The following is a 46,862-nucleotide window of genomic DNA, read 5'->3' as shown; positions in this document are numbered from 1 at the left end:
ACTTTTTCAACAGAATCGGCCGTTTACCGCCAGTCAAAGCCACAAGTTTACTGGCCATATCCGATGCAATTTACATCCATAAAAATTGCAAACAGCAGGTCACGTCAAATCCAAGCCGCCGATTAACCAGAGTGGAATTTCGCAGTTCACCCGGTTAATGCACAGGCGCCGCTTCAGACAGGTAGAATCAGCCACTTAATCCAACGGGCGGATGGGCGTAGTGGAATTTCAGCACGGTTTTATTTTGTCGCGACATTGGCGTGATACGCCAGGCGGCAGCGTGGTGGAGTTCTGGCTGGCAACCGATCAGGGCCCGCGTCAGTTGCGCTTGCCGCTGCAAACCTCGGTTGCCTTCATTCCGGCCGAGCAGCGCCAGCACGTTGAAGCCCTGCTCGCCAACGAGACGGGCTGCGAGTTACGCACGCTGGGCTTGCGTGATTTTCAGCAACGCCCGGTGATTGGCTTGTATTGCCAGCAGTACCGTCAACTCATGCAGCTCGACAAGCTGCTGCGTAAAGCCGGCGTGGATGTTTACGAGGCCGACATCCGCCCGCCCGAGCGTTACCTGATGGAGCGATTCATCACCGCCGGTGTGAGCTTTACAGGCACCGAAGATGCACACGGCATCGTGACCGACGCGCAACTCAAGCCAGCTGCAGACTATCGCCCGACCTTGCGTCTGGTGTCGCTGGACATCGAAACGACCGAGCATGGCGAGCTTTATTCGATAGCCCTTGAAGGCTGCGGCCAGCGCGATGTGTACATGCTAGGCCCGGCGAATGGTGATGCCACCCCGCTCGACTTCAACCTGCAGTATTGCGCCTCAAGGGTCGAGCTGTTGCAACGACTCAACGAGTGGTTTGCCGCCCACGATCCCGACGCGATTATCGGCTGGAACGTGGTGCAATTTGACCTGCGCATACTTCACCAGCACGCACGCAGGCTCGCCGTTCCCCTGCTGCTTGGGCGCGGCAACAGCGAAATGCTCTGGCGCGAACATGGCAGCCGCAGCCATTACTTCGCAGAAGCGGCGGGCCGGCTAATTATCGACGGCATTGAAGGTTTGCGTTCAGCCACCTGGAGCTTCCCTTCTTTCAGTTTGGAAAACGTCGCGCAAACCCTGCTGGGCGAAGGCAAGTCGATCAGCACACCGTACCAGCGCATGGATGAAATCAACCGGATGTTCGCCGAAGACAAGCCGGCGCTTGCGCACTACAACCTCAAGGACTGCGAACTGGTAACCCGCATCTTCGACAAGACCGAACTGCTGCGCTTTCTGCTCGAGCGCGCCAGTGTCACCGGCCTGCCTGCGGATCGCAGTGGCGGCTCGGTGGCCGCCTTTACACACCTGTATATGCCGCTGATGCACCGCAAGGGATATGTCGCGCCCAATCAGGGTGAACGACCACCCGAAGCCAGCCCCGGCGGTTTTGTGATGGACTCGCAGCCGGGCTTATACGACTCAGTGTTGGTGCTCGACTTCAAGAGCCTGTATCCCTCGATCATCCGCACCTTCCTGATCGACCCGATCGGACTTATCGAAGGCCTGCAGCAGCCGGATGATGCACACTCTGTCGCCGGTTTCAGAGGCGCACGCTTCTCGCGCGACACCCATTGCCTGCCGTCGATAGTGGCGCGGGTTGCCGAAGGCCGCGAGACAGCCAAACGTGAGCACAACGCACCGTTGTCGCAAGCGCTGAAAATCATCATGAATGCGTTCTACGGTGTGCTGGGTTCCAGTGGCTGTCGCTTCTTCGACCCGCGCCTCGCCTCCTCCATCACCCTGCGCGGCCACGAGATCATGCGCCTGACCCGCGAGCTCATCGAGGCGCAGGGTTACGCAGTAATTTACGGCGACACCGACTCGACCTTTGTGTGGCTCAAGCGCCCGCACAGCGAGGCCGACGCAACCCGTATCGGTCACGAGCTGGTAGCCACCGTCAATCAATGGTGGAAGACCCATTTGCAGCAGCACCACGGCCTTGAGAGTGCGCTGGAATTACAGTTCGAGAGCCACTATTGCCGCTTCCTTATGCCGACAATCCGCGGCGCGGAGGAAGGCAGCAAGAAGCGTTACGCCGGCAAGGTGCGGCGCAGCGACGGCACCTCGGAAATGGTCTACAAAGGCCTGGAAACCGTGCGCAGTGACTGGTCGCCACTGGCTCAACAGTTCCAGCGCGAACTGTATCAACTGATCTTCGACCAGAAACCTTATCAGGCGTACGTGCGCGACTACGTGCAACGCACGCTGGCGGGAGAGCTGGATGACCTGCTGGTGTACCGCAAACGCCTGCGCCGACCGCTCAACGATTACCAGCGCAATGTACCGCCGCATGTGCGCGCCGCCCGCACCGCCGACGAATACAACGCCGAACTGGGCCGGCCGATGCAATACCAGAGTGGCGGCTGGATCAGCTACGTCATCAGCAAAAACGGCCCCGAACCACTCGAGATTCGCCGCGCCGCTATAGACTACGACCACTACCTGACTCGCCAACTGCAACCAGTGGCGGACGCCATTCTGCCGTTTGTTGATGACGACTTCAGTACCTTGATTGGTGGGCAGCTGGGTTTGTTTTAACACTGACGCGCTCACCTAAACCAACCCGGCCAGGCCGCTAACGCAAATCAGCCAGCAACCAGCTGCTGAAAAAATTACACGCCTGAGCGGTCACTCATTAGTTTTAGCTCTAGCTCAAACGGAAATTGCAGCGCCGCCTTGATTAAGCCGCATGGCTTATACGTTATTCAAACAATGGGTTCAGTTGTGCTAGCTTTATGATTAAAATGTTATAACATAACAAAATCATAATCACCGAATGACAGACTTCAGATGAACACATTGACCTTGCCAGATATAGCCGCGCAAATCTCAGCCCATCAACAGGCTCTGGACTCGGTCGGCATGCAGGACATCGCGTTGCCGATTAATCTGGCCGGGCAACGTATCAATACCCGCGCGGATGTAGGAGTCAGCCTAGATGATGGCGATGCCCGTGGTATTCATATGTCGCGTCTGTACTTGGCGCTGCAGGCACTGGAACACGACGCGCTGAGCCCGGCGACGCTACAGCAGCTCCTGGATCAATTTCTCGACAGCCACCAGGGGTTATCAGAGCAGGCATCGATTCAGTTGCGCGGCGAGGCTCTTCTGAGTCGGCCAGCGCTAATCAGCCCTCTCACCGGTTGGAAATCCTATCCCTTCGAAATACGTGCACATCAAAACTCCTTAGAGGGCTACGTGGAGCTCCAGACAGAAGTGGCCTACTCCTCTACTTGCCCCTGCTCCGCCGCCTTGACGCGCCAATTGATTCAACAGCGCTTTATTGAGGACTTCGCCAACCAAGCTCTGGATCACACCAAACTGCTGGCTTGGCTCGGCTCGCCTCAAGGCATCGTCGCCACCCCGCACAGCCAGCGCAGCTACGCCATCCTGCAAGTACGCCTGCATAAGGAGTGCGTTGAGCTGCCGCTGGTAGAGTTAATCGACGTTGCCGAACGAGCTCTCGGCACCGCCGTGCAAACCGCGGTAAAACGAGCTGATGAACAGGCCTTCGCCCTGGCCAATGGGCAAAATCTAATGTTCTGCGAAGATGCCGCACGCCGGCTGCATAGCGCGTTACGTGAACAATCTGCATTCAGCGCATTTCATCTGCGCGTAGTACATGCCGAAAGCTTGCACGCACACGACGCCGTCGCTGTCAGCCGTTGGAACTGGAACCAGTCATGATCAGTTGCCACAACCTGCAATGGGGCCCTGACGACCGAGCGCTGACGCCACCTTTAAACCTGAACCTGGAGCGCGCCAGCTTAACGGCCGTGATCGGCGCTAACGGCTGCGGCAAAAGCAGTTTGCTCAAGGTGATTGCCGGTATCCAGCGACCTCAGCGCGGAGCTATCGAACTCGCAGTTCCGCGTTTAGGCGGGGTTGGGTATCTAGCGCAACAGCAGTCGCTGGACAGACAATTTCCGATCAGGCTTGGTGATCTGGTTAGCGCTGGATTATGGCGCAGCCCGCTCACTCGCCAACGGCGTCAGGCGCGCTTGGAGCAAGCTTTGGCAGACTGGGGCTTACTCGACCTGCAACAACGCAGCCTCAAAGCCTTGTCCGGTGGTGAATTACAGCGCGCCCTGCTCGCGCGCCTGAGCCTCACCGAAGCTCAAGTGTTACTACTTGACGAGCCGGAAGCCGCACTGGATGAACACGGCCTGGCTCTGTTTTGGCAGCACGTTCAGCGTTGGCAGATGCAAGGCAAGACACAAATCATCGTCAGCCACTCCATCGGCAACATCAGTCAGCATCTTGATGACGCCTTAATGGTGGCACGAAGCGGCTGTATTTTTGCGCCTGTTGGCGAACTGCTGAATCAACGCTCGTCTCTGGAGAACGTGGCGTGAGTCTGGAGTTTCTCTGGAGTCCTTTTGTCGAATTCGCCTTCATGCGCCGCGCGTTGGCGGGTGGCGTGGCACTGGCTTTGAGCGCCGGACCACTGGGCGTATTTTTGGTGTTGCGCCGATTGAGTTTGATGAGCGATGCCATCGCCCACGGCATTTTGCCTGGCGCAGCCGTAGGCTTCTGGTTGTTTGGCCTGAGCCTACCGGCATTGACGTTGGGCGGTTTAGTAGCAGGGCTTGGCATGGCAGGGATCGCGGCGTGGGTAACCCGACGCACCGGCCTGCGCGAGGACGCCAGCTTGGCTGCCATCTACCCCATTTCGCTGGCCAGCGGCGTGTTACTTCTCGGATTAGCAGGCAACAAACTTGACCTGCTGCACCTCCTGTTCGGCTCGGTGCTGGCCGTAGACCCGACAACCCTGAACGGCATGCTGCTGGTATCGACTGGCAGCCTAATGCTACTGGCGCTGATCTATCGCTGGCTATTGATGGACAGTCTCGATCCGTTATTTCTCGCGGGCGTAAGCCGCTTCGGCCCGTTGGCTTATGCAGTGTTTCTAACCTTGGTGGTGCTCAATCTGGTGGTCGGATTTCAGGCCATCGGCGCACTGATGGTAGTCGGCCTGATGATGCTCCCGGCCGCTGCCGCACGCTTTTGGAGCAACCATTTGCCGTGCATGTTACTGCTCGCCGCACTTACCGGCGCGGTCTGCGTGTGGCTCGGGCTGCTGCTTTCGTACTACGCCAACCTACCCAGCGGCCCGTGCATAGTGCTACTCGCCGGCCTCGCCTATATCTGCTCCGTAATACTCGGGCCGCTGAACGGCCTGTTGCGCAACAAATCCCTTTTAACGCCTGCCCATTGAGGAACAACCATGCGCACCCTGATTGCCTTGTTATCCCTGAGCCTAAGCCTTTTCGCCAACGCAGATGAAAAGCTCAAGGTGGTTACCAGCTTCAGTATTCTGGCTGACATCACCCAGAAAATAGCTGGAGAAAAGCTCGAACTTCACAACCTTGTAAGCCCAGATGCTGATGCTCACGTCTATCAGCCCAGCGCCGAAGATGCTAAAGCGGTGTTCGCGGCCGACCTGATTATCGCTAACGGGCTTGGCTTTGAGCCCTGGCTTCAGCGCTTGATCGCCAGCACCGAAGCCCCTGGCACCCGAGTTGATGCCAGCGCTGGGGTGGTGCCGTTGATGCTTAATGAAGAGGGTCAGCGGGTGGCCGACCCACATGCCTGGCAGAGCCTGGCAAATGCCGAAATTTACGTGCGCAACATAAGCAACGCACTGAGCCAGGCAGACCCGGCCAATGCAGCCTATTACGCTGAGCGCAGTAAGGCCTACATCGATCAGATCCATACACTGCTGGGCGAAACCCGCGTCCGCATGACCCAGTTACCAGAAGCCCAACGCACCATCATCACCAGTCACGACGCATTCAGTTATCTGGGACAAGCTTATGGTCTGAGTTTCATAGCACCGCAAGGGCTGTCCACAGAGGACGAACCCTCTGCAGCCGACGTTGCAGCATTGATCCGCCAGATTCGAAGCGATGAAGTGCGTGCGGTGTTCGTCGAAAACATTCGTGAGCCGCGCCTGATCCAGCAGATCGCCACTGAAGGCGGCGCCATGGTCGGCGGCACTCTGTATTCCGATGCTCTGGCCAGCTCAGGTCCCGCCAGCAGTTACTTAGGCATGTTCAAACACAATATCGACACCCTACTGGCTGCGCTTAATCCATGAGCCTGTGGCTTGAGCTTGAAAAGGCCGGACTGGATGAGAGTCGCCCACTCAGTGAGGTGCTGGACGCCATCCCTTGGAATACCGACGGTCTGATCGCCGCCATCGCCCAGCAACATGACAGCGCAGAAGTGCTGATGCTGGCATGGCTCAACCGCACCGCGCTGGAAGAGACCCTCGCCAGCGGTCAAGTTTGTTATTGGTCACGCTCTCGCCAACAACTGTGGCGCAAGGGCGAAACCAGCGGTCACCGCCAGCGACTGGTCGAAGCACGCCTGGACTGCGACGGCGACGCCGTGCTGCTACTTGTTGAGCAACATGGGCCGGCCTGCCACACAGGTCGCCCTAGCTGTTTCTACAACGCCGTTAGCGAGGCGCGGGTGCGGGTAATCAGCGTGGCGCAATGAAGTGTTTATGGATTTACGCCTGCACTAAAACAAGATCACGCTAAAGCAAACGAATAACGTGCAATCTGCACGATCGAAACCGTCGAAGTTTGCGAATCGCATGATGGCAGTACGCCTCATAAATCTATAAGCCATTGAAAAACATAGGAATATAAAAACTAAAAAAGCTGGCACAGGCCTTGCGATAGATAAGACGTATCTGGAGCCAACACAGGCTGCATATCGAATCACTCGCAAGGAGACGCTACGATGAAAAAGCCAATGAATAAGACCCTTATCAGCGCCGCAGCTGCCACAGCATTGAGCCTTAGCATGGCGAGTTCGGTCTGGGCAGGTTCCGAGCCTGGCGCAGAGCCAATGATTCCGGCTGAAGGCACTACCATGAACGAGATGAATCAGGGCGCAGCCGCGCAATCTGATGAGTGGATCACTGAAAAGGTCCAGCAGAATCTCGGCACTGAAGTGACCCTGAAAACGGCCAACATCAATGTCGACACCATGAAAGGTGTAGTGACCTTGACCGGTACCGTTGCCACTGATGAAGCCCGTGACAAGGCTGTCGAGCTTGCAGAAGCCGTAGATGGCGTTAACGAAGTCAAAGCAGAAGCACTGACTTCGCCGAAGTAAGCCAGCAGTAACTGATTTTTTAGATCAGTAAGCAAAGCCCCGACGTTGATAGCGTCGGGGCTTTGTTGTTGGCGCAAGTATTTGCTCAGTAGCATGCAGCCGTGGCCGCGGATACTCAGTCATTCGTGCTGCAGAACTGCCCGGCTAGCTCAATGCGCTTAAACGATGCGCGAGCTTCGGTTGGGGTGATTGCGACTAACCGATCCAGCCGCAATTCAAAAGCGCCCTCGTTATTTTGCAGCTTAAGAAACTCTTCCTTGCTTGGGGCGGTACGTGTGTCGACCGCCCTCGCCTGCAAGGTGCTGCCGTCATCGAGCTCAAGCAACAGTTCATAGCCATGCAAACAGGCGATTTCCAGATAATCATAGAGATCACAATTCAGCGGTTTGTAGGTGCTCATGGCAAACTCCGCTTTGATGGTTTGCAGGCCCGCAATTTGCTCAAACTGGCGCGAGCGCCGGTTACCACTTACCGGTGTTGGCCATCGATTTCCAAGGTTCTGCAGGCGCCAGTGGCTCACCTGCCTGAAGCAGTTCGATGGAGATATTATCCGGCGAACGGACAAAGGCCATATGGCCGTCACGCGGCGGCCGGTTGATGGTCACGCCGTGATCCATCAAGCGCTGGCAAGTGGCATAAATGTCATCTACGCGGTACGCCAGATGGCCAAAATTACGGCCTTCTCCATACGGCTCAGGGTCCCAGTTGTAGGTCAATTCAACCTGCGCTTCGTGATCACCGGGCGCGGCCAAAAATACCAGTGTGAAGCGGCCTTGCTCGCTTTCGTGGGTTTTCAGCAACTCAAGCCCAAGCGCATCGCGATAAAAGCGTAGTGACTGCTCAATATCGGTCACGCGGACCATTGTATGTAGGTATTTCACAAGTTTCTCCAGTCAGGGGCTGTCTGATATTAGCCAGACAGGCTTAAACCTTGGCGCTGATTGAGCGATAAGGCTGGGCATTCACCGAGTTTGATAAACGCACCTCAACCGGCGCTGCAATCCACTCGCCGACTTGCGCGCGATAGCCTTTGTAGTGCTCGCTTTCGCGGTGCGCTTCAACCGCAGCCATATCGTCGTAAATTTCGAAAATATCAAACACGTTGGCATCGTCAGCGCGCACGAACAGGTCGTAGCGCTGGTTTCCCGCCTCGGCGCGCGAATGGCTGACCATCAATTGCAGCGCCTTTTCCATGGTTTCGCGGTGTTCTGGTTTAACAGTAACGGTGGCAAAAATAGCAACGGTCATGAAAATCCTCCTGAATTCAGTACGCCAAAAGCGCCAGGCACGGGCCTGACGCTTTCGCTACAAACAAGGCTTAAAGCAGTTTCATCAGCGCTTCGGCAGTTGCATCCGATGAGCCGGGGTTCTGCCCGGTAATCAACAAGCCATCAACTTCGACATGGCTCTGCCAGTCATCACTGCGGCTGTACAAACCGCCGTTGCCTTTAAGCATATCTTCTACCAGAAATGGCACCACATCGGTCAACTGCACGGCCTCCTCCTCACTGTTGCTGAAGCCGGTGACCTTCTTGCCCTTAACCAGCGGCTGCCCATCGGCAGCTTTGGTGTGGCGCAGCACGGCCGGCGCATGGCACACCGCCGCAACGGGTTTGCCCAGCCCCTGGAAACGCTCGATCAGGGCAATCGACTTCGCGTCTTCGGCCAGATCCCACAGCGGGCCATGGCCGCCCGGGTAAAAGACCGCATCGAAGTCTTCGGCTTTAACATGCTCAAGCTTGACGGTGTTGGCCAAGTCTTTTTGCGCCGCCGGGTCCTTGTCAAAACGCCGCGTGGCATCAGTCTGTGCATCATCCGCCGCGCTGTTCGGGTCAATTGGCGGCTGACCGCCCTTGGGCGACGCCAGCGTCAACTCAACGCCGGCGTCTTTGAATACATAGTAAGGGGATGCAAATTCTTCGAGCCAGAAGCCGGTTTTATGGCCAGTATCGCCAAGTTGATCGTGGGACGTAAGCACCATCAGAATCTTCATGTTGATTGCCTCCAGCGGCTAAAGCCAGGTTCGGTTTAAGTTGTGAGGATGATAGCCACACACCTATCATTCGAAAATTCAAAAGAAGTAATTACTGGTATCCAAATTTTGAATATCGTAAATAAAGACCTCAATCTGCTGCTGGTGTTCCATGTGCTCTATCAGGAGCGCAGCGTGTCGCGAGCCGCCGTGCGCATGGCTATCAGCCAACCGGCGCTGAGCCATAAGCTTAATAAGTTGCGCCATGAATTGGCCGATCCCTTGTTCGTGCGCGCACCGCGTGGCCTCACGCCAACGCCACTTGCACACGAGTTGGCGCCAGAGGTGCAGCGACTGGTGGCCGCGCTGGAGTCTTTTTACGACCATAGTGAAGGCCGCGACTTCCTCACCCGCGCTGAGCACATCCACCTCTACACCACCGACTACATGGAACAAACCCTGCTGCCGGGCCTATTGCCGCGCCTGCGCAGTCAGGCGCCGAATCTGGTGCTGATCACTCACAATACCCGTGGATTATTACCCCGCGAAGAACTCGAGAAAGGCACCTGTGATCTGGCCATTGCCGGCTTTTTTGCCGATCTGCCGGACACGTTTCGCCAACAGCGATTGCTCAGTGAAGACTTCGTCGTGCTGGCCTCAAAGGACAATCAGCAGTTGGCAGGCAACCTTGATATGCAAGCGTATCTGGCCTGCGAACACCTGCTGACCACGCTCACCGGCGACCTCAACGGCATTGTCGATCGCGCCCTTGAGGCCAACGGCTTGAGCCGCAAAGTGGCTGCGGGTTTATCCAGTTTTCTGGCACCGACCCGGCTGATTCGCGGCACGGATTTACTGCTCACCTGCTTGCGTTCAATCGGTGAGGAAGCCATCGCCCGCGACCCGGATTTACGCCTGTATCCGCTGCCGCTGCCATTGCAGCTGCCCACTGTCGAAGTGATGCAAATCTGGCATGAGCGCACCGATGCAGATCACCTGCGCCGCTGGTTGCGTCAGCAGATCCAAACGATGGCGAGCGAGTTGCACGCTGGCCGCTAGTCTGCCCACGCACGGCTCAAGGCCTGTAACGCGCGCTCAATATCTGGCTCAGCGACTGCCGCAAACCCCAGCACCAGCCCGGCCCGCTGCGTCTCGGGCGGGGTGCTTTCAAGCAGCCAGTAACTGCTCAGGCCATTGACCTCTACGCCAACGCTGGCCGCGCGTTCAATCAGCTCACGCTCGCGCTCGACGCTGCTCACACGCACGCACAGATGCAGCCCCGCATCGACGGCGGGCATTGCAGAGCAGCCGCGAATATTCTTCGGCCAGTGTGCCAGTAGCGTGTCGCGCCGGCTGCGCGCTGCCGTACGCATGCGCCGGATATGCCGCTGAAAATGGCCACTGCTGATGAACTCGGCCATCACCGCCTGCGTGCCGATTTCAGAGTGGCGAATGTCCAGCGCTCGGCGGCGGGAAAATGCCTGCGCCAATGCGAGCGGCAACAGCAGATAGCCGAGCCGCAACGCCGGAAAGGTGATCTTGCAGAAGGTGCCGACGTACAACACCCGCCCCTGCCGGTCGAGTGCGGCCAATGGCGCAAGTGGCGTGCCGTTGTAGCGGTACTCGCCATCGTAATCGTCTTCGATAATCCAGCCATCGTTACGCTCGGCCCACTCCAACAACTCAAGACGGCGTTGCAGAGACAATGTCACACCAGTTGGGTATTGATGCGATGGCGTGAGATAGACCAACCGGCAATTCTCGACGCCCGCTAATTGCGCGGTATTCAAGCCGTCCGCATCAACTTCGATGCCTTGCAGTTGAGCGCCTGCAACGGCCAGCGCATGCCCGGCAGCGCGATAACCCGGATTCTCGACCGCGACCTTGTCGCCCGGCTGCACCAGCAGTTGGGCACACAAGCTGATGGCTTGCTGGGCGCCACAGGTGATGACGATTCGCGCCGGATCACACGGCAAGCCACGGCTGTTGCGCAAGTAGGCGGCAATCAGCTCCCGCAACTTGCGATCACCCGCAGGGTCGCCATACCCGAGCCGGGCAAAATCCGCCTTGCGCCAGAACTTGGCCGAAAGCCGCGCCCAAGTCTCGAAGGGAAACAAGTCAAACGCTGGAACGCCTACCCGAAATGCGCGCGGGGCCCCGGCTGGCGGCAATGGTAAATAGTGACTCTCTAGTTGCTGCACGGCAGCGCTTGGCGTCGGGCTATCGGCAGTGTTGGGGGTTACCGGCGAAATCGCCGCCAGGTCGGCAACGTAGGTTCCATCGCCCACCCGCCCCTGTATGTAGCCTTCGGCGTAGAGCTGATCGAGTGCACGGGTCACGGTGTTGCGTGAAACTCCCAGCACGCCGGCTAAATCCCGACTGGCCGGCAAGCGTGCGCCGCTTGGCAGGCGTGCATCGAGAATCCGTTCACGCAGCGCCTCATACAACTGACGCGCCAATGCGCGGCCCGGCTTTAAATAGATGCCCGACAAATCGACCGGCAGGAGTGGCGCAACCGTCATAAATTGGCCCTACGAAATTGGCAGATAATGGATCTTACAACAGACCATTAACTTGCATAGCATGAATCCACCAATACGGAGCCAGTGCCATGTATATACCCAGCGCCTTTCGTGTGGACGATATCCACGCGCTGCACAACGCCATCGACAACAGCCGGCTCGCCACCGTGATCAGCCAGGGAGCTGAAGAACTTCAGGCCAGCCAACTGCCACTGCTATTGGTCCCTGATGAAGGCCCTCACGGCACGCTTTATGGCCATTTCGCCCGTGCCAATGGCCACTGGCGCGAACTCGCTGAAAACCCTTCAGCATTGGTGCTGTTCACTCCGGCCGATGCTTACGTCAGCCCCAGCTGGTATCCGGCAAAAGCGGCGCATGGCAAGGTCGTCCCAACCTGGAACTACATCAGCGTTGAGGTGCGCGGCAAAGTTGAAGTGTTTGAAGACAAGGAGCGCCTGCTGCAATTGGTCAGCCGCCTGAGCCAGCGCCATGAAGCCGGCCGCACGCAACCGTGGGCCGTAAACGATGCGCCGGCCGATTACATCGACAGCATGCTGCGCGCCATTGTCGGCTTCGCCCTGCCCATCGAGCGCATCGAAGGCAAATTCAAGCTGAGCCAGAACCGCGATATGCCCGACCGCATTGGGGTCAGCACTGGCTTGAATCAAAGCGCTGATCCGCGTGATGTCGAATTGGCCGGGCATCTCGTGCAAACCCTTTCAACGAAACCATAAGCGAGCCGTTCATGACCGTCGTAATTCGCCTCGTCAGCCCAGCCGATCACGCCAACTGGCTGGTACTTTGGCAGGGCTATCAGCAGTTCTATAAAACCGAGATCAGCGCTGAAACCAGCGCAATCACCTGGCAGCGTTTTCTCGACGCCAACGAGCCGATGCACGCGGCGCTGGCCTGGCAGGACGGCAAGGCGGTGGGTATGGTGCACTGGATTTATCATCGCTCGTGCTGGACCACGGGCGATTATTGCTACCTGCAGGATCTTTTTGTGGACGCGGCGCAGCGCGGCAGTGGCGTGGGTCGCCAACTGATCGAGCGTGTGTATGCCGAGGCCAAAGCGGTGGGCGCATCGCGGGTTCACTGGCTCACACACGAGACCAATACCGACGCCATGCAGCTTTATGAGCGCATTGCTGATCGCTCCGGTTTCGTTCAATACCGCAAACTTTTCTAAACAGGAACAGCGCAATGTACAACCCGGAAAAAATCGACTGGCAACCTGCCCAAGCGCCGTCTCGCCAACCGCTGCAGGGCCACTACGTGCGCCTTGAACCCCTGGATACCACGCGCCATGGCGATGATCTTTGGCAAGCCCTGCAAGGCCCGGAGGCCGACCCCGTGCTGTGGGATTATTTGCCCTACGGCCCGTTCCCGGAGCGTGAGGGATTCAATACGTGGTTGGCAGGCCATGAAGCCAGCCGTGATCCGCTGTTTTTTTGCGTGATTGATCTGGCATCAAACAAAGCCGTCGGGCTGCTCAGCCTGATGAGCATCGTGCCGAGAGACGGGCGTATCGAAATTGGCCATGTTGCGTTTGGCGCACCGATGCAACGCACAATTGGCGCAACGGAGACCTTCTGGTTGCTGGCGAGCCTGGCCATGGATACGCTGGGCTATCGGCGTCTGGAGTGGAAGTGCAACGCCAATAACGCCCGCTCGATGCGCACAGCCGAGCGCCTGGGCTTTCGCTATGAAGGCACGTTTCGCCAGCACATGGTGGTCAAGGGCGCGAATCGGGACACGGCGTGGTTTTCGATCATCGACAGCGAATGGCCAGACTGCCGTAGCGCGTTCAGCCAATGGCTGAGCCCGGCCAATTTCGCCGCCGATGGCGCTCAGTTAAAGCGCCTGGATGAACTGCGCAACGCGCCCGCAAACTAGGCGCGAAGTCACTTCCGGGCGGCCTCGTTTCAGGCGTTGGCCGCTGTTTCAGCGACGCATTTACAGGCCCGGACCAGCGCCTGACTGAGATCGACCGCCGAGAACTTGGTCAGCACATCATTGGCCCCGACGCTGTGCGCGCGGGCCGTGTTCATGGTGCTGTCGAGCGAGGTATGCAGCAACACGTAAGTATGAGCAATACTCGGCCGCTGGCGAATTTCACTGACCAGACTGTAGCCATCCATCTCCGGCATCTCGATGTCCGAAACCAGCACCTCAATCGGCGTGCCCGCGGCCTCTTCATCAAGCAACATCTGCAGCGCGGCAGCGGCGCTGCGGACCGCCTGACACTCAAGGCCCAGCTTGCGCAGGGTGATCAGGGTTTGCTGCAGCGCCACGTGCGAGTCATCCACCACCAGCACGCGACATCCCTCGATCAGGTTACGCTCGCTGCGGGTCAGTTGCTGTTCATCAAGCTCTTCCGGCAAGACCGGCGCGATTTCATGCAGGACTTTCTCGATATCAAGCACCTGCACAATGGTGCCGTCGATCTGTGTCACACCCGTAATGAAAGCACGTGCGCCAGTGCCTTTGGGAGGCGGCCGCACATCGCTGGTCGCGCACTGGACAATCCGCTCGACACTCTTAACGTGTAATGCCTGACGCGAGCGGCTGAGCGCGGTAACAATCAAACACCCTTCCTGGCTGTCATTACCGCCCTGCTCGCCGACCGCCCGGGCCAGATCAATCACGTTCAGCGGTGCGCCACGCAAGGTCGCGACGCCGCGCACATGCGGGTGGCGGTTAGGCAATTTGGTCAGGGTTGGACACGGAATAATCTCATTAACCTTGAGCAGGTTGATTCCCAGCAAACGACCACTGTGCAGCCGAAACAACAACAGCGACAATCCATCGGTCAATGCTGCACTCATTCCCTACTCTCCTTAACTCGAATTCTGCGTTTTCAGGCCGAGCCTTGCCAGCCTTTGCAGCGACAACGCTTCAGCCCAGAAAGGCAACGATCTGTTCGGCCTCGAAAGGCCAGTTCAACTCCGCGCCGGTATCAACCCGGCGCAGCACCGGAATACTCAACGCGTATTGCTCAACCCACTCTTCGTGCTCGGCAACATCGATCAACTCAACCAACAAGCCATGCTCCACAAATGGGATCAGCATGGCCTCGGCCACTTCACACAAATGGCACCCAAGGGTGCCGAACAACTGACATTCAGGGAGCATCAGCCTCCCCTCCACTGACAAATCAACAGGCTTGCAGTTTAGCACTGCAGACCCCGCCGGCACTGCACCAACCGGGCTGATAATAGTGAATACAACCCGCCTTAATAATCAGCAGCGGTGATGCGAATCAAACAAGTCTGATTTAAATACTCACATCACCTTGCGGCGCATTAACGGTTGATTAATGCCAGATTTCGCTGACGCTACAGCGCCGTGCAACAGGACTAATTAACTCACCGTTGCCGTCTGATCAGACTCATCTGAATAGCGCTACTTACATATGTGTAGCGGCCCAGACCAATAAAACTTTAATCGCTGATAATTGCAGTAACTTGTGCGCTAACTGTCACAGCCCCACGCTAGAGCCGGCGGTGCCTGCAGGCAACGACCTACCAGTCATCAGATGACTACTTGAATAGCGCATGCTCACTACTAAAGTCTAAATGCCAGTGATTTCAACCCGTGTTTTATTTCAGTGCGTGATAGATGGGCCATAAATAACAAGACCTGCACACACCATCGTGGAGAAAATAATAATGCGTACAACTTCTCTCGCCCGCGCTGTGGCTCTCGCCACATTAGGGGCCAGCATGACGTTACCCACTCTTGCCCATGCCGAATTTATCAAGGACAGCAAGGCCAGCGTAGAGCTGCGTAACTTCTATCTGAACCGTGACCTGCGTGATACCACGCCGGCACAGCAGAGCAAACGTGAAGAATGGGCACAGGGCTTCCTGTTCAAAGCTGAATCGGGCTATACCGAAGGCACCGTCGGCTTCGGCCTTGATGCGTACGCAGGGCTGGGCCTGAAACTCGACTCCTCACCAGATCGTGCAGGCACCAACCTGCTGCCGGGCAGTTTTGGCAACAAGGCACCGGATGATTACTCGGATGGTTTTGTCACCGGCAAGGTTAAAATCTCCAAGACGGTCGGCAAAATCGGCGGCCTGACGCCCAAGCTGCCAATCCTCTCTGCCAACGACTCACGCTTGCTGCCGCAGACCTTCCTCGGTGGTCACATCAACTCGATGGAAATCGAAAACCTGACCTTTGATGGCGGTATCATCAAAGAGCTGAATCAGCGCGATTCGACCGACTTCGAAGACCTCAGCATGACTGGCGGTGGCAAGCGCAATATCTCCTTCGGCAGTGGTGGCAATCAGGGTGATGACCTGAACTTCGCCGGGTTGTCGTACAAATGGAACAACCTGACCACCACCTATAACTACGGCCAACTGGAAGAGCTGTACACGCAGCACATCTTCAACGTTGTGCACGTACTGCCGATTGCCGACAAACAGAGCCTGAAAACCGATCTGCGCTATGCGCGTTCCAATGACGACGGCTCAACCAACGTCGACAACGATGCCTACGGCGCAATGTTCACCTACGCGCTGGGCTCTGCCAGCATGGGCCTGGGTTACCAGAAAATGACCGGCGATACCGGTTACGCCTATGTCAGCGGCAGTGACCCGTTCCTGGTCAACTATGTACAGATCGGCGACTTTGCCAACAAGGACGAAAACTCATGGCAGGCGCGGTTTGACTACAACTTTGCCGGCGTGGGGATTCCCGGCCTGACCTTTATGACGCGCTACCTGACCGGCGACAATATCGACCTGATCACCACCCCCGGCGAAGGCAAGGAGTGGGAGCGCAACACGGATATCGCCTACGTGATTCAGGAAGGCCCGGCGAAAAACCTCGGGTTTAAATGGCGTAACGCGACCGTGCGTAATAACTTTGCCAATGATCTGGACGAAAACCGTCTGATCATCAGCTACACCCTGCCGCTGTATTGATTGCAGGACGTTAGTTAAAGGCATGGCCAAAATCCACGGGGAAATTAGTGTGGGTTTTGGCCACTACCTGCCAGACACCGCAATCGGTCTGATCCGGCAAGAGACTCCCACCAGACCAAAGACGCGCTAGATATTCATCACGTTAAGAACACGCGATGCCGCGCTGTCATCAATCTTCAAGCTGGCGAAATCAAACAGGTTGCGGTCCGCCAACTGTGAAGGCACCACATTGCCCAGCGCACGGAACATGATTTCGGTGCGGCCAGGTGATTTGCGTTCCCACTCCTGAAGCATTTCCTTGACCACCTGACGCTGCAGGTTTTCCTGCGAGCCACACAGGTTGCACGGGATGATCGGGAATTCCTTGAGCGTCGAGTACGCTTCAATATCCGCCTCGTTACAGTACGCCAGCGGGCGAATCACCACGTTCCGGCCGTCATCGGCGAGCAACTTCGGCGGCATGGCCTTGAGTGTGCCGCCGTAGAACATGTTCAGGAAGAACGTCTCGAGGATGTCATCACGGTGGTGCCCAAGCGCCATTTTGGTTGCACCAATTTCATCGGCAAAGGTGTACAGCGTGCCGCGACGCAAGCGTGAGCACAGCGAACACGTGGTCTTGCCCTCCGGGATTTTCTCCTTGACCACCGAATAGGTGTCTTTTTCGACGATGTGATACGGCACACCGATCGACTCAAGGTAGGCAGGAAGCACATGTTCAGGGAAACCCGGCTGCTTTTGGTCCATGTTGACGGCAACAATCTCGAACTTGATCGGCGCCACTTTCTGCAAATGCAAAAGCACATCCAGCATGGTGTAGCTGTCCTTGCCGCCCGAGAGGCACACCATGACCTTGTCGCCGTCTTCGATCATGTTGAAGTCGGAGATCGCTTCGCCAGCCTGACGACGCAGACGCTTTTGCAGTTTGTTCTGATTGACCGAGAGGGTGCCCATGTACGCAGGAGTCCGGAGTTAGGTGCTAAAGGCGGGCATTTTACGCAGAAACCGCGACAGACCCCAGCCCATTAATCAGGATCCAGCACTTATTGCCCTCCCCGGCACGGCGAGTGGCTCTGGTCGGCAGCATTTTGGGTGAAAGTATTTCGCCTGAAAATGTGCCGCAGCTGGCATTTTTCACGCGGTTTCACTGGCCAATAAGCTGTAAATGCTAGGCTCAAGGCATGACTGAAGATTTAGATCCACGCCTTGAGCTATCGGAGCAGGTGCACGCACTACTGCTCGAAACGCCCGCTGGGCTCAGTGAATATGCCCTGATCCAGTTGCTCAAAGAGCGCCACTCAAGCCACATCCCAAACCTGCCGCTCACCGATAAGCTGGTGCTTTTTCGCACCCACTTTCTGGTTTTCAATGCGCTCTACATCCTGCGCGACCAACTCTGGGCCGAGCAAAGCGGCGCGCTGCTGATCAGCCCGCTGCACATCGAACTGCAAGCGTACAGCAGCGGTGCACGTGCGCTCAGCGAGCATGACCCTTTGCGTGAGTACTATCTGGATCTGAACAACTTGCGCGACACCGACGAGGCCGAGGTCGAAAAGCTGCTAACCAGTTTCTGGACCCGCATCCGCGGCGGCGATGAGAAAATTGCCGCACTGGAATTGTTCGAGCTGCATGAAGCTAAACACGCCCTCGACCTGAGCACCATCAAACATCGCTATCGCCAGCTGGTCAGTCAGCATCACCCGGATCGTGGCGGCAATACAGAGCGGTTGCAGACCATTAACAAGGCGATGGAAATACTACAGCGCTATTACAGCTAGCGTTCAAATACCAATTTGCTCTAATCAGCTAGCCTCTTGTTTGTTAATCCGGTGCCATACTGCGTCATACGGTCGCAGTTGATTTGGCCCGTACTCGGTTTTGCTGCCTACGCAACCCGAGCGCTCCGCCGGGGGGCGACCGCATAAAAAGAGGAGGTGCCTGGTATGATCCACCACGTTTGGGGGCTCTTCACCCATCCCGACCAAGAATGGCAAGAAATTCGTGGCGAGGAAGAAAGCATTAGCCACATGTATCTCACCCACGTCCTGATTCTCGCGGCGATCCCCGCGATTTCAGCCTTTATCGGTACCACCCAGGTTGGCTGGTCGATAGGCGGACGAACACCGGTGATGCTCACCGAAGGCAGTGCAATGTCGATGGCCATCATGAGCTACCTGGCAATGCTTGCAGGGGTTGCAGTGATGGGGGCATTCATTCACTGGATGGCGCGTACATACGACTCCAGCCCGAGCTTCGCACAATGCGTAGTTTTTGCGGCTTACACTGCAACCCCACTGTTCATAGGAGGTTTGGCGGCACTTTATCCGCACTTGTGGCTGGGCATGCTGGTGGGTACCTGCGCCATTTGTTACACGGTTTACCTGTTGTATGTGGGCATACCGACCTTTATGGGCATCCCGTCAGATGAAGGCTTCATGTTCTCAAGCTCGGTGCTTGCAGTCGGTCTGGTCGTGCTGGTGGCGATGATGGCCAGCGCCGTGATTCTCTGGGGGCTGGGCGTAGGCCCGGTGTACACCAACTAGTTATAAATCTTTTCAACGAAACCACCTGCGGGTGGTTTCGTCGTTTTAGGCTGCCAGCAACCGCAAGCTTGGGCATAATTGACAGGCACTCACTCACTGCTGGATACCATGCCCGAACAGATTCTCGCCCGCGTCGAAGCCTGCTACCAGCAAGCAGAAGCCTTCTTCAAAAAGCCATTTTTGCGCCCCGAGGTCAGCTTCAAACTGCGCGGGCAAAAGGCCGGCGTTGCCCACCTCACAGAGAACAAATTGCGTTTCAACCCCGAGTTGTACCGTAATAACCGTGAAGACTTCCTCAAGCAGACCGTCGCCCACGAAGTGGCGCACCTGATTGCCCATCAACTCTTTGGCTTGAGCATTCAGGCCCACGGTGAGGAATGGCAATTGATCATGCGCGGGGTCTACGAGTTACCGCCCAATCGCTGCCACACCTACGAGGTAAAACGGCGTAAGGTCAACCGCTTCATCTATCGCTGCGCGTGCCCGGCGCCTAAAGACGAGTTCCCATTCTCGGCGCAGCGTCATGGTTTGGTCAGCAAAGGTCGGCGTTATTTCTGCCGGCGTTGCAAGGCAACACTGAACTACAGTGGCGAACAACGCATCGAATAATCGTCATCCTGCTCACTTAGGCTGACGGTAAGCAACCTGCAACCCACTGGTGTGCAGGCACGCCTCTCTTCAGACAAGGATCTGCCGATGATTGAATCCATCCTGCTAACGGCTGCGCGCCTGACCACGTTTGCCCAGAGCACGCTGCTCACCAGCGCCAGCGGCTTTTACTTTGAGCGTGATGAACGCCTGTTTCTGGTGACCAGTCGCCACGTCGTCAGCGAGACCGGACACAATCCGGATCGGCTCGAAATAGAGATTCATACCGATGCCGAGAACATGGCCGAGTCCACCGGCTTCTCGATCCCGTTGTATCAGAACGGCAAAAGTATCTGGCGTCAGGCTCAGGATGGCACCGGCGATGTTGATGTCGCAGTCATAGAGCTTGATCGAAGCGCCCTGCCCGCCAGCATGGTTTATCGCGCATTCAAACCCGAACATCTGGAGTACTCAGAAGAGCAGGCCGAGGTCGGCAATTCTTTATTGGTGGTGGGCTTTCCGCTGGGCTTTCACGACACCTTGCACCACTTGCCAGTCGTACGTCAGGCAACTATTGCCTCATCTTTCGGCCTGCGCTTTCAGGGCCAGGGTTACTTCCTCAGTGACGCCCGCACGCACCGCGGTATCAGCGGTGCCCCGGTGGTGATGCGCACGCAAGAATCTGCTGCACTCGGCGGTCTGCCCTATATTCTGCTCGGCATTCACTCGGCGCGGCTGGATGTCGGCACCCGCGACCTGCACGCCGATGAGGCGCTGGGGCTTAATTGCAGCTGGTATGCCGATATCCTCATGACGTTAACCGAGAATTGATTCGCTCAGGCGACTGCCCCAGAGGCTTTCAGCTCACTGATTTGCGCCTCGCTGTAACCCAGCGCCTGCAACACCGCCACCGTATGTGCACCAACGGCTGCGCCAATATGGCGCGGCTGTGGCAAGCCGGCTGAGAACTTTATCGGGCAGGCGATCTGGGTCTGGCTGTGTTCCGCGTCCAATGGCACCTGCACGGTCACTCCGCGCGCCTTGAGCTGCGGATGCTCGAGCGCTTCGCTGATTTTGAGCATGGGTTCGACGCAGGCATCGAGTGCCGCAAAGACCTCGCACCAATCGGCAAAGTCACGCTTCTCGAATTCAATCTCAATCGCCCGCTTAAGGCTGGCCTGATCTTCGGGTTTCGGCGACAAGCCCATGCGCGCCAATTCAGGCTTGCCGATGGCCTCACAGAACTGTTGCATGAACTGCGGTTCCAGACTGCCGACAGAGAACCAGCGACCATCGCGACTGCGGTAATAATCGTAGAAACTGCCGCCATTGAGCACCTGATTCTGCATGTCCGGCTCGACCCCGGCCGCGAGGAATCCGGCCCCCGACATACCGTGCAGGCTGAATGAGCAGTCGGTCATGCTGATATCAACATGCTGCCCTTCACCACTGACCTGACGCTGGATAACCGCCGCCAGCAGTCCCATCACGCCGTGCAGCGAACCGCCGGCGATATCAGCCAGCTGCACGCCCAACGGCAGAGGCCCGCTTTGCTGGCGTCCGGTGTAACTGGCCACACCAGACAACGCCAGGTAATTGATATCGTGACCGGCGCGCGCCTTGAAGGGGCCGGTTTGACCGTAGCCGGTGATCGACACGTAAATCAGCTTGGGGTTGATGGCTTTGAGCGCCTCATAGCCGAGCCCCAGTTTCGTCATCACACCGGGGCGAAACTGCTCCAGCACAATGTCGTACTCACTTACTAACTGCTTGACCAGCTCAACCGCCTGCGGCTTTTTCAGATCCAGAGCAATGCTGCGCTTATTGCGATTGAGGTAGGCGTGGCTGGCCGAAACGCCATCTACGTGCGGCGGCAGAACGCGAACTAAATCAGCCCGTGTCGGCGACTCGACACGCAGCACCTCGGCGCCCATGTCGGCCAGCAGCAGCGAGGCAAATGGCCCTGGCAGCAGGGTCGAGAAATCCAGAATTTTCAGTGAAGCCAACGGCCCGGTCATGGCGTTTCCTTGGTTCTGCCCATACGTTTACGTAAAGGCTGGATAATGACATCGCGTGCAATCCGATATGGGCAAGGCTCCGTCAGTGTGCAATCGCGCAGCCGCAAATCAACCGGCGATGTAACGACTGACGAGTTCCCCGTGCGGCAAGCCTGCGTTGAAGCATGCAAACCTTTCAATAGCATCGGTGCGCGCTGCACAGCAGATTAGGCGGCGCAGCGCACTCACTCAATGACTCATCTGCTCAGGCTCGATTGACGCATTCGTTCAGGCGATAATGGCCGCCGCGCAATCCAGGCGTTGGCACAGGCGCTGGCTTAATCACCCCGCAATGGTTGAAAATACCCGCCATAGCCCGAACCCACCGAGTTGCAAGACCGCAGCTCGCTGCAAAATTTTACCGACAACGGAGGATCCATATGCGCTCTGAACGAGCCCCGACCTACAGCCCACTTCCCGCAAAGCTGGTTGGCGCATTGATGCTGATAGTGGGAATTGTCCTGCCGAGCGCAGGGATTTATCTGGGCTTGCTCGAACAATCGTGGTTCTTTCTGGCACACGCCTTATTTTTTGTAATCACCAGCGTGCTGCTGTTCAAAACCCATCCGGGCGCTATCGCGGTCTATGCCCTCGGCATGATTGTTTGCACCGCTTGGGCTGTTGCCGAAGTGCACCTCGATCAAATGCGCCTGCTGCCGCGCCTGACCATGTGGTTCGTGTTTGGCCTGATCTTGCTGCTGCCCTGGGTCCGTCGCCCGCTGCACCCAAAAGTAGCTCCGGTAGCGGTTTTACTGTTGACGCTGGCCGTGGTGACCACCGCAACGGTCGCGGTGCTGAGCCAGCTGTACATGATGAATATCCTACCCTGAGCTGAACCGTCCGAGGCTTATCGTGACTGCGGCTGCCTGCCCGTCACGATAGGCCAGCAATGGCTGCATCCCCCGCAAAATCCCGCAGCACACGCACGCATCCGCCGCAGTTGCCGGCAAATATGCCAACACCCTTGTTGCAAGCACCTGCGCATGGCTAAGATCGCAGGGTTTTAACCCGAGATAGGCGAATGCGCGAGCGCTCCATTTCCAGTCATTTCGTGCGAGCCGCCTTGCGCGGCGCCGAGATGCACGGTCACGATTGCCACCGCTTGCTGCGTCAGTTGAATATTCAGCCGGCACTGCTTGAGGAGCCGCGTGCGCGATTGGCGCCCGAGCAATTCACCCAATTGATTCGCCTGCTGTGGGAAACCCTCGACGACGAATACCTGGGCTTTGGCGTGCAACGCAGCCGACGCGGCACATTTGCGATGATGTGCCATGCAATCATCAACTGCCGTTCACTGGAAAAAGCCCTCAGCCGGGGGGCATTGTTTTATAGCTTGTTTGCCGACGCACCCGCGATCACCCTGAATATTGTGGGTGACAGCGCCGAGTTGAGCGTGGATGGCAGCCAACTGAATGACCCGGATCACTTTCTGCTCGAAAGCCTGCTGGTGATCTGGCATCGGCTGGGCAGTTGGCTGATCGGCCAGCGCATCACCCTCGAGCATGTCAGCTTTGCCTACAGCGAACCCGCACATGCCAGCGAGTACGAGCTGTTATTTCCCTGCCCGCGGCAGTTTTCAGCCGCGCACACCACGCTGCGTTTTCATCGGCGTTACCTGAACATGCCGTTGTTGCAGGATGAACGCACCCTCAAGCATTTCCTGCTGCGCTCACCAGCAGATTTGCTGGCCCGCCCGCACGGCGGGCACACATTAGGCAGCCAGATTCGGCGCTTGCTGGGCCGCGATTGCACGCAATGGCCCGACCTTGAATGCGTCGCCAAGCACCTGCACATGAGCCCGCAAACCCTGCGCCGGCATCTGCGCGAAGAAGGTTGCAGCTTTCAGGAGCTAAAGGATCAGCTGCGCCGCGACCTGGCGATTTATCACCTCGGGCGCGACGAACTGTCGATTCAGGCCATCGCCGAGCAGTTGGGTTTTTCCGAACCCTCGGCGTTTCACCGGGCCTTTAAAAAATGGACGGGCCTTACGCCCGGTAACTACCGCGCGCAAGAATCCTGAGGCGCTTACAAACGTCGCGCGCGCCAAGCCGCCACGATGAACAAACACGCCAGCACACCGAGCAATGGCAACCAGCCAAAATGCTGCCAAACATAACCGGCCGCGTAACCCACCACACTCGAGCCCAGATAATAGGCGCACAGATACAGCGCCGAAGCCTGCGCCTTGGCGCCGTTGGCACGCTGACCGACCTGACCGCTGGCCACTGCATGGGCCGCAAAGAACCCCAGCGTAAACAGGCCCAAGCCGATAACCACAGCAAACAGATGGGTCGAGGCGCAGAGCAAGACGCCCACCAGCATGATGCCGATGCCACTTTGCAGCACTTGGCGAGCACCGAAACGTGGCACCAGACGCCCTGCCCAACCGGCGCTCAAAATGCCCATCAGGTACACCGTGAAGAGCATGCCGATAACCGTTGAGGACAGATTGAATGGCGCGGCGGCCAGGCGAAATGCAACGTAATTGAACAGCGCGACAAAGCCGCCCATCAACAAAAACGCCAACGAGAACAGGCAGCGTAAATCACGGTTTTGCAGGTGCATGGCAAAGTTGTTGAGCAAGCCGCGAACCGACAATGGCTGCGCGTGGAAATGCCGTGAAGGAGGCAGCAGCCAGGCAAAGCTGATCAGCGCCAGCACACCCAACACACCAATTCCGCCCAGCGCCCAATGCCAGCCACCGAGGTCACTTAACAGACCAGCCAAGAGCCGCCCCAGCAGACCGCCCAATGCCGTGCCGCCAATGTACAGTCCCATCGCTGCGGGCAGCGCTTGCGGGTCGAACTCCTCGCCAACATAGGCCATCGCCAGCGCGGGCAATCCGCTCAAGGCCAGACCAAGCAACGCGCGAAACAGCAACAACAAGTCCCAACTGGTAACGAATGCGCAGGCAATTCCCAACACACTGGCAATCCCTAAAGCGCCCAGCATCACTGGCTTGCGGCCCCAGCTTTCGGCCAGCGCTCCCGACACCAGCAGGCACAGGGCCAAACTCATCGTGGTGAGCGATAACGCCAGACTGCTGGTGGCAGCCGACACCGCAAACTCTTCAGCCAGTAACGGTAACAACGGCTGCACGCAATAGAGCAGCGCGAAGGTCGCAAATCCTGCACAGAACAGCGCCAGAGTTGCCTGGGTATAGGCGCGAGTTCCTTGTTTCAGGTGGTGTGATTCGGGCATTGACTGATCCATTGATAAAGATCACTTAGGGCAGGATTCAAGCCGCTAATTATGACCGAAAGTGGCGCGCCAGTGGGCGTCTCAATGGTTTACGGGCAACCCAAGAGGTGCAAATTCCCTGCCCTGTAGCGGGTTTCATGTAGACCGTTTGTCGGTGATCAGACAGGCCAATCGATTTTTCCAAAGGGGCAACTAAGCTGTTAACAACAGCAAACGGAGTCTGACTACATGGACCAGACGAATCAAAATAATGCTGACAAAGGCAAAGAAACGCGCCTGTTTCTATTCCTGATTATCTGCCTGTTTCCCCTTCTCGCCGTTGCCATTGTCGGTGGCTATGGTTTTTTTGTGTGGTTCTTGCAAATGCTCGTGGGGCCTCCCGGTCCGCCCGGTTGATAGCAACCGAAAGCGCCCTACACATTGCGGAGCATATCCATGCAAGAAACCCTGCACATAGCCAGTTTACTGGTGCACGCACGCCCCGAATTATTCGCGCAGGTGAAAGCCAACCTGCGCCTGTTGTCTGACCTCGAACTGCATCAGGAAAGCCCGCTGGGCAAGCTGGTGGTGGTTATCGAGGCGGAGAACGAAAGCCAGATTCTTAAGCGTATTGATCAAATCAGTAATTTGCCGGGTGTGCTCAACGCCGCTCTGGTCTATCACGAAATACTCTCCCCGGAAGGAGAAACCCAATGAGCATGACCCGTCGCGAGTTTGCCAAAGCCCAGGCCGCTGCTATTGCCGCAGCAGCTGCCGGGATGCCGATTGTGACCTCGGCAAGCAATCTGGTTACTGAAGCAGACATGACCACCCTTGAATGGAACAAGGCACCCTGCCGCTTCTGCGGCACCGGGTGCAGCGTGATGGTCGCCACCAAAGACAATCATGTCGTGGCCACCCACGGTGACGTCAAGGCCGAGGTCAATCGCGGCCTCAATTGCGTCAAGGGCTACTTCCTGTCGAAGATCATGTACGGCGTTGACCGCCTGACCAAACCGATGCTGCGTATGAGCAACGGCCAGTACGACAAGCAAGGCGAGTTCGCCGAGATCAGCTGGGACCAGGCCTTTGACATCATGGCCCAGAAGTACAAGGAAACCATCAAGGCCAACGGGCCTGAATCAGTCGGCATGTTCGGTTCCGGGCAATGGACGGTGTGGGAAGGCTACGCCGCCAACAAACTGATGAAAGCCGGATTTCGCAGCAACAACATCGACCCCAACGCGCGCCACTGCATGGCCTCGGCAGTTATGGGCTTCATGCGCACCTTCGGCATGGACGAACCAATGGGGTGTTATGACGACATCGAAGCCACCGACGCCTTCGTGTTGTGGGGCTCAAACATGGCCGAGATGCACCCGATTCTGTGGAGCCGGGTCACTGACCGGCGCCTGAGCCACCCCGAGGTCAAGGTGGCCGTGCTCTCGACATTCGAGCATCGCAGCTTTGAGCTGGCCGATATTCCGATGGTGTTCACCCCGCAAACGGATTTGCTGATTCTCAACTACATCGCCAATCACATCATCGAGTCCGGCGCAGTCAATCAGGACTTTGTCAGCAAACACACCAAGTTTGCCAAGGGCACCGACGACATCGGCTACGGCCTGCGCGCCGATAATCCGCTGGAAATGCAGGCCAAAAACGCCGACAAGGCCAACACCTGGACCGACATCTCACTTGAGCAGTTCGCCGAATTCGTCAAACCCTACACACTGGACCGTGCGGCCAAGGAAAGCGGCGTTCCGGCTGAGCGCCTGCAAGCACTTGCTGAGCTCTACGCAGACCCGAAACGCAAAGTCGTGTCGTTCTGGACCATGGGTTTCAACCAGCACACCCGCGGTGTGTGGGCGAATAACATGGTCTACAACATCCACCTGCTCACCGGCAAAATCAGTGAGCCGGGCAACAGCCCATTCTCCCTGACCGGCCAACCGTCAGCGTGCGGTACGGCCCGCGAAGTCGGCACGTTCTCCCACCGCCTGCCAGCAGACCTGGTGGTGAATAATCCCAAGCACCGCGAAACCGCAGAAAAAATCTGGAAAGTCCCGGCAGGCACCATTCAGGAAAAGCCAGGCTTTCACGCCGTGCAACAGAGCCGCATGCTCAAGGACAACGTGCTCAAAGTGTATTGGGCAATGGCCAGCAACAACATGCAGGCTGGCCCCAATATCATGCAGGAAACCTTGCCGGGCTGGCGTAATCCCGACGCCTTCGTGGTGGTTTCCGACCCGTACCCGACTGTCTCAGCGCAGGCAGCCGACTTGATTTTGCCGACCGCCATGTGGGTGGAAAAGGAAGGCGCTTACGGCAACGCCGAACGCCGCACGCAGTTCTGGCATCAATTGGTTAGCCCGCCCGGCGACGCCAAGTCCGATCTTTGGCAGTTGATAGAGTTTTCCAAGCGCTTCACCACCGATGAAGTCTGGCCTGCCGAATTGCTGACAAAAGCGCCGGAGCTCAAAGGTAAAACGCTGTTCGATGTGCTCTACAAAAACGGCAATGTCGACAAATTCCCCAGTGAAGACCTGGCCGAAGGTTACCTCAACGATGAGGTCAAGGCGTTTGGCTTCTATGTGCAAAAAGGCCTGTTCGAGGAATACGCCGCCTTCGGTCGCGGCCACGGCCACGACCTAGCCCCATTCGATGATTACCACGTCGCACACGGCCTGCGCTGGCCGGTGGTGGATGGCAAAGAGACCCGCTGGCGTTATCGCGAGGGGCTGGACCCCTATGTCGAGAAAGGCAGCGAGGTGCAGTTTTATGGCAATGCCGACAACAAGGCGATCATTTTCGCCCTGCCCTACGAGCCCGCGGCCGAGTCTCCGGACGAGGAATATCCATTCTGGTTATGCACCGGCCGGGTGCTTGAGCATTGGCACACCGGCAGCATGACCCAGCGCGTGCCGGAACTGCACAAGGCCGTACCGGATGCCGTGGTGTATATGCACCCCGAAGATGCCAAGGCGATGAATGCCCGACGCGGCAGCGAGGTCAAGGTCATCAGCCGGCGTGGTGAAACACGTGCCCGGATTGAAACACGCGGGCGCAACAAACCGCCTCAGGGTCTGGTTTTCGTGCCGTTCTTCGACGCCAGAAAACTGATCAACAAAGTCACCCTGGATGCCACCGACCCGATCTCCAAGCAAACCGACTACAAGAAGTGTGCGGTGAAGATCGAACTGGTCAAAATGGCCTGAGGAATTCAGTCATGAGTTATCGCCTACTGCCGTTGATGCTGCTCGCTGTGTTCGGCCTGGCTGTTGCCAGCGACCTCAACTATCCACTTGATGCGCCGGCGCCGGATAGCCGGCGAGCCGGTGGCACCATCAGCGAAAGCCTGCCTGCGCCCGAACTGAGTGTGACCGAAAACAAGGACCTCAAACGCGAACGCAATTACCCCGAGCAGCCGCCGACCATTCCGCACAGCATTCGCGGCTATCACCTCGATAAAAACAGCAACAAATGCCTGAGCTGCCACAGCCGCGCCAACAGCGAGCGCAGTCAGGCGCCGATGATCAGCATCACGCACTACATGGACCGCGACGGTCAGCCACTGGCGGCGGTATCGCCACGGCGCTACTTCTGCAATCAGTGCCATGTCACGCAAAAGAATGCCCCGACCCTGGTCGAGAATAATTTCGAAACCATCGACCAGTTACTGGAAAAGCAAGCCGCTGAATCGGCGAAGAAACCCTAAGGAGAGGCGTCATGAAAGCATTGCTCGCCTTACTCAAGGACTATTGGGGCGTACTGCGTCGGCCCAGCGTGCATTACAGCCTGGGATTTCTGACCCTGGTCGGTTTTATTTCCGGGATTATTTTCTGGGGCGGATTCAACACGGCGCTGGAGGTGACCAACACCGAGGAATTCTGCACCTCCTGCCATGAAATGCGCGACAACGTATTTGTTGAACTCAAGGACACCATTCACTACAGCAACCGCTCAGGCGTGCGCGCCACCTGCCCGGACTGCCATGTACCGCATAAATGGACCGACAAGATCGCACGCAAGATGCAGGCTTCCAAAGAGGTCTGGGGCAAGATTTTCGGCACCATCAACACCCGCGAGAAGTTTCTGGCTCACCGCCGCGAATTGGCCGAGCACGAATGGAAACGGCTCAAGGCGAATGACTCGCTGGAATGCCGCAATTGCCACAACTTCGATTACATGGACTTTACCAAACAGGGCAAACGCGCCACGCAAATGCACTCAACCGCACTGGCCAGTGGCGAGGCAACCTGTATTGATTGCCACAAGGGCATCGCCCACAAACTGCCCGACATGAGTGGCGTGCCTGGCTGGTAAATTCAGCGACACTGGTTCTTTACAGGATTGAATTTGCCGTGTGAAAGTCCTTATGCCGCTGTGCAATATCTGCAGGCTGCGGCATAAGGACGTTTACGTTGGACATCTGGGTCTTCCTCGCCGTTATTCTCGCAGCCGCCTTGCACGCTGGCTGGAACGCACTGCTTAAAATTGGCCTCGACCGCTACCTGACCGCCTCGCTGATTCAGATAAGCGCGGGCATCGCGGCGTTGCTGGCAGCGCCATTCGTAGCATTCCCGTCGAGCGCCGCGTGGCCGTGGATCGGCCTGTCGGCGTTGCTGCACATCGGCTATAACCGGTTTTTATCCTCGGCCTACCAACACGGCGATCTGGGCCAGGTCTACCCGATAGCCCGCGGCAGCTCGCCGCTGATTGTCGCTGCTCTATCGGTATTTTTGCTCCACGATCACCTCAGCAGCGGTCAATTACTGGGCTTGCTGATTCTGGTCGCCAGCATCTGGCTGATGGCCTTTTATGGCGGCAACCGCCACGCTCCGATGAATCGGCCACTGCTGATCAACGCACTGCTCACGGCGGCCTGCATCGCCGGCTACACCTTAAGCGATGCAGCAGGCGCGCGACTTAATCAGGATGCATTGTCCTATTCGATCTGGCTGTTCATCACCAACGGCGTGGTCACCGCACTGGTGCTGGCCCTGTTGCGCGGCCCAAAGGTGTTTCTCACATTGCGCGGCCATTGGCGTGACGGCTTTATCGGCGGCGTGATGTCGATGCTGGCTTACAGCATTGTGATCTGGGCCATGACGCAGGCGCCCGTAGCGCTGGTGTCGGCCATGCGCGAAACCAGCGTGGTATTTGCCCTGCTAATCGGCTGGCTATTACTCAAGGAAACGCTGCCGATTCGACGCCTCTTCGCCTGTGGCGCGATCATGGCCGGGGTCATGCTGATGAAGGTGTTCTGAGTCATTTGCCCGTTGAACCATTTGTTCTGTCGCCTCAGGCCAACCTGGCCAACCAGGCCCTGTAAACCCTACTTAAGCGACTGGCTTAGCCCGCCTGCGCCATGCAAAATACGCCAATGATCAATAGCCCCGAAATGCCCGCCTGTTGTAGCGCCCTGAGTCAGCACTGGCCCTTCCCGCAGCCGTTATCCGGCGTGGTGTTGACCAGTTGCCACTTCGACCCTGCGCAGTTGCTGGCAGAAGACTTTGCGCGATGCGATATCGAACCGGTGCGCGGCGTCGCCAAGCGCCAGACCGAGTATCTGGCCGGACGCTTGTGCGCCCGCCAATCGCTCCTCAGCCTGACGGGTACAGCCAGCGTGCCCGCGGTGGGCACCGATCGGGCGCCGCAGTGGCCAAGCGAGGTGTGCGGCTCGATTACCCACGGCCAAGGCTGGGCCGGGGCAATTACCGCGCGCCGCTCGGACTTTCGCGGGCTCGGCATAGACGCCGAGAAACTGCTTCCCGCGCAACGCGCCGAACGCCTCAGCGCGGAAATACTCACGCCCAATGAACTCAAGCAACTGATTGGCTTGTCAGATGTGCAACGCGCCTGGCGCATAAGCCTGACGTTTTCGATCAAGGAAAGTCTGTTCAAGGCCCTGTATCCGCAGGTGCTTACCCGATTTTACTTCCACGACGCCGAACTCATCAGTGCCGATGCCAGCGAAAGCGGCGCGGCGCGGATGCGCCTGTTGATCGATTTATCCGAACAATGGCCTGCGGGCAGTGAGTTGGCCGGCCAGTTCAGCCTGGTTGCTGAACATGTGCTGAGTTTGATCAGCATCCCAGCGTGAAGCAGCAAGCCCTGTTGAGCCCAGCGAAAAACCGGCAAATCCTATAAACTCGGGGCATTGCTGCCCGGAGTGCTCTATGCGTGACGAACTCAACCAAGGCCTGATCGATTTCCTGCAGGCCTCGCCCACCCCTTTCCATGCCACCGCAAGCCTGGCCATGCGCCTTGAAGCTGCCGGTTATCAGCGCCTCGATGAGCGCGAAACGTGGCGCACCGAAGCCGGTGGTCGCTACTACGTAACCCGCAACGATTCCTCGATTATCGCCTTCAAACTTGGCAAGCGCTCACTGGTCGAGGGCGGTATCCGCCTGGTCGGCGCGCACACCGACAGCCCGTGCCTGCGCGTAAAGCCGCATCCCGAGCTGCAACGTCAGGGCTTTTTCCAACTCGGCGTCGAGGTGTATGGCGGCGCGCTGCTGGCGCCGTGGTTCGACCGTGACTTGTCGCTGGCCGGGCGCGTGACCTTCCGCCGAGACGGCAAGGTCGAGAGCCAGTTGATCGACTTTGAATTGCCGATTGCCACCATCCCCAACCTGGCCATTCACCTCAACCGAGAGGCCAATCAGGGCTGGGCGATCAACCCGCAAACCGAACTGCCGCCAATTCTTGCGCAAATTGCCGGCACCGAGCCGGCCGATTTCCGTGCGCTGCTGGCCAGCCAACTGGCGGGCGAACACAGCCTCAATGCCGACGCTGTGCTCGACTATGAGCTGAGTTTCTACGACACCCAGCCCGCTGCTGTTATCGGCCTGTCGCGCGACTTCATTGCCGGTGCCCGCCTGGACAACCTGTTGTCCTGCTACGCCGGTCTGCAAGCCCTGCTCGACTCCGCCGACAGCGAAACCTGTGTGCTGGTGTGCACCGACCACGAAGAAATCGGTTCAAGCTCTGCCTGCGGCGCCGATGGCCCGATGCTGGAGCAAGTGCTGCGCCGCCTGCTGACCGACGAAGACGCCTTTGTGCGGACCATTCAGCGCTCGTTGCTGGTCTCGGCCGATAACGCCCACGGCGTGCACCCCAATTACCCGGATAAGCACGACGCCAACCACGGCCCGAAACTTAATGCCGGCCCGGTGATCAAGATCAACAGCAACCAACGCTACGCAACCAATAGCGAAACGGCTGGTTTCTTCCGCCATCTGTGCCTTGAGAACGAAGTGCCGGTGCAGAGTTTCGTGGTACGCAGCGACATGGCGTGCGGCTCGACCATCGGCCCGATTACCGCCAGCCAGCTGGGTGTGCGCACGGTCGACATCGGCTTGCCAACCTTTGCCATGCACTCGATCCGCGAGCTGGCGGGCAGCCACGATCTGGCACACCTGGTGACTGTTCTGAGTGCATTCTATTGCAGCCCTGAGCTGCCTTGAGGTCCACATGATCGAACATATTCGTAACAGCTTGCTGGAGGCGCAAACCGCGCTGAACAACTTCATCAACAATGAGCAAACCCTGCGCAATATCGAGCAGGCCGCGCAATTGTTGGTGAACAGTTTTGAGCATCAGGGCAAGGCGTTTTCCTGTGGCAACGGCGGTTCAATGTGCGATGCCATGCACTTTGCCGAAGAGCTGACCGGACGTTACCGCAACAACCGTCCGGGCATTGCGGCTGTGTCGATCAGCGACCCAAGCCACATCAGCTGTGTGGCCAATGACTTCGGCTACGACTTCATCTTCTCGCGCTACATCGAGTCACACGGGCGCAGCGGTGACGTGCTGATCGCCATCAGCACCAGCGGCAAAAGCCCTAACGTGTTGAATGCGGCAGAAGCGGCGAAAAAGCTCGGGGTCAAGGTTATCGGCATGACCGGCAAGCCCGGCTCCAAGCTCGAAGCGCTGGCCGACGTGTGTATCTGTGCGCCAGGCGGTGATTACGCCGACCGCGTGCAAGAGCTGCACATCAAGGTGCTGCACATTCTGATCGAGATGGTCGAGCGCAAGCTCAGCCCGCAGAATTACGCTTAAGGCTTAGCGCTCAAGCGATTTAGCGCTGAAAACAGTGCGCCGTTGAACATGCGGCGCACTGTTTGCCTTCCGTCCAGCGCGCTACTCCAGCGCGGCAAGGCGCTCCTCAAGCTCGGCGACTCGCGCCTCCAGCGCTTGCAGGCGCTGCTCATAGGCTGGGCTGGCAGCGGCCTGACTGGTGTCTGCCGAGGCGGCGCGGGCTTCGACGGCGGCTTGAAAGTCTGCCGGCTCACCGAGTAAATGCATGTAGCGATCTTCACGCTGGCCGCTCTGGCGCGCCACCTGACACGCCATGCCCCGGGTTATCAGACGGTCGATGCCTTGCTGCACGTGCTCGACATCATCAAAGGCAAACAGCCGGCTGCTGCGGGTTAGCAGTTCATTCAGCGTTTGTGGCCCGCGCAACAACAGCAAGCCAACTAGCGCCACCTGCGGCGCAACCAGCTCCAGGGTTTTATCGGCACGCTGCTCCCAACGGTCGGCGCGGCTGCCCATCTGCAAACGAGCCAGCCCGCGCGCCTCCAGGCTGCGCAAAGCCTGCCCGACAGGCCCCGGCGCAAGGTTCATGATCGGCTCGCGGCTGGTCTTCTGATTACAGGCCAGCACCAGCGCATTGAGTGTCAGCGGATAGGCCTCTGGCGTGGTCGCCTGCTTCTCTATCAGGCAGCCCAACACACGCGCCTCGACAGCCGAAAGCTGCACGGCGTCGTCAGCGGTTTCAGCCGTATCGGCATCCAGGGTTTGATCATTCATGGCAGTTCTCGCTCAGTCGGAGTGCACCTAGACTATCCTGAGCGCGGGATGGATGAAACGCTGAAAAGCGACGTTTGCTGATCTTGGCTGATGTGCGTCACCCAAGACTGGCTGCGGTTGTGCTAGAGTCCGCCGCTTATTTTTGCGCCCAAACCCAACAGGCGCAGCACATAACTAGATGAGCACTGCCAAAAGCAGTCAGGCGTTCATCCGAACCCGCCGCTCGATCACCGACTTTTTGAGACAGTTATATGACTGATCACCCGCTATTTCGTCTGATCAACCGCACCAGCCTGGTCACCCAGATCATCATCGGCCTGATTGCCGGTATTGCGCTGGCGTTCTTCTTCCCCCAGGCCGCACATAAAGTCGGCCTGCTCGGCAATGTGTTTGTCTCAGCGCTGAAAGCTGTTGCACCGGTGCTGGTATTTATTCTGGTCGCCGCGTCCATTGCCAACCATCAGCGCGGGCAGCAAACCCATATCAAGCCGATTCTGGTGCTTTACCTGCTGGGCACGTTCAGCGCAGCACTGGTGGCGGTATTGGCCAGCTTCGCCTTCCCGTCCAGCCTGACGCTGGTCAGCAACAGCGCCGACCTGTCGCCTCCGGGCGGCATCAGCGAAGTTCTCACGACGCTGCTGATGAACGTGGTCGATAACCCGGTCAATGCCCTGCTCAAAGGCAACTTCATCGGGATTCTGGCCTGGGCCATTGGCCTCGGTTTTGCCTTCCGCCATGCCACTGCCAGCACCAAGCAAATGCTTGGCGACATGGCCGGTGCGGTGACGTCAGTGGTGCAGATGGTCATTCGTCTGGCGCCGCTGGGCATCTTTGGTCTGGTCGCGGCAACGCTGGCCGAAACCGGCATGAGCGCCCTGCTCGACTACCTGCATCTGCTGCTGGTACTGGTCGGCTGCATGCTCTTCGTAGCATTGATCATCAACCCGGCAATCGTGTACTGGAAGATTCGCCGCAACCCTTATCCGCTGGTTTTCACCTGCCTGCGCGAGAGCGGTATCACGGCATTCTTCACCCGCAGCTCGGCCGCCAACATTCCGGTCAACCTGCAATTGTGCCGCCGTCTGGGTCTGCATGAAGAAACCTACTCGGTGTCGATTCCATTGGGTGCGACCATCAACATGGCCGGCGCCGCGATCACCATCACCGTGCTGACACTGGCAGCCGTGCACACCCTCAACATCGCCATCGACCTGCCAACCGCGCTGCTGCTCAGCCTGCTGGCCTCGATCAGTGCGTGCGGCGCTTCCGGTGTGGCCGGTGGTTCTCTGCTGCTGATTCCGCTGGCGTGCAGCCTGTTTGGCATTCCCAACGACGTGGCCATGCAAGTGGTTGCGGTCGGCTTCATCATCGGTATCGTTCAGGACTCGGCAGAGACTGCGCTGAACTCCTCGACCGACGCCCTGTTCACCGCCGCGGCGTGCATCGCCAATGGCGCCGTCAGCGTTCCGGCTGAAAACCAGCCGCAATAAGCTGAATCGCGGGGCAGCAGGCAATCTGCGCCCCGCAACACCGGCTCTAAGCCGTCTGTGGCACCTCGACACTGACGTGAATGGCATCGTGACGCCAATACTCAAGGTCACAATCAATCAAACGCCCATGCTGATCCCGGTTGATTCGGGTAACCCGTAATGCCGGGCTGCCGGCGGCCACCTTTAAGCTGCTGGCGGCATCGGCGTGCAGCGCTGTCGAAACCATATCGAAACGCACCCGCCCATAGAAAATCCCGTACTCGCTGGCATAGACCTCCGTGAGCGAACGACGCAGGTCGAATTCGAGAATCCGCGGAAAGAAACGTGGGTTGAGGTAATGCTCGACATACAGCACCAGCCGACCGTCCACCCGGCGCACACGACGTACCTGATAAACGCTGGATAACGCCGGCAACTCGAGCAGCTGACAGACCTCGCTGGTGGCCGGCATCAGGCGTGCGCTGAGCACCTCGGTTGCAGGCACGCGGCCCTGCTCTGTGACCATTGCATGGAAATGGCTGGTCACCAGCGGGTTGTAGGCCAGCCGCGCCGGGGAAACGAACCAACCACGGCGGTCCTCGCGATAGACCAACCCTTGCGCCTCTAGCTGGCTTAACGCCTCACGCAAGGTAATGCGCGTGGTTTCAAACAGTTCACTGAGCCTGCGTTCGGACGGCAGCTTGCATCCAGACGTGAGCAGGCCATGCTCGATCTGCTCCTGCAGCGCGCGGCAAATCGTCGTAACAGCCCGCGGAGCCTCTTCGCCCATCGGTACTTCCCCTGGCCTAGTCCAACCTCGCGACCGGATCATCCGGCCGGATAGTGAGTAAAGCCTATTCAGGCTAGATGACCAGCAGATGACAACGCGCTGCAGGCAGGCATTTCCCGGGTTCGAGGCACCCATTAATCAAGCACTTATCCATGGTCTACGCTTGTTCTGCAACAGTCGGCGCACAGGCTAGACATCTCTGTCGGCTGGATTAAATAAAACTGTCACGCGCAAGCCTTAGATTAGCTGGGGTAATGCTGATCTAGACCACTACTTTCATGCAAAGGAGTTTCAAATGAAACAACTGCTGCTGGCTTCACTGATGGGCTCGGCCATTGCTCTGGCAACCAATGCCATGGCCGCTGACATGGACGTACAAGCACTGGAAAAAGCTGCTCGCGCCGAAGGCGAAGTAAACAGTGTCGGTATGCCTGACAGCTGGGCCAACTGGAAGGACACCTGGGCTGACCTGAACAAGCTTTACAGCCTCAAGCACATCGATACCGACATGAGCTCGGCGCAAGAAATCGCCAAATTCGCAGCCGAAAAAGACAACGCCACGGCTGATATCGGCGACGTCGGTGCCGCTTTCGGGCCAATCGCCGTGCAGCAAGGCGTCACCCAACCGTACAAGCCGACGCACTGGGATCAAATCCCCGACTGGGCTAAAGATAAAGATGGCCACTGGATGCTGGCATACACCGGCTCCATCGCTTTTATCGTCAACAAGCAACTGGTCAAGGACATTCCCAAGAGCTGGGCCGACCTCAAGAAAGGCAGCTACAAGGTTGCGATCGGTGACGTGAGTGCCGCCGCCCAAGCCGTAAACGGTGTGCTCGCTGCAGCAATTGCAAACGGCGGTGACGAAAAGAACATTCAACCGGGCCTCGACTTCTTCGGCGAAATTGCCGAACAAGGACGCCTGTCGCTTTCCAACCCGACCATTCAAACCCTTGAGAAAGGTGAAGTTGAAGTGGGCGTGGTCTGGGACTTCAACGGCCTGAGCTACCGCGATCAGATTGACCCAAGCCGCTTTGAAGTGTTGATTCCATCGGACGGCTCGGTGATCTCCGGCTACTCGACCATCATCAACAAATACGCCAAGCACCCTAACGCTGCAAAACTGGCGCGTGAATACATCCTCAGTAACGCCGGCCAGATCAACCTGGCTAAAGGCAACGCCCGGCCGATTCGTGCAGATCACCTGACCCTGCCAGCTGAAGTACAGGCCAAGTTGCTGCCGAACGAGCAGTACGCCAGCGTCAAGCCGATCAAGGATGCCGCTGCCTGGGAAGCGACCTCCAAGGCGATTCCGCAACTGTGGCAAGAGCACGTCATTATCAACATGGAGTGACCGTGCCTGCCGGCGCACGGCAATGGTTACGCAGACCAATGTTACTGCCAGCCATTGCCACTTGCCGCCGAATGCACGCAGGGATGCAGCCCGATGCCCGCCTCTGGCGGGCTGACTGCTTCACTGCTTGCCACTGACAGTTGGAGCACGTAATGCAACACAAGGTAATTCTGGTGATCCTCGACGGCCTCAGTTTTCAGGTCGCCGAGCATGCAATGGGCCATTTACTGGCTTACAAAGAGGCCGGACTGGCTGCGCTGTATAAGCTCGAATGCGCGCTGCCCTCGCTGTCCAGGCCACTCTACGAATGCATCATGACGGGCACCGTGCCCATCATCAGCGGCATCGTGCATAACGATGTTGTGCGCCTGAGCAGCCAGCAAAGCATCTTCCACCATGCGCGCGATGCGGGGCTCACAACTGCGGCCGCGGCGTATCACTGGATGAGCGAGTTGTATAACCGGGCGCCGTTCAATCCGGCACGCGACCGCCATACCGTTGCCGAGAACCTGCCGATTCAATACGGCCACTTCTACTACCGTGACGACTATCCCGACTCGCACTTGTTTGACGACGCCGAGCATCTGCGCGTGCAGCACACGCCGGATTTTCTCCTGGTTCACCCAATGAATATCGACGACGCCGGGCACAAGCATGGCCTCGACTCACCGCAATACCGCAACAGCGCACGGCGTGCCGACCTGTGCCTCGCCGAATACCTGCAAGGCTGGCTGGATGCGGGTTATCAAGTGCTGGTCACGGCCGACCACGGCATGAACAACGACCGCTCGCACAACGGCCTGCTGCCGGAAGAGCGCCTGGTCCCGCTCTTCGTGCTGGGTGATGCCTTTAGCTTTGATCCAGACGCCAAGCCCCGGCAAACCGAATTGTGCGGCACCATCAGCCAACTGCTGGGCTCGCCGCACAACAAACCCTGGTGCAAGGAGCTGCTCAAGTGAGCACAGACCTGACAACCCGCAAACGCGGCAAGTGGCTGGCCGCCTTGTGCCTGGTGCCGTTTGCACTATTTTTTATCGCGTTTCAGATCGCCCCACTGGTGTGGGTGGCCGTGCACAGCGTGAGTGTCGACGATGGTTGGGGGCTGGCCAATTTCAGCAAGATTTTCAGCTCGAAGTTTTATCTGCAAGCCATCAAGCACAGTTTGCAGATCGCCTTCTGGTCGAGCGTGATCGGCATTTTCATCGCCATTCTTGGTAGCTATTCGCTGCATCAGGTGGACTCCAAGCTGCGCGACTTTGTCATGGCGTTTTCCAACATGACCAGCAACTTCGCCGGGGTTCCGCTGGCCTTTGCTTTTGTCATTTTGCTGGGTTTCAACGGCGCAGTGACCCTGATGCTCAAGCAAATCGGCTGGATTGAAGACTTCAATATCTACTCGAAAACCGGCCTGATCGTGGTGTACAGCTACTTCCAGATTCCGCTCGGGGTGATGCTGCTGTTTCCCGCATTTGATGCTCTGCGACAAGACTGGCGCGAGTCGGCAGCATTGCTAGGTGCAGGTTCATGGCAGTTCTGGCGCTTTATCGGCTTGCCGATTTTAACCCCCGCTCTGCTCGGCACATTCGTGATTTTGCTGGCCAATGCGCTGGGCGCCTACGCCACGGTTTACGCGCTGACGACTGGCAACTTCAACGTCTTGCCGATCCGGATTGCCTCGATGGTTTCAGGTGACATTTCACTCAACCCGGACATGGCCAGCGCACTGGCGATGATTCTGGTGAGCCTGATGGTGGTGGTGACCATTGCCCATCAATGGCTGTTAAGAAGGAGCTACCATGTCGCGCGCTGAAGTTGGCCTGATCGGTGGCCTGTATCACCGGATTGTGGTCTGGCTATTGTTCCTGATTCTGCTCCTGCCGCTGGCCGGCACCCTGCTCTACTCGCTTTCGACCAGTTGGTCGGCGACCATTCTGCCGGATGGGCTGACCTTCAAGTGGTACCTGGAGTTATGGAGCGACTCGCGGTTTCTCGCCGCGTTCGGGCAGTCGTTAATCGTCTGTTTCGGCGCGCTGGCGTTATCTGTGGCGTTGATCCTGCCGCTGTTGTTCGTGGTGCATTACTACTTCCCAAAGCTCGACAGCCTGATGAACATTCTGATCCTGCTGCCCTTCGCCATTCCGCCTGTGGTGTCTTCGGTTGGCCTGTTGCAAGTGTATGGCTCCGGCCCGCTGGCGATGGTCGGCACGCCGTGGATTCTGATCGGCTGCTATTTCACCATTGCGCTGCCTTTCATGTACCGCGCCATCACCAATAACCTGCAAGCCATCAACCTGCCGGACCTGATGGACGCTGCGCATCTGCTCGGAGCCAGTACCTGGAAAGCGGCCCTGTTTGTGGTGCTGCCGAACCTGCGCAAAGGCCTGATGGTTTCACTGTTTCTGTCGTTCTCATTCCTGTTTGGCGAGTTTGTGTTCGCCAACATTCTGGTCGGCACGCGCTACGAAACCCTGCAGGTCTACCTCAACAACATGCGCAACAGCAGCGGCCACTTCAGCAGCGCGCTGGTGATCTCCTACTTCTTTTTCGTCTTGCTGTTTACCTGGGCAGCCAACCACCTGAACAAGGACAAGTCATGAGTTTTCTGAGCATTCAGGGCCTGCACAAAAGTTACGGCGACACGCCTATTTTCAGCGACATCAACTGCACCATCGAACAAGGCGAATTCATCACCCTGCTCGGCCCTTCCGGCTGTGGCAAGTCGACCCTGCTGCGCTGCATCGCCGGCCTTACCAGCGTCAATAGCGGGCAAATTCTTCTGGATGGCCACGATCTGGTGCCGGTCGCGCCACAAAAGCGTGGCATCGGCATGGTCTTTCAAAGCTATGCCCTGTTTCCCAACATGACCGTTGCCGAGAATGTCGGCTTTGGTCTGCGCATGCAAAAGATTGCCAAGGACGAAAGCCGCCAGCGGGTCAATGAGGCGCTGGCCATGGTCGAGCTACAAGACTTTGCCGAACGCCTGCCGCAACAGCTCTCCGGAGGCCAATGCCAGCGCGTGGCTCTGGCCCGCTCGCTGGTGACCCGCCCGCGCCTGTTATTGCTGGATGAGCCGCTCTCGGCGTTGGATGCGCGAATTCGTAAACACCTGCGCGAACAGATTCGCGAGATCCAGCAAGAGCTGAACCTGACCACGATTTTCGTCACCCACGATCAGGAAGAAGCGCTGGTCATGAGCGACCGGATCTTTCTGATGAACGCCGGCAAGATCGTCCAGAGCGGCGACGCCGAAACGCTGTATACCGCGCCGGTCGACAACTTCGCGGCAGGCTTCATCGGGAACTACAATCTGATCGACGCCGAAGTCGCCAGCCAAATGCTCGGCCAGCCAATCAAGCGCGGGGTGGCGATCCGTCCCGAAGCCATCACCATTGGCACCGATGGCCCGATTGCCGCTACTATTCGCAGCCATAGCTTGCTGGGCAATGTGATCCGTTACCGAGTTGATGTCAGCGGCGTCGAACTGCTGGTCGATGTACTCAACCGCGATGCCAATGACCTGCACAGCAAAGGCAAACCTGTCACCTTGAGCATTGATAACAGCGCGATTTTGGAGGTGGGCTGATGGCCCTGGCAATTTTTGATCTGGACGACACGATCATCAACGGCGACTGCGCGACCTTGTGGAGCGAGGAGATGGTCAAGCTCGGCTGGGTCGACGGCGAGTCGTTCATGGCCCGCGACCATGAACTGATGGCGCTTTACGCCAAAGGCGAGCTGGCGATGGAAACCTACATGCAATTCAGCCTCTCGCCGCTGGTCGGGCGCACCGAGGAAGAGCTGGCGTTCGTCATTGAGCCCTTTGTCGAGGATGTTATCGAGCCACGTTTTTACAGCGATGCAACGCGCTGCATTGCCACGCACCGTAAAAATGGCGACCGTATTCTGGTGATCTCAGCCTCCGCGCACTTTCTGGTCAGCGCGATTGCCGCACGTCTGGGAATCGACGAGGTGTTGGCGATTGACCTTGAACTCAGCCGCGGCACTTACACCGGAAATACCCAAGGCGTTCTGACCTATCGCGAAGGCAAAGTTTGCCGGCTCAAGGATTGGCTGCAGGCCAATGACGAGTCGCTGCAGGGCGCCTATTTCTATTCCGATTCGCGCAATGATCTGCCCTTGCTGCAGCAGGTCGACAAGCCGCACACGGTCAATCCAGACCCGGTGCTCAAGGCCCATGCCGAACAAGCCGGCTGGCCCGTTCTCAACTGGCGCTAGCCAGCCCCCGCCTGTTCAGCGCAGCCGTTCTGGCTGCGCTGTTGTAATTTTTACAGCGATTGCGCGTCTGTTAACCTGTCAGCAGTTGTGCGCCTGAACCCGGCTTTTGCTCGGCAAACCCGGGCTGTCCACGGCTTATAATCATTGGCCGTGGCCACACTCAGCGCCCGCACTGACATCCGCACTCTATCTGTAGCAACAGGTTATTGGAGCCCTACATGCAAAACTGGAATGACGTAATTGCCCGCGCCACCAACGGCAATCCGGCCCCTGATCGTAAAGTCACCAAGACTGATGCGCAGTGGCGCGAACAGCTCAGCGAAGAGCAATATCGGGTTGCCCGCCAAGCCGGTACCGAACGTCCGCACAGCTCCGGCATGTGCAGCTTGTTCGAGCCCGGTATTTACAAATGCGTGTGTTGCGACACCGAGTTGTTTGACGGCAGCAGCAAGTTCGAGTCGCACAGTGGCTGGCCATCATTTACCCAGCCGATCAAAGACAACGTAGTGGCCTACAACGGCGACAACAGCCATGGCATGCAGCGCATCGAGGCGGTGTGTAACGTCTGTGACGCCCACCTTGGTCACGTGTTTCCCGACGGCCCACCACCGACCGGCCTGCGCTTCTGCATGAACGCAGTCGCCATGGCCAAGGTCAGCACCGAGTCCTAACGCCGCAGTTGGCGCAACGCAAGCTGCGGTGCGCCGACTGTTCAGGAGTGATGATGAAAGCGATATGGAATGACCAGGTAATTGCTGAATCCAACGCCACTGTGATGGTTGAAGGCAATCATTACTTCCCGCCAGAAGCGCTGGTGCGGGTCTATTTCCAACCCAGCGATCACAACACGCATTGCCCATGGAAGGGGCAGGCTCAGTACTACACATTGCAGGCCGATGGTAAAACAGCGGTCAACGCCGCCTGGTATTACCCCGAGCCTAAAGAGGCTGCCGCTAATATTCGCGGCCACGTTGCCTTCGGCAGTGGTGTGATGGTGAGCGACTGAGACAAAACAGGCAGTCCAAATGTATTACGGGCCACCTTCAAGGTAGCCCGTAATTTTTTGCTTATTGCAAAGTTTGAACCTGCACTGTTAGCAGACGCAGTGCTTAACGGCTCTTGAGATCCAGCAGTTTCTCGGTCATCTGGTCAACTGTGAAGCTGGCCGGACGCTGACGTGGCGGGTAATCCTGGAAGGTCATCAGGAAGTTCTGCACGCGGTGCATCGCCGGGAAGCCGACCACGAATACTTTCTTGTCCCACCACAGGTTGTAGCTGTTGGAGTCGGTGTCGGCGCGCTCGTAAGGGTCACGACGCAGGTTGAAGATCTTCGGCGCACGCAGATCTACGAACGGGTCACGCCATACGTCGAAACGACGGGCGCGCTGCTCGGCGAAAACCACTTTCCAGTCACCGTCACGCACGGCAAGCAGCTTGCCATCATCGCTGAAGTAGTAGAAGTCGGTACGCGGGCTTTTCTCTTCCTTGCCTTCGAGATAAGGCAGCAGGTTGTAGCCGTCCAGGTGCACCTTGAACTGCTTGTCACCCGCCTTGTAACCCGCCAGCAACTTCTCTTTGACGTCGGGTACGCCAGCCGCTGCAAGCAAGGTTGGCACCCAGTCCTGCGCCGAAACGATTTCGTTGGAAATCTTGTTCGCCTTGATTTGCTCTGGCCAGCGGATCATTGCCGGAACGCGGAAACCGCCTTCCCAGTTGGTGTTCTTCTCACCCCGGAACGGAGTAATACCGGCGTCTGGCCACTGGTTGAAGTGCACGCCGTTATCGGTGGTGTAAATCACGATGGTGTTCTTGGCAACGCCCAGATCATCCAGCTTTTTCAGCAGTGTGCCGACCTGATTATCGTGCTCAACCATGCCGTCGTTGTAGAAGCCCTGGCCCGAAAGGCCCTCGGATTCTTTGCGCAGGTGGGTGTAATAGTGCATGCGCGTGGAGTTAAACCAGACAAAGAACGGCTTGTCGGCTTTAACCGCCTTGTCCATGAAGTTGAGCGACGCATTGAGGAACTCGTCGTCAATGGTTTCCATGCGCTTGGTGTTCAGCGGGCCCAGGTCTTCGATCTTGCCGTCGGCCGTGCTGTGAATGATCCCGCGCGGGCGAATGGCTTTATCGATGACCGGGTTCTTGGTCCAGTCCGGATCTTCCGGGCCTTCTTCGGCGTTGAGGTGATACAGGTTGCCGAGGAACTCGTCAAAACCATGGTTGGTTGGCAGGAACTCGTCACGGTCACCCAAGTGGTTCTTGCCGAACTGGCCCGAGGTGTAACCCAGCGGCTTGAGCAACTCGGCCAGTGTCGGGTCTTCTTTTTGAATACCGACTGCCGCGCCCGGCACGCCTACTTTGGTCAGACCGGTGCGCACCGGATGCTGGCCGGTAATAAAGGCCGAACGCCCTGCGGTGCAACTCTGCTCACCGTAATAGTCGGTGAAAATCATGCCTTCGTTGGCGATACGGTCGATGTTCGGGGTTTGGTAACCCATCAGGCCATTGCTGTAGCGGCTGATGTTGGAGATACCAATGTCATCACCCATGATGACCAGAATGTTGGGTTTGTCCGCCGCACTTGCAAACGGCGTGATGCAAACCGAAGCGACTAGCAGCGCCGCCTTGGTAAGCGGCAACAATTGAAACCGAAATCTACTCATGATCAATCCTTTTATTTCTTATTAGGGGCTGCCGCGTCTCTTCAAAACGCCCGGTTGAAAACACTCAAACCAGCAACTTGGCAGTCAATAGTCTTGATTTTCATTGGCGTTGAAGTAGACCTTTTAGCAGCTTCATACGACTTATTAAACCCGTCAGACCCACCATCAACTCCGGCAATAACCGCAGTTGGATCAGCCTGATAACGACCGGATCAGTTCATCTGACCGGTTTCACGCAGCCACGCTTCTGCGCGGCGCATACCCTCCTGCAAAGTAACTTTCGGCTGATAGCCGAGCATTTTCGCCGCCTTCGCACTGGAGATATTTCCCGTGCGGGCGAACATGTACATGATGTCCGGGGTTACCTCATCGTGACGTTTGAGCAGCGTATTGACGCCCCACAATACGCGCGCAAGGCCAACTGCCAGGCACAGCGGTAAGGTTCGCGGTGAACCTTCACGACCGGCCCAACGCCAGTGATGAGTGAAAAATTGTTTGACGGTCACAGGGCCCATGCCGCACAGGTGGAAGATCTGGCCACGGCCCTCGGGCAAGCCACTGGCGAGCATCACGCCATCGAGCAAGTCATCGATATAAACCGGGGTGAAGATACCGTTGCCTTTACCGGGCAGGATCAGCTTACCGGCTTTGCACATTTTGAAGGTTTCACTGACCCACGGGCGTGAACCCGGCCCGTAGACATCGCCCGGCCGAATCACTGTGCACTCGATCTCACCTGCGGCGTGAGCGGCCAATGCCACATGCTCACTGGCACCTTTGGCGACGCCGTAGCGGTAGTCAGAGCCGATCACTACATCGGTTTTCTCATCCGCGTTGTCCGGATACTGCCAACCCAACGCGGCGATCGAGGAGATCTGCACGAAGCGCTTGGCACCGCTGGCGATCGCCACATCGATGCAACTGCGTACGGCTTGCACTGAGACTTCCCGGTACAACTTCCAGGACGCAGCCAAAGACACAACCGCTGCGGTGTTGATGAACAGATCACAGCCTTTGGCATGCTCGGCCCAGCGCTGTGGTTGGGTCAGATCACCCGCCACCACGTTGTGACTGGCATCCGCTGTGATATCCATCCCGCGGACATCAGCGCCCAAGGCTTTGTAGCGCAATAATAAAGAGCGACCAATGAAACCGTTGGCGCCGGTAATAAACACGGAACGGGGAATTTCCGGGGTCTGACCCTGCGCACCGGCAGGCATCTGGGCGGGCGACATAAGCTTTCCTTTCGCGTTGTTGCCATGCAGCCGCTACGGGCCAACAGCAATTATGATTGTGATGATGCGAACACGAAAATGCGCCGCCGAGAGTATCGGCTGGCGCATTGTTACCCGGGCTGATCAGACCGTGTATTCAGCCTGAGCGGGACGGATGTACTTGGCAGGTTGCAAGCCCCGCTCCTTAACCAGATGATCGATCAATTGCATGATGCTGCTGGCATCCATCAGGTTGACGTAGTTGCCATCGGCATCAAAGTTGATATTGGCACCTTGCACGACCATTACGGTGTCAGTCGGCTCGGTATTGTCAGCCGGAACCGAGAAGGTGTGAACCGAACCGCCCGGCTCAAACAGGTAGCTGCCGGCGGTTTGCGGCTGGTTCGGGTATTCAACGTAGTTCCACTTACCGCTCAGGGTGAACAGGTGAACAGTGCCGGTGTGATAGTGGCATGGCAGCGTTACGCCCGGATCAAAGATCACACGAAGTGCCCAGGTACCCGCCGACGGATCCAGAAACAACGGCTGAACGTTGACGCCAGGGAAATGTGGGGCCAAGGCGTTTTCGTAGATGGGGAGTTCCTGAGTATTGAGCGTCAGCAGTTCTTTATGATCAAAAACTGGAATTGGCATTGCCATTATTGTTTTCCTTGTAGTTATCCAATCACGGGTGATTGGGGCTCATACTGCCCCGCGCTGGATGACCACGCTTGACAAAGCGCGCCAGCATTTAGCCAAATGGCGACAGCCTTTTCGCCGAAGCCACTGATCCATGTTTATCGGCAAACACCGCAGCCAAATCGCCAAAATCTGTGCGCAGTCCTGCAAAACCCGTGATTTTTGCCACAATTGCAGGCATTCCCAACACAACGATAATGGCGATGGGTGAGTAACTCATGCATCGTGCGCGGGTTAATACATTAGTGCCTGGCGGTTTACGCACGTTGAGCTTGGGTTGCGCGGTGACTCGGCCGGGACCATTCACGAATCGTCTTTTTAGCGACTAATAACATGTCCGATATTTCACGCGCATCGTCACTTGCCCGCTTTTATGAATTTGCCCAGAGCCAAGGCATAGACCCGTATGAAATATTGAGCGAAGTCGGCTTACCGCGCGATATTGCAGAGCACCCTGAAGAACTTATCTCCTACCGTAAATTCACAGCTACGCTGCAGCTCAGCGCACAGCGCAGCGCTAACCCATTGTTCGGCCTGCAGTACGGTTTGTTTCAAGGGGTTAGCGTTTTTGGCCCGCTGCTCTATCTGATTCGCAATACCAGCAATGTCGGCCAGGCACTGCATGAACTCGCCCACTATTACCACCT

Annotated in this window: 53 protein-coding genes (1 of these 53 cut by a window edge); 37 read left to right on the top strand and 16 right to left on the bottom strand. The window is 57.6% G+C overall.

From position 1 onward, the window contains the following. Nucleotides 1-220 precede the first annotated feature (220 nt). The 7 genes from FEZ62_RS18335 to FEZ62_RS18305 all read left to right on the top strand — a co-directional run bounded on the left by FEZ62_RS18335 (nt 221) and on the right by FEZ62_RS18305 (nt 7,174). A complete protein-coding gene (locus FEZ62_RS18335; protein WP_172929348.1) occupies nt 221-2,581 on the top strand; it encodes a DNA polymerase II in 2,361 nt (786 codons plus the stop codon). A 252-nt stretch (nt 2,582-2,833) separates the two neighbouring features. Further along, on the top strand, nt 2,834-3,730 hold the full coding sequence (gene folE2 / locus FEZ62_RS18330) for a GTP cyclohydrolase FolE2 (RefSeq protein WP_172929347.1): 897 nt from the start codon (nt 2,834-2,836) through the stop codon (nt 3,728-3,730). After that, entirely contained in the window at nt 3,727-4,398 is a 672-nt protein-coding gene (locus tag FEZ62_RS18325) for an ATP-binding cassette domain-containing protein (RefSeq protein ID WP_172929346.1), read from the top strand. Before folE2 ends, FEZ62_RS18325 begins: the two co-directional genes overlap by 4 nt. A 41-nt stretch (nt 4,399-4,439) precedes the next feature. Continuing rightward, the gene (locus FEZ62_RS18320; protein ID WP_172929353.1) at nt 4,440-5,261 is read left to right on the top strand and encodes a metal ABC transporter permease; all 822 of its coding nucleotides are present in this window, start codon (nt 4,440-4,442) and stop codon (nt 5,259-5,261) included. A gap of 9 nt (nt 5,262-5,270) precedes the next feature. Continuing rightward, nucleotides 5,271-6,143: a metal ABC transporter substrate-binding protein gene (locus FEZ62_RS18315; protein ID WP_172929345.1), complete on the top strand. Its 873-nt coding sequence runs from the start codon at nt 5,271-5,273 to the stop codon at nt 6,141-6,143. Further along, nucleotides 6,140-6,547, top strand: a complete 408-nt coding sequence (gene hisI / locus FEZ62_RS18310; protein ID WP_172929344.1) for a phosphoribosyl-AMP cyclohydrolase — start codon at nt 6,140-6,142, stop codon at nt 6,545-6,547. The genes FEZ62_RS18315 and hisI overlap by 4 nt, the downstream gene beginning before the upstream one ends. A 261-nt stretch (nt 6,548-6,808) precedes the next feature. Beyond that, nucleotides 6,809-7,174 carry a BON domain-containing protein gene (locus tag FEZ62_RS18305; RefSeq protein WP_069899689.1) on the top strand — a complete coding sequence of 122 codons (366 nt, stop codon included), beginning with the start codon at nt 6,809-6,811 and terminating at the stop codon, nt 7,172-7,174. Nucleotides 7,175-7,289: 115 nt separating this feature from the next. Here the strand turns inward: FEZ62_RS18305 and FEZ62_RS18300 are convergent, their stop codons facing one another. From FEZ62_RS18300 to FEZ62_RS18285, 4 genes are all read right to left on the bottom strand, one after another. Beyond that, nucleotides 7,290-7,574: a Rho-binding antiterminator gene (locus FEZ62_RS18300; RefSeq protein WP_172929343.1), complete on the bottom strand. Its 285-nt coding sequence runs from the start codon at nt 7,572-7,574 to the stop codon at nt 7,290-7,292. Nucleotides 7,575-7,635: 61 nt separating this feature from the next. Further along, complete coding sequence (locus FEZ62_RS18295) at nt 7,636-8,055, bottom strand: VOC family protein (RefSeq protein WP_069898894.1); 420 nt, start codon at nt 8,053-8,055, stop codon at nt 7,636-7,638. A gap of 43 nt (nt 8,056-8,098) precedes the next feature. Further along, a complete protein-coding gene (locus FEZ62_RS18290; RefSeq protein WP_069898896.1) occupies nt 8,099-8,422 on the bottom strand; it encodes a putative quinol monooxygenase in 324 nt (107 codons plus the stop codon). Between the two features lie 70 nt (nt 8,423-8,492). After that, complete coding sequence (locus FEZ62_RS18285) at nt 8,493-9,167, bottom strand: type 1 glutamine amidotransferase domain-containing protein (protein WP_172929342.1); 675 nt, start codon at nt 9,165-9,167, stop codon at nt 8,493-8,495. Nucleotides 9,168-9,275: 108 nt separating this feature from the next. On the opposite strand from FEZ62_RS18285, the gene FEZ62_RS18280 reads away from it, so the two are divergent. Continuing rightward, nucleotides 9,276-10,205, top strand: coding sequence for a LysR substrate-binding domain-containing protein (locus FEZ62_RS18280; protein WP_172929341.1), 930 nt, complete (start codon nt 9,276-9,278; stop codon nt 10,203-10,205). On the opposite strand, the gene FEZ62_RS18275 is transcribed toward FEZ62_RS18280, so the two are convergent. After that, the gene (locus FEZ62_RS18275; protein WP_172929340.1) at nt 10,202-11,668 is read right to left on the bottom strand and encodes a PLP-dependent aminotransferase family protein; all 1,467 of its coding nucleotides are present in this window, start codon (nt 11,666-11,668) and stop codon (nt 10,202-10,204) included. The genes FEZ62_RS18280 and FEZ62_RS18275 overlap by 4 nt on opposite strands. 89 nt (nt 11,669-11,757) lie before the next feature. Here FEZ62_RS18275 and FEZ62_RS18270 point away from each other — a divergent pair, with 89 nt between their 5' ends. Genes FEZ62_RS18270 through FEZ62_RS18260 form a run of 3 tightly spaced genes read left to right on the top strand, consistent with a single transcriptional unit; the run spans nt 11,758 to nt 13,564 of the window. Further along, a complete protein-coding gene (locus FEZ62_RS18270; RefSeq protein ID WP_172929339.1) occupies nt 11,758-12,402 on the top strand; it encodes an FMN-binding negative transcriptional regulator in 645 nt (214 codons plus the stop codon). A gap of 11 nt (nt 12,403-12,413) precedes the next feature. Beyond that, nucleotides 12,414-12,857, top strand: coding sequence for a GNAT family N-acetyltransferase (locus FEZ62_RS18265; RefSeq protein ID WP_172929338.1), 444 nt, complete (start codon nt 12,414-12,416; stop codon nt 12,855-12,857). A gap of 14 nt (nt 12,858-12,871) precedes the next feature. Next, the gene (locus FEZ62_RS18260; RefSeq protein ID WP_172929337.1) at nt 12,872-13,564 is read left to right on the top strand and encodes a GNAT family protein; all 693 of its coding nucleotides are present in this window, start codon (nt 12,872-12,874) and stop codon (nt 13,562-13,564) included. A gap of 29 nt (nt 13,565-13,593) precedes the next feature. On the opposite strand, the gene FEZ62_RS18255 is transcribed toward FEZ62_RS18260, so the two are convergent. Continuing rightward, a complete protein-coding gene (locus tag FEZ62_RS18255; protein WP_172929336.1) occupies nt 13,594-14,496 on the bottom strand; it encodes a chemotaxis protein in 903 nt (300 codons plus the stop codon). A 70-nt stretch (nt 14,497-14,566) separates the two neighbouring features. Then, a complete protein-coding gene (locus FEZ62_RS18250) occupies nt 14,567-14,803 on the bottom strand; it encodes a glutaredoxin family protein (protein WP_172929335.1) in 237 nt (78 codons plus the stop codon). Nucleotides 14,804-15,339: 536 nt separating this feature from the next. Between FEZ62_RS18250 and FEZ62_RS18245 the strand changes: the two genes are divergently transcribed. After that, a complete protein-coding gene (locus FEZ62_RS18245; protein WP_090508582.1) occupies nt 15,340-16,605 on the top strand; it encodes an OprD family porin in 1,266 nt (421 codons plus the stop codon). 126 nt (nt 16,606-16,731) lie between these two features. Here the strand turns inward: FEZ62_RS18245 and ttcA are convergent, their stop codons facing one another. Then, the gene (ttcA, locus tag FEZ62_RS18240; RefSeq protein ID WP_069898914.1) at nt 16,732-17,556 is read right to left on the bottom strand and encodes a tRNA 2-thiocytidine(32) synthetase TtcA; all 825 of its coding nucleotides are present in this window, start codon (nt 17,554-17,556) and stop codon (nt 16,732-16,734) included. 227 nt (nt 17,557-17,783) lie between these two features. Here ttcA and FEZ62_RS18235 point away from each other — a divergent pair, with 227 nt between their 5' ends. The 4 genes from FEZ62_RS18235 to FEZ62_RS18220 all read left to right on the top strand — a co-directional run bounded on the left by FEZ62_RS18235 (nt 17,784) and on the right by FEZ62_RS18220 (nt 20,564). After that, nucleotides 17,784-18,380: a DNA-J related domain-containing protein gene (locus FEZ62_RS18235; RefSeq protein ID WP_069898916.1), complete on the top strand. Its 597-nt coding sequence runs from the start codon at nt 17,784-17,786 to the stop codon at nt 18,378-18,380. Between the two features lie 165 nt (nt 18,381-18,545). Then, entirely contained in the window at nt 18,546-19,145 is a 600-nt protein-coding gene (locus FEZ62_RS18230; protein ID WP_069898918.1) for a Yip1 family protein, read from the top strand. A 108-nt stretch (nt 19,146-19,253) separates the two neighbouring features. Further along, complete coding sequence (locus tag FEZ62_RS18225; RefSeq protein WP_150549522.1) at nt 19,254-19,754, top strand: SprT family zinc-dependent metalloprotease; 501 nt, start codon at nt 19,254-19,256, stop codon at nt 19,752-19,754. An 87-nt stretch (nt 19,755-19,841) separates the two neighbouring features. After that, nucleotides 19,842-20,564: a serine protease gene (locus FEZ62_RS18220; protein ID WP_172929334.1), complete on the top strand. Its 723-nt coding sequence runs from the start codon at nt 19,842-19,844 to the stop codon at nt 20,562-20,564. 5 nt (nt 20,565-20,569) lie between these two features. On the opposite strand, the gene FEZ62_RS18215 is transcribed toward FEZ62_RS18220, so the two are convergent. Then, nucleotides 20,570-21,751, bottom strand: a complete 1,182-nt coding sequence (locus tag FEZ62_RS18215; RefSeq protein ID WP_172929333.1) for a CaiB/BaiF CoA-transferase family protein — start codon at nt 21,749-21,751, stop codon at nt 20,570-20,572. A gap of 419 nt (nt 21,752-22,170) precedes the next feature. Between FEZ62_RS18215 and FEZ62_RS18210 the strand changes: the two genes are divergently transcribed. Further along, a complete protein-coding gene (locus tag FEZ62_RS18210) occupies nt 22,171-22,620 on the top strand; it encodes a hypothetical protein (RefSeq protein ID WP_172929332.1) in 450 nt (149 codons plus the stop codon). A 191-nt stretch (nt 22,621-22,811) separates the two neighbouring features. Further along, nucleotides 22,812-23,810, top strand: a complete 999-nt coding sequence (locus FEZ62_RS18205; protein ID WP_172929331.1) for an AraC family transcriptional regulator — start codon at nt 22,812-22,814, stop codon at nt 23,808-23,810. A 5-nt stretch (nt 23,811-23,815) separates the two neighbouring features. Here the strand turns inward: FEZ62_RS18205 and FEZ62_RS18200 are convergent, their stop codons facing one another. After that, complete coding sequence (locus tag FEZ62_RS18200) at nt 23,816-24,991, bottom strand: MFS transporter (protein ID WP_069898932.1); 1,176 nt, start codon at nt 24,989-24,991, stop codon at nt 23,816-23,818. A 228-nt stretch (nt 24,992-25,219) separates the two neighbouring features. On the opposite strand from FEZ62_RS18200, the gene FEZ62_RS18195 reads away from it, so the two are divergent. The 9 genes from FEZ62_RS18195 to lpcA all read left to right on the top strand — a co-directional run bounded on the left by FEZ62_RS18195 (nt 25,220) and on the right by lpcA (nt 33,037). Next, nucleotides 25,220-25,387 carry a periplasmic nitrate reductase, NapE protein gene (locus tag FEZ62_RS18195; RefSeq protein ID WP_172929330.1) on the top strand — a complete coding sequence of 56 codons (168 nt, stop codon included), beginning with the start codon at nt 25,220-25,222 and terminating at the stop codon, nt 25,385-25,387. 39 nt (nt 25,388-25,426) lie between these two features. Continuing rightward, complete coding sequence (locus FEZ62_RS18190; RefSeq protein WP_172929329.1) at nt 25,427-25,687, top strand: chaperone NapD; 261 nt, start codon at nt 25,427-25,429, stop codon at nt 25,685-25,687. Beyond that, the gene (gene napA / locus FEZ62_RS18185; RefSeq protein WP_172929328.1) at nt 25,684-28,188 is read left to right on the top strand and encodes a nitrate reductase catalytic subunit NapA; all 2,505 of its coding nucleotides are present in this window, start codon (nt 25,684-25,686) and stop codon (nt 28,186-28,188) included. The genes FEZ62_RS18190 and napA overlap by 4 nt, the downstream gene beginning before the upstream one ends. Nucleotides 28,189-28,199: 11 nt before the next feature. Then, the gene (locus FEZ62_RS18180; RefSeq protein ID WP_069898940.1) at nt 28,200-28,688 is read left to right on the top strand and encodes a nitrate reductase cytochrome c-type subunit; all 489 of its coding nucleotides are present in this window, start codon (nt 28,200-28,202) and stop codon (nt 28,686-28,688) included. 11 nt (nt 28,689-28,699) lie between these two features. Next, a complete protein-coding gene (locus FEZ62_RS18175; protein WP_069898942.1) occupies nt 28,700-29,296 on the top strand; it encodes a cytochrome c3 family protein in 597 nt (198 codons plus the stop codon). Between the two features lie 98 nt (nt 29,297-29,394). Then, a complete protein-coding gene (locus FEZ62_RS18170; RefSeq protein WP_150549527.1) occupies nt 29,395-30,240 on the top strand; it encodes an EamA family transporter in 846 nt (281 codons plus the stop codon). 116 nt (nt 30,241-30,356) lie between these two features. Continuing rightward, entirely contained in the window at nt 30,357-31,076 is a 720-nt protein-coding gene (locus FEZ62_RS18165; protein WP_172929327.1) for a 4'-phosphopantetheinyl transferase superfamily protein, read from the top strand. Between the two features lie 76 nt (nt 31,077-31,152). Further along, on the top strand, nt 31,153-32,442 hold the full coding sequence (locus tag FEZ62_RS18160; protein WP_150549529.1) for a M18 family aminopeptidase: 1,290 nt from the start codon (nt 31,153-31,155) through the stop codon (nt 32,440-32,442). Nucleotides 32,443-32,449: 7 nt separating this feature from the next. After that, nucleotides 32,450-33,037 carry a D-sedoheptulose 7-phosphate isomerase gene (lpcA, locus tag FEZ62_RS18155; protein ID WP_069898946.1) on the top strand — a complete coding sequence of 196 codons (588 nt, stop codon included), beginning with the start codon at nt 32,450-32,452 and terminating at the stop codon, nt 33,035-33,037. An 81-nt stretch (nt 33,038-33,118) separates the two neighbouring features. Here the strand turns inward: lpcA and FEZ62_RS18150 are convergent, their stop codons facing one another. Then, entirely contained in the window at nt 33,119-33,790 is a 672-nt protein-coding gene (locus FEZ62_RS18150) for a DUF480 domain-containing protein (RefSeq protein WP_172929326.1), read from the bottom strand. Nucleotides 33,791-34,041: 251 nt separating this feature from the next. Here FEZ62_RS18150 and sstT point away from each other — a divergent pair, with 251 nt between their 5' ends. Then, a complete protein-coding gene (gene sstT, locus FEZ62_RS18145; RefSeq protein ID WP_069898949.1) occupies nt 34,042-35,280 on the top strand; it encodes a serine/threonine transporter SstT in 1,239 nt (412 codons plus the stop codon). A 46-nt stretch (nt 35,281-35,326) separates the two neighbouring features. On the opposite strand, the gene FEZ62_RS18140 is transcribed toward sstT, so the two are convergent. Further along, on the bottom strand, nt 35,327-36,049 hold the full coding sequence (locus tag FEZ62_RS18140) for a UTRA domain-containing protein (RefSeq protein ID WP_069898951.1): 723 nt from the start codon (nt 36,047-36,049) through the stop codon (nt 35,327-35,329). 295 nt (nt 36,050-36,344) lie between these two features. Here FEZ62_RS18140 and FEZ62_RS18135 point away from each other — a divergent pair, with 295 nt between their 5' ends. The 8 genes from FEZ62_RS18135 (at nt 36,345) to FEZ62_RS18100 (ending at nt 42,645) form a co-directional block, all read left to right on the top strand. Further along, complete coding sequence (locus FEZ62_RS18135) at nt 36,345-37,403, top strand: ABC transporter substrate-binding protein (RefSeq protein WP_172929325.1); 1,059 nt, start codon at nt 36,345-36,347, stop codon at nt 37,401-37,403. A gap of 152 nt (nt 37,404-37,555) precedes the next feature. Beyond that, nucleotides 37,556-38,362: an alkaline phosphatase family protein gene (locus tag FEZ62_RS18130; protein WP_172929324.1), complete on the top strand. Its 807-nt coding sequence runs from the start codon at nt 37,556-37,558 to the stop codon at nt 38,360-38,362. An 8-nt stretch (nt 38,363-38,370) separates the two neighbouring features. Continuing rightward, nucleotides 38,371-39,213, top strand: a complete 843-nt coding sequence (locus tag FEZ62_RS18125) for an ABC transporter permease subunit (protein ID WP_069899691.1) — start codon at nt 38,371-38,373, stop codon at nt 39,211-39,213. Beyond that, complete coding sequence (locus tag FEZ62_RS18120; protein ID WP_172929323.1) at nt 39,200-40,000, top strand: ABC transporter permease; 801 nt, start codon at nt 39,200-39,202, stop codon at nt 39,998-40,000. Before FEZ62_RS18125 ends, FEZ62_RS18120 begins: the two co-directional genes overlap by 14 nt. Next, entirely contained in the window at nt 39,997-40,986 is a 990-nt protein-coding gene (locus FEZ62_RS18115) for an ABC transporter ATP-binding protein (RefSeq protein WP_069898959.1), read from the top strand. Before FEZ62_RS18120 ends, FEZ62_RS18115 begins: the two co-directional genes overlap by 4 nt. Further along, nucleotides 40,986-41,639, top strand: coding sequence for an HAD family phosphatase (locus tag FEZ62_RS18110; RefSeq protein WP_069898961.1), 654 nt, complete (start codon nt 40,986-40,988; stop codon nt 41,637-41,639). The genes FEZ62_RS18115 and FEZ62_RS18110 overlap by 1 nt, the downstream gene beginning before the upstream one ends. Nucleotides 41,640-41,857: 218 nt before the next feature. Beyond that, entirely contained in the window at nt 41,858-42,310 is a 453-nt protein-coding gene (gene msrB, locus FEZ62_RS18105) for a peptide-methionine (R)-S-oxide reductase MsrB (RefSeq protein WP_069898963.1), read from the top strand. 53 nt (nt 42,311-42,363) lie between these two features. Continuing rightward, nucleotides 42,364-42,645: a DUF427 domain-containing protein gene (locus tag FEZ62_RS18100; RefSeq protein WP_172929322.1), complete on the top strand. Its 282-nt coding sequence runs from the start codon at nt 42,364-42,366 to the stop codon at nt 42,643-42,645. A gap of 103 nt (nt 42,646-42,748) precedes the next feature. Here the strand turns inward: FEZ62_RS18100 and FEZ62_RS18095 are convergent, their stop codons facing one another. The 4 genes from FEZ62_RS18095 to FEZ62_RS18080 form a co-directional block, all read right to left on the bottom strand. Continuing rightward, nucleotides 42,749-44,302: an arylsulfatase gene (locus tag FEZ62_RS18095; RefSeq protein WP_172929321.1), complete on the bottom strand. Its 1,554-nt coding sequence runs from the start codon at nt 44,300-44,302 to the stop codon at nt 42,749-42,751. A gap of 212 nt (nt 44,303-44,514) precedes the next feature. After that, entirely contained in the window at nt 44,515-45,537 is a 1,023-nt protein-coding gene (locus tag FEZ62_RS18090) for an NAD(P)-dependent oxidoreductase (RefSeq protein ID WP_172929320.1), read from the bottom strand. A 123-nt stretch (nt 45,538-45,660) separates the two neighbouring features. Then, on the bottom strand, nt 45,661-46,176 hold the full coding sequence (locus FEZ62_RS18085) for a 2,4'-dihydroxyacetophenone dioxygenase family protein (RefSeq protein WP_172929319.1): 516 nt from the start codon (nt 46,174-46,176) through the stop codon (nt 45,661-45,663). A gap of 91 nt (nt 46,177-46,267) precedes the next feature. Next, nucleotides 46,268-46,435, bottom strand: a complete 168-nt coding sequence (locus FEZ62_RS18080) for a hypothetical protein (protein WP_172929318.1) — start codon at nt 46,433-46,435, stop codon at nt 46,268-46,270. A gap of 113 nt (nt 46,436-46,548) precedes the next feature. Between FEZ62_RS18080 and FEZ62_RS18075 the strand changes: the two genes are divergently transcribed. Next, on the top strand, nt 46,549-46,862 hold the beginning of the coding sequence (locus FEZ62_RS18075) for an AraC family transcriptional regulator (RefSeq protein WP_150549541.1). The gene runs 718 nt beyond the window's last position; only the first 314 of its 1,032 coding nucleotides appear in the window; the start codon lies at nt 46,549-46,551; its stop codon lies beyond the right edge, outside the window.

The sequence above is a fragment of the Pseudomonas sp. MS19 genome (assembly GCF_013277615.1).
In the GTDB taxonomy this organism is placed as follows: domain Bacteria; phylum Pseudomonadota; class Gammaproteobacteria; order Pseudomonadales; family Pseudomonadaceae; genus Aquipseudomonas; species Aquipseudomonas marincola.
The sequence above is the reverse complement of the archived record's forward strand: the minus strand, read 5'-3'. Positions and strand labels throughout refer to the sequence as shown.

Excerpts from the sequence above, each read along its gene's own strand:
- folE2 (WP_172929347.1), top strand. The coding sequence starts at position 2,834 with ATGAACACATTGACCTTGCCAGATATAGCCGCGCAAATCTCAGCCCAT.
- FEZ62_RS18325 (WP_172929346.1), top strand. The coding sequence starts at position 3,727 with ATGATCAGTTGCCACAACCTGCAATGGGGCCCTGACGACCGAGCGCTG.
- FEZ62_RS18320 (WP_172929353.1), top strand. The coding sequence starts at position 4,440 with ATGCGCCGCGCGTTGGCGGGTGGCGTGGCACTGGCTTTGAGCGCCGGA.
- FEZ62_RS18315 (WP_172929345.1), top strand. The coding sequence starts at position 5,271 with ATGCGCACCCTGATTGCCTTGTTATCCCTGAGCCTAAGCCTTTTCGCC.
- hisI (WP_172929344.1), top strand. The coding sequence starts at position 6,140 with ATGAGCCTGTGGCTTGAGCTTGAAAAGGCCGGACTGGATGAGAGTCGC.
- FEZ62_RS18305 (WP_069899689.1), top strand. The coding sequence starts at position 6,809 with ATGAATAAGACCCTTATCAGCGCCGCAGCTGCCACAGCATTGAGCCTT.
- FEZ62_RS18300 (WP_172929343.1), bottom strand. The coding sequence starts at position 7,574 with ATGAGCACCTACAAACCGCTGAATTGTGATCTCTATGATTATCTGGAA.
- FEZ62_RS18290 (WP_069898896.1), bottom strand. The coding sequence starts at position 8,422 with ATGACCGTTGCTATTTTTGCCACCGTTACTGTTAAACCAGAACACCGC.
- FEZ62_RS18285 (WP_172929342.1), bottom strand. The coding sequence starts at position 9,167 with ATGAAGATTCTGATGGTGCTTACGTCCCACGATCAACTTGGCGATACT.
- FEZ62_RS18275 (WP_172929340.1), bottom strand. The coding sequence starts at position 11,668 with ATGACGGTTGCGCCACTCCTGCCGGTCGATTTGTCGGGCATCTATTTA.
- FEZ62_RS18270 (WP_172929339.1), top strand. The coding sequence starts at position 11,758 with ATGTATATACCCAGCGCCTTTCGTGTGGACGATATCCACGCGCTGCAC.
- FEZ62_RS18265 (WP_172929338.1), top strand. The coding sequence starts at position 12,414 with ATGACCGTCGTAATTCGCCTCGTCAGCCCAGCCGATCACGCCAACTGG.
- FEZ62_RS18260 (WP_172929337.1), top strand. The coding sequence starts at position 12,872 with ATGTACAACCCGGAAAAAATCGACTGGCAACCTGCCCAAGCGCCGTCT.
- FEZ62_RS18255 (WP_172929336.1), bottom strand. The coding sequence starts at position 14,496 with ATGAGTGCAGCATTGACCGATGGATTGTCGCTGTTGTTGTTTCGGCTG.
- FEZ62_RS18250 (WP_172929335.1), bottom strand. The coding sequence starts at position 14,803 with ATGCTCCCTGAATGTCAGTTGTTCGGCACCCTTGGGTGCCATTTGTGT.
- FEZ62_RS18245 (WP_090508582.1), top strand. The coding sequence starts at position 15,340 with ATGCGTACAACTTCTCTCGCCCGCGCTGTGGCTCTCGCCACATTAGGG.
- ttcA (WP_069898914.1), bottom strand. The coding sequence starts at position 17,556 with ATGGGCACCCTCTCGGTCAATCAGAACAAACTGCAAAAGCGTCTGCGT.
- FEZ62_RS18235 (WP_069898916.1), top strand. The coding sequence starts at position 17,784 with ATGACTGAAGATTTAGATCCACGCCTTGAGCTATCGGAGCAGGTGCAC.
- FEZ62_RS18230 (WP_069898918.1), top strand. The coding sequence starts at position 18,546 with ATGATCCACCACGTTTGGGGGCTCTTCACCCATCCCGACCAAGAATGG.
- FEZ62_RS18225 (WP_150549522.1), top strand. The coding sequence starts at position 19,254 with ATGCCCGAACAGATTCTCGCCCGCGTCGAAGCCTGCTACCAGCAAGCA.
- FEZ62_RS18220 (WP_172929334.1), top strand. The coding sequence starts at position 19,842 with ATGATTGAATCCATCCTGCTAACGGCTGCGCGCCTGACCACGTTTGCC.
- FEZ62_RS18215 (WP_172929333.1), bottom strand. The coding sequence starts at position 21,751 with ATGACCGGGCCGTTGGCTTCACTGAAAATTCTGGATTTCTCGACCCTG.
- FEZ62_RS18210 (WP_172929332.1), top strand. The coding sequence starts at position 22,171 with ATGCGCTCTGAACGAGCCCCGACCTACAGCCCACTTCCCGCAAAGCTG.
- FEZ62_RS18205 (WP_172929331.1), top strand. The coding sequence starts at position 22,812 with ATGCGCGAGCGCTCCATTTCCAGTCATTTCGTGCGAGCCGCCTTGCGC.
- FEZ62_RS18200 (WP_069898932.1), bottom strand. The coding sequence starts at position 24,991 with ATGCCCGAATCACACCACCTGAAACAAGGAACTCGCGCCTATACCCAG.
- FEZ62_RS18195 (WP_172929330.1), top strand. The coding sequence starts at position 25,220 with ATGGACCAGACGAATCAAAATAATGCTGACAAAGGCAAAGAAACGCGC.
- FEZ62_RS18190 (WP_172929329.1), top strand. The coding sequence starts at position 25,427 with ATGCAAGAAACCCTGCACATAGCCAGTTTACTGGTGCACGCACGCCCC.
- napA (WP_172929328.1), top strand. The coding sequence starts at position 25,684 with ATGAGCATGACCCGTCGCGAGTTTGCCAAAGCCCAGGCCGCTGCTATT.
- FEZ62_RS18180 (WP_069898940.1), top strand. The coding sequence starts at position 28,200 with ATGAGTTATCGCCTACTGCCGTTGATGCTGCTCGCTGTGTTCGGCCTG.
- FEZ62_RS18175 (WP_069898942.1), top strand. The coding sequence starts at position 28,700 with ATGAAAGCATTGCTCGCCTTACTCAAGGACTATTGGGGCGTACTGCGT.
- FEZ62_RS18165 (WP_172929327.1), top strand. The coding sequence starts at position 30,357 with ATGATCAATAGCCCCGAAATGCCCGCCTGTTGTAGCGCCCTGAGTCAG.
- FEZ62_RS18160 (WP_150549529.1), top strand. The coding sequence starts at position 31,153 with ATGCGTGACGAACTCAACCAAGGCCTGATCGATTTCCTGCAGGCCTCG.
- lpcA (WP_069898946.1), top strand. The coding sequence starts at position 32,450 with ATGATCGAACATATTCGTAACAGCTTGCTGGAGGCGCAAACCGCGCTG.
- FEZ62_RS18150 (WP_172929326.1), bottom strand. The coding sequence starts at position 33,790 with ATGAATGATCAAACCCTGGATGCCGATACGGCTGAAACCGCTGACGAC.
- sstT (WP_069898949.1), top strand. The coding sequence starts at position 34,042 with ATGACTGATCACCCGCTATTTCGTCTGATCAACCGCACCAGCCTGGTC.
- FEZ62_RS18140 (WP_069898951.1), bottom strand. The coding sequence starts at position 36,049 with ATGGGCGAAGAGGCTCCGCGGGCTGTTACGACGATTTGCCGCGCGCTG.
- FEZ62_RS18135 (WP_172929325.1), top strand. The coding sequence starts at position 36,345 with ATGAAACAACTGCTGCTGGCTTCACTGATGGGCTCGGCCATTGCTCTG.
- FEZ62_RS18130 (WP_172929324.1), top strand. The coding sequence starts at position 37,556 with ATGCAACACAAGGTAATTCTGGTGATCCTCGACGGCCTCAGTTTTCAG.
- FEZ62_RS18120 (WP_172929323.1), top strand. The coding sequence starts at position 39,200 with ATGTCGCGCGCTGAAGTTGGCCTGATCGGTGGCCTGTATCACCGGATT.
- FEZ62_RS18115 (WP_069898959.1), top strand. The coding sequence starts at position 39,997 with ATGAGTTTTCTGAGCATTCAGGGCCTGCACAAAAGTTACGGCGACACG.
- FEZ62_RS18110 (WP_069898961.1), top strand. The coding sequence starts at position 40,986 with ATGGCCCTGGCAATTTTTGATCTGGACGACACGATCATCAACGGCGAC.
- msrB (WP_069898963.1), top strand. The coding sequence starts at position 41,858 with ATGCAAAACTGGAATGACGTAATTGCCCGCGCCACCAACGGCAATCCG.
- FEZ62_RS18100 (WP_172929322.1), top strand. The coding sequence starts at position 42,364 with ATGAAAGCGATATGGAATGACCAGGTAATTGCTGAATCCAACGCCACT.
- FEZ62_RS18095 (WP_172929321.1), bottom strand. The coding sequence starts at position 44,302 with ATGAGTAGATTTCGGTTTCAATTGTTGCCGCTTACCAAGGCGGCGCTG.
- FEZ62_RS18090 (WP_172929320.1), bottom strand. The coding sequence starts at position 45,537 with ATGTCGCCCGCCCAGATGCCTGCCGGTGCGCAGGGTCAGACCCCGGAA.
- FEZ62_RS18085 (WP_172929319.1), bottom strand. The coding sequence starts at position 46,176 with ATGGCAATGCCAATTCCAGTTTTTGATCATAAAGAACTGCTGACGCTC.
- FEZ62_RS18080 (WP_172929318.1), bottom strand. The coding sequence starts at position 46,435 with ATGAGTTACTCACCCATCGCCATTATCGTTGTGTTGGGAATGCCTGCA.